Here is a 57,671-nt window from a genome sequence, read left to right on the forward strand (position 1 = left end):
GCGAACAGCTGTATCATTCAGTTATGATCGGCCTTACAATGGACAGAGAAGCGCTTTACGAGAGAATTAATGAGCGGGTGGATATGATGATGGCAGAGGGCCTCGCTGACGAAGTCAAACGGCTTTACAATCAAAATCTGAGAGACTGCCAATCCATTCAGGCAATCGGCTATAAGGAACTGTACGCATATTTTGACGGAATTGTGACACTTTCGGAAGCTGTCGAGCAATTAAAACAAAACTCCAGACGGTATGCTAAACGCCAACTGACATGGTTTCGCAACAAAATGCACGTCTCTTGGTTTGATATGACGCCGCCTGTCGATGCCGTGCTGAAGGAAAAGGAAATTTTCACACATATAGCAGGAAAACTTGAACTTTGATCGAAACAGTATGATATAGAGAATCAAGGAGGACAAAACATGAAACCGATTAATATTCAGGATCAGTTTTTGAATCAAATCCGAAAAGAAAATACGTTTGTTACTGTTTTTTTACTAAACGGCTTTCAGTTGCGCGGCCAAGTGAAAGGCTTTGATAACTTTACGGTATTGCTTGAAACCGAAGGAAAGCAGCAGCTTATATATAAACATGCCATCTCTACCTTCGCCCCGCAAAAAAACGTCCAGCTTGAACTCGAATAGAATCATGAAAAAGGCCATTTTTCAGGGCCTTTTTTTTATGCCCGGCGGAACATTTTTTATATTCATACGTATAGGTATGCCATAATGGAAAATCGTAAAGACGGGGGATGGGAGAATGTTGACGGAAAGTGAAACAGAACTGAGAAGAATCAGAATTGCGCTTGTGTTTATTGCTGTATTTTTATTTTTCGGAAGCTGCGGAAATCAAGAAACTGTGGTCGATACCGACCATAGTGATTATGAAATCCCGCAGACAAGCTCATTTCCGCTGGACCATAATCATTTTGGCGTTGTCGAGGACGGAACGGTCAAAATATATAAGTATGATGAATCAAAGAACGAGGTAACACTTAAAAAAGAATGGCTATCCGATGAGCTTGAATAATTTTCACAAGCATTCGAATTTACAAAGCGGACCGATGCCGCTAAACTAAGTACTGACATAGATCATGCAGAGGGTGAGAATATGAAACACAAGGTTATTATCAATCATTGGGAAGAAACCTGTGAGGATGATTCCTGTTATGAATATGGCACAAGCATCATTGTAAACGGCAAAGAACTGATCAGAGAAGCATCCATTGCAAGCGCCCTGAAAGCAGTCTTAGAAGAAATCGGCGCTGACGCAGAAATTGAAGAAACCGTTGAAAGCGAATGTTGTGATTCTTACAAAAAATAAGAAAAAAAATCTAGACTACTAAGCAGTTTTTTTTCGTGTTATGATATACATCGGCTTAAAAATGACCCTTTCGAGTAGGACGAGAGACGATTCTCGTTCTGCTCTCTTTTTTGGGCGCATAAGGAGCCGGGCAAAGGTCCTGAATAGAGAAAATATGAACTTTTTATAAAAGCGAATCTATATATTGTGTTTTTCGGATGTGATAGTATACTATATATAGTGTTAGGAGATAAGAGATTCATAATTTGTAATAGGTCGTGATAAAGCATGGTTCAAATCATATTCGATTCGAAAACAGGGAATGTTCAGCGTTTTGTGAATAAGACAGGGTTTCAGCTGATACGTAAAGTGAATGAAGCTGACTATCTGGACACTCCGTTTGTTTTAGTAACCTACACGACAGACTTTGGACAAGTGCCGGCTTCGACACAGTCATTTCTCGAAAAAAATGCCCATCTCCTATTAGGAGTCGCAGCAAGCGGCAATAAAGTGTGGGGCGATAACTTTGCAAAAAGTGCCGACACCATTTCAAAACAATATCAGGTGCCGATTTTGCACAAATTTGAACTCAGCGGCACATCGAAAGACGTTGAATTGTTTACTCAGGAGGTAGAAAGAGTTGTCACAAAACCAAGTGCCAAAATGGATTCAGTTAAATAATGAAATCATGATCCAAAAGGACGGAAAATTTCAGTTCGATAAGGATAAAGAGGCTGTACATAGTTATTTTGTGGATTATATCAACCAAAATACAGTGTTCTTTCACGATTTAAAAGAGAAGCTAGATTATCTGGTTGAAAACCAATACTACGAAGAAGAGTTCCTAAGCCTCTATTCATTTGCAGATATTAAAGAAGTGTTTAAGACAGCTTACGCGAAGAAGTTCCGTTTTCCTTCCTTCATGAGTGCGTTTAAATTTTATAATGACTATGCGTTGAAAACGAACGACAAGAAAAAAATCCTTGAACGCTATGAGGACAGAATATCAATCGTTGCGCTGTTCTTCGCCAACGGTGACACAGAAAAAGCGAAAGATTATGTGCGTTTAATGATTAACCAAGAATATCAGCCGAGTACACCGACATTTTTAAATGCCGGAAGAAAGCGCCGCGGAGAACTTGTGAGCTGCTTCCTATTAGAAGTCAATGACTCACTAAATGATATCTCGAGAGCGATTGACATTTCCATGCAGCTTTCTAAACTGGGCGGAGGCGTGTCTCTCAATCTGTCGAAGCTGCGTGCCAAAGGCGAAGCGATTAAAGATGTTGAGAACGCGACAAAAGGTGTTGTCGGCGTCATGAAGCTCCTGGATAACGCGTTCCGTTATGCAGATCAAATGGGACAAAGACAAGGATCTGGAGCCGCATACCTAAACATTTTCCACCGGGATATCAATGACTTCCTTGATACGAAAAAAATCTCGGCTGATGAAGATGTGCGTGTAAAAACACTCTCTATCGGCGTTGTCATCCCGGATAAGTTCGTTGAGCTTGCGAGAGAAGATAAAGCGGCCTATGTGTTCTATCCGCATACGATCTACAAAGAATACGGACAGCACATGGATGAAATGGACATGAATGAAATGTACGACAAGTTTGTCGACAATCCGCGTGTGAAAAAAGAAAAAATCAACGCGCGCAAATTGCTCGAAAAACTTGCGGTGCTGCGCTCAGAATCAGGCTACCCGTACATTATGTTCCAGGATAACGTCAACAAGGAGCACGCGTTGAACCACGTATCCAAGGTGAAGTTTTCCAACCTGTGTTCTGAAGTTCTTCAAGCGTCACAGGTTTCGTCTTACACAGATTACGATGAAGAAGATGAAATCGGTTTGGATATTTCCTGCAACCTGGGATCGCTTAATATTTTAAATGTAATGGAACACAAATCAATTGAGCATACGGTGAAGCTTGCAACTGATTCTTTAACCCATGTGTCTGAAACGACAGACATCCGCAACGCGCCTGCTGTAAGACGCGCAAACAAAGCCATGAAATCAATCGGGCTCGGCGCCATGAACCTCCACGGCTATCTCGCTCAAAACGGCATTGCTTATGAAAGCCCTGAGGCCAGAGATTTTGCGAACACGTTCTTTATGATGGTCAATTTCTATTCCATCCAGCGTTCTGCGGAGCTTGCGAAAGAAAAAGGCGCAACGTTTGAGCAATATGAAGGTTCATCCTATGCAACGGGGGAATACTTCGACAAATATGTCTCAAACGATTTCTCACCGGCGTATGAAAAAATTGCAGCTCTGTTTGAAGGCATGCATATTCCGACAATTGAAGATTGGAAACAGCTGAAAGCGTTCGTCGCTGAGCATGGCATGTATCACAGCTACAGATTGTGCATAGCGCCGACCGGTTCAATTTCTTACGTGCAGTCAAGCACAGCGTCCGTGATGCCTATCATGGAACGGATAGAAGAAAGAACATACGGAAATTCGAAAACGTACTATCCAATGCCGGGCCTTGCATCAAACAACTGGTTCTTCTATAAAGAAGCGTATGACATGGACATGTTCAAAGTGGTGGATATGATTGCGACGATCCAGCAGCATATTGACCAGGGAATCAGCTTTACACTGTTCTTGAAAGATACGATGACAACCCGTGATCTAAACCGGATTGATCTGTATGCCCACCATAGAGGCATTAAAACCATTTACTATGCAAGAACGAAAGATACTGGGCAAGACAGCTGCCTTTCTTGTGTTGTTTGATTAAAGGAGAGTTTATAGTGACGAAAATTTATGACGCAGCAAACTGGTCAAAGCATGAAGATGATTTTACCCAAATGTTCTATAATCAAAATGTAAAGCAGTTCTGGCTTCCGGAAGAGATTGCTTTAAACGGCGATCTCCTCACTTGGAAGTACCTTGGGAAAAACGAACAAGATACTTATATGAAGGTGCTCGCCGGGCTTACTCTTCTTGATACCGAGCAGGGAAATACAGGAATGCCGATCGTGGCCGACCACGTAGAGGGCCATCAGCGCAAAGCGGTGCTGAACTTTATGGCCATGATGGAGAATGCGGTGCACGCAAAATCGTATTCCAATATTTTTATGACACTTGCGCCTACTGAAACCATCAACGAAGTGTTCGAATGGGTTAAACAAAATAAATTTTTGCAGAAAAAAGCTCAAATCATTGTCGGCCTTTATCAAAGCATTAAAAAAGATGATGAGATTTCATTATTCAAAGCCATGGTAGCGTCGGTTTATCTGGAAAGCTTTTTGTTCTACAGCGGGTTCTATTATCCGCTATACTTCTACGGACAAGGAAAGCTGATGCAGAGCGGAGAAATCATCAACCTGATTCTGCGCGATGAAGCCATTCACGGCGTATACATCGGGCTCCTTGCACAAGAAATATACAATAAGCAGCCCGAAGAGAAAAAAGCTGAACTGCGCGAGTTCTCAATTGAACTATTGGAACAGCTTTATGAAAATGAACTTGAATATACAGAGGATCTGTATGACCAAGTCGGGCTGTCACACGATGTGAAGAAGTTTATCCGCTATAACGCGAATAAAGCACTTATGAACCTTGGCTTTGATTCTTACTTTGAAGAAGAAGAAATTAATCCGATCGTCTTAAACGGATTAAACACAAAAACAAAATCACATGACTTCTTCTCGATGAAGGGGAATGGCTATAAGAAAGCTACGGTGGAGCCGATTAAAGACGACGACTTTTATTTTGATGAAAAAGAGCAGATATAATATCTGCTCTTTTCGGCTTGATGATGTGAACAGGAGGAAAACGAAAAATGGAAAAAATGGATGAAGTTATTTTAGTTGCTCCGCGGGATGAAGTGTTTAAGAAAGAAAGCTTAACCTTCCAAGGCGTAAACAGTGAAGACGAACGTATCACTGAAATCATGGCGCAGATTGAAGCGCATTATCGTGAAATGAGAAGGGGAGATGCTGAAGAAGATCCGCTCTTCAAGCAGCCGATTCCTTACGTAGTCATTACACGCGAAGATGAAGTGTTTGTTTATGAACGGCTTGTAGGCGGAGGAGAGACGCGTCTGCACAATAAACTTTCGCTTGGTTTTGGCGGCCATATGAATCACATTGAAGGGGCAGCATCATTTTCGGAAGTGTTAAAACTAAACACTGACCGCGAGCTGGATGAGGAACTTCAAATCAATGGAGAAGATAAACTGAAGATCGTCACACTCGGTTTAATCAATGATGACGAAAACAGTGTCGGTAAAGTGCATATCGGCATCCTTTCAGCGCTTCAATTGAAATCAGGAGCACATGTGGAAGTCAAAGAAAAGGAACAAATTGCAGGCAAGTGGATGAGCATTTCTGAGTTAAAACAAGAAAGTGTTTACAGCCGGCTGGAAACGTGGTCGCAGTTTGTCGTGGATATTTTAGAATAGAAAAACCCGGTTCCTCTATTAGAGAGAGGGACCGGGTTTTTTTCTTATTCTTGTACGATAAACGCATCAAAGCCGGCATTTTTTGCTTTAGTGACAAGAGCATCAGCGTTGTTTTGTGAAGAAAAAGCGCCAATTTGCACCTTGTATAGGCTGTCCTTTAAAAGCACGATCGCATTGAAACCTTTAGCCTTTGCGCTGGAAGCGAGCGAATCTGCATTTGCTTTTACTTTAAAGGCTCCGATTTGGACTTTGTATAAACTGTCGCTAGGCTTTTTTTTTAGATTAAAGGCTTGTGCCAACCCATTGGCATGTCCCCTTGCCAGGCTCTGAATAAAACTCGCTGTTTTTAATTTGTTGGCATCTGCCGCTGTGTCAATAAAACCGTTTTCTGTAAGCAATGCAGGCATGGCAGTCTCTCTTAACACAAGGAAATTTGCTGATTTTTTCCCTCTGTCGGCAAAGTCCGCCGCTTTCAAAACCTCTCCATGGATATGTGACTGGTAAGTTGTCGTCGGCGATCCGACTCCCGGATAAACATAGCTCTCAAAGCCAGTCCCGCCTCCGGCATTAATATGAATGGATAAAAAATAATCTGCTCCCCAGCTATTAGCCGCATCCGCCCGGTCATCTAAGCTGACAAATTGGTCGCTTGTCCTGCTCATTCGTAAAGAAACATCCTCATACTCGTTGGTTAAAATCGTGCGTAACGCTAAAGCGATTTGCAAAGTCAGCGCCTTTTCCTGCAAACCATTGCCTGTTGCACCAGGATCAGTCCCCCCATGGCCCGGATCAATAAAAATTTTAACCATTCCCATCACCTCATTACAGCATATGAACAAAACCGATTGGTGCTTGTACTAATGTCTTTACCGAAAAAAATAAGAAAAGCGCCTCCTATTTCCCGGAAAATAAAAAAATATATGGTTTGTCCCCGCTATCGTCATGAATACAATAAGAAATAAAGTATTTCTCGGGAAAGCGCAGGATTCAACATCGTTCCCGAAAAGAACTGTTGTTTTGACAGGCGGATGTCAAAAACAAGCCCCCTCATGATAGGCGCGTGTCACAAACGCTTCATTCATGAATAACATAAAGAGAAAACAGAGAGGTGAAAATGTTGGAGCGCGCTGTAACCTATAAAAATAACGGACAGATCAACATTATTCTTAACGGACAAAAGCAGGTGCTGACAAATGCTGAAGCAGAGGCGGAATATCAGACCGCTGTCCAAAAAAATGAAGCCAAGCACGGCATTCTGAAAGAAATAGAAAAAGAAATGAATACATTGGTCGGCATGGAGGAAATGAAACGGAATATCAAAGAAATTTACGCTTGGATCTTTGTGAACCAAAAACGGGCGGAACAAGGTTTAAAAGCGGGAAAACAAGCATTGCATATGATGTTTAAAGGCAATCCCGGCACAGGAAAAACAACTGTCGCCAGGCTTATCGGCAGACTTTTTTTTGAAATGAATGTCCTGTCAAAAGGTCACCTCATTGAGGCTGAACGAGCGGATCTTGTCGGGGAATACATCGGCCACACGGCACAAAAAACAAGAGATTTAATCAAAAAGTCACTGGGCGGAATTTTATTTATTGATGAAGCCTACTCCTTGGCAAGAGGCGGAGAAAAAGACTTTGGGAAAGAAGCAATAGACACGCTCGTAAAGCATATGGAGGACAAACAGCATGAATTTATTTTAATTCTTGCCGGATATTCAAGAGAAATGGACCATTTTTTATCATTAAACCCCGGGCTTCAATCACGATTTCCTATTAGTATTGATTTTCCGGATTACTCCGTATCTCAGCTGATGGATATTGCGAAACGAATGATCGCAGATAGGGAATATCAATTCAGTCAGGAAGCGGAATGGAAATTAAAAGATTACTTAATGACGGTCAAAAGCACAACAAGCCCCGTCAAATTCAGCAACGGGCGATTTGTGAGAAATGTCATTGAAAAATCAATACGCACCCAAGCTATGAGGCTCTTAATGGGAGATCAATACTTAAAAAGCGACTTGATGACAATAAAAAGCCAGGATCTCACAATAAAAGAAGAGGTGCCGGGCACAGGATAGACCTCTCGCCACAGGGAGGTCTGTTTGTTTGCTCTTTTTTAGCCGCATATGTGTCATATAAAGCCGAAATATCAAGGGATTTGTGGTATACGCCTGATCGGTTTGGTATGATAATACTACTGCCCATTACGTAAAGAAAGGAACATCCATTTGAATGAACAAGAACTGATACAAGAAAAGGCAATATTGGTTGGATGCCAGCTGCCTCATATCTCAGACGAGCATTTTGACAATTCTCTTGCGGAGCTTGCCTCCCTTACGAAAACAGCAGACGGGACGGTATTGACCACTGTGACGCAAAAAAGAAACAGGGCTGACGCAGCCACTTATATAGGAAAGGGGAAAGTGGAAGAACTCAAAGCGTTGTGCGAAGAGCTCTCAGCAGATCTTTTGATTTTTAATGACGAGCTATCGCCAAGCCAGTTAAAATCGCTTGCTACCGCCATTGAAGTGAAAATCATTGACCGCACCCAATTAATATTGGATATTTTCGCAAAAAGGGCCAAAACAAGAGAAGGAAAACTTCAAATAGAATTAGCCCAGCTGCAATACGCGCTTCCAAGACTGAGCGGACAAGGTATTAATCTCTCCAGACAAGGTGGAGGCATCGGGGCAAGAGGGCCGGGTGAAACAAAGCTGGAAACAGACCGCCGTCATATTAGAAATCGCATTCACGAAATAAACACCCAATTGACTGCGGTTACCCGACACAGAAGCCGATACCGGGATAGAAGAAAGAAAAACGGAGTCCTTCAGCTTGCTTTGGTCGGATATACCAACGCCGGAAAATCCACTTGGTTCAATCGTCTGACCAGCGCTGACAGCTATGAAGAGGATCTTTTGTTTGCGACGCTTGATCCAATGACGAGAAAAATGGTGCTGCCGAGCGGCTACAGTGTGCTGCTGTCGGATACGGTAGGGTTTATACAAGACCTGCCGACGACATTAATTGCGGCATTCAGATCGACGCTTGAGGAAGTGAAGGAAGCAGATGTCATTCTGCATGTCATTGATTCCTCAAACGAGGATTACACAGGCCATGAAAAAACCGTTATTCGGCTATTGGAGGAGCTCAAAGCAGACGATATTCCGATTCTGACAGCTTACAACAAACGAGACCAAAAACTGCCCGACTTCATCCCGTCAACCGGAAAACATCATATTATGCTCAGTGCCAGAATCGAAGATGATGCTGCGAGATTTAAAGAAAACATAGAAAAATATTTGCGGGAAGAGCTTTTAACGCCGTATACGGCTAGAGTTCCGGCGGATGAAGGAAAGCTGATTGCCAGAATTAAATCAGAAACAATGGTTGAACGCATTCATTTTAATGAAGAAAATGAATGGTATGACATCTCAGGATATGTACAAGCCCAACAAAATATATCAGGCGAACTGAAGAAGTACATGTAAGAAAGGAATACAGAAAATGTTTGAAACACTAACGCACGGCGAATTATTAAAAAAGACCGCTCAAGAAGTAGAAGCAGAGATTTCTGACGTTCATAAAAGAATTGAGGAGATCAGTGAGCGCAATGAATGGAGAGTGCTTCAAAGCTATAGAAAACATAAAGTGAGTGATACCCACTTTACGCCGTCTACCGGCTATGGCTACGATGACATGGGAAGAGACACGCTGGAAAACATATACGCAGATGTTTTCGGCGGAGAAGCGGGGTTGGTAAGACCGCAGATCATCTCAGGCACCCATGCCATTTCAATTGCGTTATTCGGAGTGCTGAGACCCGGAGATGAATTGCTTTATATCACAGGCAAGCCTTATGACACGCTTGAAGAAATCGTCGGAGTCAGAGGGGGAGAAAATTCCGGCTCACTGAAGGATTTTCATATAGGATACAATGCAGTTGATCTGACCGAGGAGGGAAAAGTCGACTACGCAGGCGTAGCCGCAGCAATTAATGAAAATACGAAAGTGATTGGCATTCAGCGTTCAAAAGGCTATGCGAACCGGCCGTCTTTCCTCATTAAAGAGATTCAGGAAATGATCGGCTTTGTCAAAGAGATAAACGAAAATCTCATTGTGTTTGTGGACAACTGCTACGGCGAATTTGCAGAGGAGCTTGAACCTTGCCATGTGGGAGCCGATCTTATGGCAGGCTCGCTTATCAAAAATCCAGGCGGCGGACTTGCCAAGACCGGAGGATACCTTGTCGGTAAAGCCAAATGGATAGAAGCCTGTTCGTACCGGATGACATCTCCGGGCATCGGCAGGGAAGCGGGCGCATCACTTTATTCACTGCAGGAAATGTATCAGGGCTTTTTTCTTGCTCCGCATGTTGTCTCTCAAAGCTTAAAAGGCGCCGTATTTACCGCCCGTTTTCTTGAAAAGCTCGGTTTTACATCTAATCCGCGCTGGGATGCGGGAAGAACGGACCTGATTCAATCCGTTGAATTTTCGGATCGGGATAAAATGATTGCTTTTTGTCAGGCGATCCAATACGCGTCACCTATCAATGCCCACGTCACCCCGTACCCGAGCTATATGCCGGGGTACGAAGATGATGTCATCATGGCTGCTGGCACTTTTGTGCAAGGAGCGAGTATTGAATTATCAGCTGATGGACCCATCAGGCCGCCATATGTCGCATACGTTCAGGGAGGATTAACCTACTCCCACGTGAAAAACGCCATATGCAGCGCGGTGAATGCATTGATGGAAAAGCAATTAATTTAAATAGTTTAAAATTTTCAATGAATTCGATGTTAAGAATCCTTACATCGTGTTGACACATTATATTACATGACCTATAATAAAACTAAGTTAAGAAAAGGAGGAAATTGAGATGAGTGATAACATTCGCCGCTCAATGCCTTTATTTCCAATAGGAATTGTCATGCAGTTAACAGAGTTATCTGCACGCCAAATTCGATATTATGAGGAAAATGGACTGATATTTCCGGCACGAAGCGAAGGGAATAGACGATTATTTTCTTTCCATGATGTAGATAAACTGTTAGAGATTAAGCACCTGATTGAACAAGGTGTGAATATGGCAGGGATCAAACAAATTCTGGCAAAGGCATCGGCTGAACCAGAAGAGAAGCAAGATGAGAAAACGAAAAAATCGATGAAGCACGATCTGTCTGACGACGAGTTGAGAAAGCTTCTGAAAAATGAGCTCTTACAGGCAGGGCGTTTCCAGCGGGGGAATACATTCCGTCAGGGTGACATGTCCCGATTCTTTCATTAATCCGTTAGCAACTGTTTTGCTATATACATTTACCTTTTAGAGGAGGAGTTTTACGAAATGGCAAAGTACACAAGAGAAGATATCGTAAAATTAGTAAATGAGGAAAACGTTAAGTATATCCGTCTTCAATTTACAGACATTCTTGGAACAATCAAAAACGTTGAAATTCCTGTGAGCCAGCTTGAAAAAGCACTGGATAATAAATGCATGTTTGACGGTTCTTCAATTGAAGGTTTTGTTCGTATCGAAGAATCTGACATGTATTTGTATCCTGATCTAAATACATTTGTTATCTTCCCATGGACAGCTGAAAAAGGTAAAGTAGCACGTTTCATCTGTGACATTTACAATCCGGATGGAACGCCATTCGACGGTGATCCTCGAAACAATTTAAAACGGATTTTGAAAGAAATGCAAGATCTTGGATTCAGTGATTTCAATCTCGGACCAGAGCCTGAATTTTTCTTATTTAAATTAGATGAAAAAGGCGAACCTACTTTAGAATTAAACGATAAAGGCGGATACTTCGACTTGGCGCCGACAGACCTTGGCGAAAACTGCCGCCGCGATATCGTTCTTGAACTTGAAGAAATGGGCTTTGAAATCGAAGCATCCCACCACGAAGTTGCTCCGGGGCAGCACGAAATTGATTTCAAATATGCTGGAGCGATCCGTTCTTGCGACGACATTCAGACTTTTAAACTAGTTGTAAAAACAATCGCCCGTAAGCACGGTCTGCATGCGACATTCATGCCGAAACCATTGTTCGGCGTAAACGGTTCTGGTATGCACTGCAATCTATCACTCTTCAAAGATGGCGTTAACTCATTCTATGATAAAAATGCTGACCTTGAATTGAGCGAAACAGCGAAACACTTTATTGCAGGAATTGTGAAGCACGCAACAAGTTTCACTGCGGTCACAAACCCGACAGTAAACTCTTACAAACGTCTTGTGCCTGGTTATGAAGCCCCTTGCTACGTTGCATGGAGCGCACAAAACAGAAGCCCGTTAATCCGCATCCCGGCTTCCCGCGGTATCAGCACACGTGTTGAAGTGCGAAGCGTTGATCCGGCTGCGAATCCATACCTTGCACTAAGCGTATTGCTTGCTGCAGGTCTTGACGGAATCAAAAACAAACTTGAAGCACCGGAGCCGATTGACCGCAACATCTATGTCATGAGTAAAGAAGAACGCCTGGAAAACGGAATCGTAGACCTTCCGGCAACTCTTGCAGAAGCTCTAGACGAATTCAAATCAAACGAAGTCATGGTAAAAGCTCTCGGAGAGCATTTATTCGAACACTTCATCGAAGCAAAAGAAATCGAGTGGGATATGTTCCGCACGCAAGTCCACCCTTGGGAGCGCGAACAGTATATGTCTCAGTATTAATCTTTCAATCCCTTGGCACTATTGGTGTCAGGGGATTTTTGTATTTGTTTGATATTCTAATAATTTTGTATAAATCTTGTATCACCCACAAAACACCCACAAAAAATCAATAAAAAATCACTTCATAACTGTGGAGATTTAATCCTCGAAATAAGACAAATAAAAATTATCAAAATATATGGAAGAAGTGTCTTTTCCTTATCAAGATGTATTCGGATACGGAAACAAAGGTGCTGATGAATGAAGCCAAACGAGAGGAACATTCTGAGCCTGGATAGCAGCTAGCCTGAGGCGTCCGTATCGGGAGAATTGTAATGTCTTGTTTCATTGATCGGTCTTACTATACTTGGCTTCCTCTGTAAAATTACAAACGACATCCCATGTTTTTTCATACCAAGGTCTGTTCGCTAGCTCCTCCTGTTCTTTTGCTATCCTTCTTTGTTCGGCCTGCTGATCTTTAAATGCGATATAATCAGTCGATTGTTTTCTTACATCCTCAGTCATATTGTGGACTTCACTGTCTCTATAAGCCTTGGCATTATAGTAGATGGGAGCAGCGCTTTTGCCTCTTGATGTTGCACTTATCAACGCCTGATAATCTGCTTGAATCATTTGCTCGTTTGCTTCTGATAGGGTGTATTCTGCCGTTAGATTCTCATCGACTTCACTTATTTTCTCGACTGCATTTTTGCGTTTTTCCTCAGCATTGGATAACTGATCTTTAAAATCTTCTGTTGAAAAAACATCTAAAGGAAGGACGTCATGTATATCATTTAAGATATCTTTGATCGCCTTTTTCTGTTCAGACATAATGGAATTTGATTTGGAATTAGCATTAGCCAACTCATGGTCTAGGAAGGATTCTTCTATGTAGGCATCTGATAAGCTGGCGTCTTCCAAGATATCAGGAATACTCGTTAAAAAAGATATTTTCATCTCAATTAGATCAATCCACTGGTCAGCGATGCCGGCCTGATCTTCATAAAATGATTTGATGTTATTGGCGCCTTTTCCGGAAAACTCACTGTCATCTAAATCAGCTACGGCTTTAAATGCCTTCTTAAGATTGACCATCTGATTTCTTAATTCTTTGTATTCTTTTGCACGGTTATCAGCCTCGGAGAGCAAGGTTTTAGCTTCAAATACTTTCATGATCATACCCTTTCTTGAAAACTTCCTTCAACAAGATATTACCATGGGAAAATAAAGAAATAGAATGCGGAGTGATTTAAAAGCGAAAAATAATCAATTTGATCTGTGCTATTTTTACTATCCTTAATTGAGATAGACATGCTGTATAAAGGTTTCGACGGAATTGGTTTTCTCCTGAAAGATATGCATCTAATATTAATAACACAAAAAAAGTGACGATATAAATGATGTGAAATATTTAGGAGGGCTAATTTTGAAAAAAAATATTATCTTGTTTTTATTAATTTTTGGTTTTTCACTGATAGCGGGTTATATACCGGTACATGCTGAACAAACATCAACTGAAGCAAACAAAGAATGGACACTGCAAGCAAGTTTGCCTCAAGATCGAACCTCTGCTGCCACTGCTGTAGTGGATGGAAAAATATATGTATTAGGTGGTACCTATAAAGGAAAAACTACGGACACAAATTATATGTATGATCCAAATAATAATACATGGATACAAAAAAAGAGTATGCCTATAGCCGTATCTTCGACTTCAGTAGCTGTAGTTGGGAAGAAAATATATGTTATTGGCGGTGTTTCTTGGGATCCAGCTTTTTCTTATAGAAAAACTGTTTTAATATATGACACCCAAAATGATTCTTGGGATAAAGGATCAGAAATACCTGTTGAAAAAAAAATAGTATTTTCCACTGCTTCTGTAGTAGATAAAAAAATCTATGTAATGGGTGGAAGTTATGAAAGTTTATCTACGAATTATTGCTACGATACAGAGACTGACAAGTGGACAAAGAAAAAAAATATACCAGTACCTTCAGCAGGAGCAACATCACAAACAATAGATGGGAAAATCTATTTAATAGGTGGTGGTGACACAAGTATTGTATCAAACCCTAAAATAAACAATACTATCTATGAATATGACCCTAATGAAGATACATGGTTAAAGAAACAGGAATTAATTACCGGTGCTCAATACCAAACATCGACTGTCTTGAATGGGAAAATTTTTATTATGGGTGGCCAAACTGCAGATGACAGACCAAGTTCAAAAGTCCAGGTGTATAACCCTAAGGATAACTCAATATCGGATTTTAAAGCTTTCAAATATGCTAGATTAGCGGCTGGAGCAGCTACGGTAGGAAACAATCTGTACATTATTGGTGGGCAATCAAACACGGGAACCATTTCTGATCAGCAGTATGGATTATATCATTTTGTTGAGATGTATTCTGTGGAACAAAACTCTGAAGATTCATCTGGAGGCGGTGAAACCCCAACTACACCAGAAGAACCAACAGAAGAACAGAACGGCAACAGAGCAATTTTAGTCGTAACAATGTCAACTGGTCTTGAAAAAGAGTTCGATTTATCAATGGAAGAGGTTAATGATTTCATTAATTGGTATGATCAAAAAGCGGCAGGTACAGGTCCAGATAGGTATGAAATTGACAAGCATGATAACAATATTGGACCATTTAAAAACAGAAAAGATCACGTTATTTTTAAGAATATACTTACTTTTGAAGTGAATGAGTACACTAAATAAAAATCAAAATCAATAATTTAAGACCTCGCTTTAAAAAGGAAGGATACCCAAACCATTCTTGAACTAATTAATAGTAGCCACCATAAAAACGAAAGGGCAGGATTAGAAAAATAATCTTGCCCATTTGAATAATTATTAGTTGAAAATGTGATAAAACATTTAAATTTCAAGCTTTCAATTGTATTTAACACCCACAAACATAATATGATTGATGATTATTTCCCGAGTGTATTGTTTTATCCTGCGTATACATCGCCTAAAATCCTCGATATCTTATAGAGAGTCTCTTATTTTATTTATATTTCAACCATTTCCTTTATATGTATATCTTTAGATTGCAATAAAAATCTAAAACTGAACAGATGTGGGCCCCACAAAGACACCCACAAAACACCCACAAATATAATATATTTGATGATTTCTTATTCGAAGAGAAATAACAAAACCTTTTTAATTCAACGTTTATCATGCTCTATGACATTGAAATATTGCCTAGGTTATAATCCGCACGCAAGTTCACCCTTGGGAGCGCGAACAGTATATGTCTCAGTATTATTCTTTCAATCCCTTGGCACTATTGGTGTCAGGGGATTTTTGTATTTTGGTCAGAAAATTATGAGAGCAATATTTTTAGTCTTTGATCAAAATATGACCAAAAAAATTTGAAGTTACGAATCTAACTCCACAATTGGGGCCACGTATTTCTCTTAATCCTTTATTCGTTTTTGATCTAGCTTCTTACTAATATGTGAATAAACATTGGCCGTTACCATCATGCTTTTATGACCTAAGTGTTATTGGATGTACTTTCATATCAGCGCCTGACTCTAAAAAGTAAAACTGCATATGTCAGCTCGTTTTAAAATACGATTAAACGCATTAAAAGAGTAGACTTAGGCAAAAATTTTCTGTCACTCTGTAAAATATACTAAATTGAACTCATGCTTATAATCATCCTGTAACATTTGTTTATTCTCAAATTGCCACTTCTTATGTTTTTGTAAAGCTGCAGAAAGGGAAGCACCGGTTGATATTCTTCTTTTGGATTCATACGTTTTAGTTTCTCCGAAGAGTTCACTAGCTGTTTTTGCAGAGAAATCTAGGGTGTTTTTAATGTCTATGTAATTCTCCTTTAAATTGATATTTGTCCATTGAGAGCAGCAGCTTCACCTTTACACATACCTGTCTCTACGAGCTTTCTTAAAAAGATGTAATAAATATAGTTATACTTAACAACAAAATTAGAAGAAAAATTGTTGTTACAAGTAATAAAGTATGATAGTTTTAATTTTATGAAAAATGTTATCTATTTACTTTTAATCTGTCTAATATTTGTTATGAGTGGGTGTTCAGCATCTGAAACCTCTGCTGTTAAAGGCTCTGAAAAATCTGCATTCAAAACTAATAACTATCACCCATTAATGATTGCACACAGAGGGGCCTCAGAGTTAGAACCGGAACATACGTTATTATCTTATAAGCGAGCAATAAAAGACGAGGCTGATTTTATTGAAATTGATTTGAGACAAACTAATGACGGCGAATTAGTCGCTATACATGATAAGGATGTTGAAAGAACAACAAACGGAAAAGGAAAAGTGCAGGAACTGACTTTGTCTCAGTTAAAAAAACTCAATGCTGGTAAAGATCAAAAAATAATGACAATCGAAGAGATTATAAAAGAATTTGGCCTCTCGACCAATTATTACATTGAAACCAGAGAAGATAATAACGGCAATTTAGTCATGGAACAGAAACTTATTGATATACTGAATAAGTATAAACTAATCGCAAATATAAAGTTGTTTTACAGTCTTTTAGCGAAAAGAGTTTAAAGAAGTTACATTCAATCAATAAAGATATTCCTCTTATGCGTTTACTTGGTGATGAAGAAGTGGAAAGTTTAACTAGCGATACCCTAAAAAATATCAAAAAATATGCTTTTGCAGTAGGACCTAACGCTAAATTAGTTGATGAATCAGTTATAAAGAAAGTCCATGCTGCAAATCTAAAAATACACGTGTTCTTTGATGCACAAAATGAAAAAACACAAACAAAGAAAATGCTTCGGTTTAGGGTTGACGGTTTATTTACCAATAATCCAGCATATACAAAGAAGCTGTTGGACTCGTCTAAATAGACGGGTCTTTTATTTTGCCTCTAAGGAGGTGATTAAGAGATGAGGGACGAGTGTGTTTATTGACTTTGAAACGTTAGACTTGGCAAAAGTTTATTTATTTGGAGGTGTGAAGTACTTTGACTTGCTTTTAATCCTCAGCATCTTGGATGTCATCACAGGAGTTAGCAAAGCATGGAAGCTGCAAAAGGTCGCGCAGCCGCAACATGTTGTTCGGATACGTCCGTAAATCCTCATCTTTCTTGTCGTTATCGTAGCAAACGTAGTCGATACAATTATCAATCTGAACGGCGTTCTGACTTTTGGAACCGTTCTTTTTTATATCGCTAACGAAGGACTGTCCATCACGGAGAATTTGGCACAGATTGGCGTTAAAATTCCGGCCGTCATCACAGACCGGCTGCACGTTATCGAAAGTGATAACGATCAGAAAACAGAAAAAGAGGAACAAGCTGCTGAATAACACAGCGGCTTTTTTTAAATCTTAAAACAGAACAGGAGAGATTTTTCATGACAATTGAAGTGAGAAAAAATTTAGTTTCAGAAAACAAATACAAACTGAAATGTCCAAATGCAATGAGCGCTGAATACATTACAATCCACAATACGGCCAATGATGCGCCAGCTAAAAATGAAATCAGTTTCATGAAGAATAATACAAGTTCGACAAGCTTCCATTTTGCAGTTGATGACAAAGAAGTGATTCAAGGGTTACCGTTAAATCGCAAACGCATGGCACACAGGAGACGGCACAAACGGCACAGGGAACCGTAGGTGTGGAAATCTGCTATAGTAAGTCAGGAGGTGCTAAATACAAGGCGGCGGAGGCTTTAACAATTAAGTTTGTGGCGCAACTGCTTAAAGAGCGAGACTGGGGCGTTGATCGAGTCCGCAAGCATCAAGATTGGAATGACAAGTATTGTCCGCACCGAATCTTATCAGAGGGACGAAGGAACAAGGTTAAGGCTGCCATTGAAAAAGAATTAAAGGCATTGGGCGGAAAGATTCCTAGTTCTTCAGGGATTTCGTCAGGTTCAACTTATACAGTCAAAAAAGGGAGATATTCTTTCAGGAATTGCTAAGGCTAAAGGAGTAAACGTGGCAAACCTTCAGAGCTGGAATAACATTAAGGATCCGAATAAAATCAAAGTTGGCCAAAAGTTGAAACTTAAAGGCCCCAGTTCTTCCAGCACTAAATCAAATAGAAAAAAATCAGCCTTCTCTTTGACTTCGGGTGTCTTTAAAGTAACAAGCCGATGACAAAAGGGGATAAAGTAAAGCAAATTCAGAAAGCGCTGGCGGCTCTTTATTTCTATCTGGATAAAAGCGCTAAAACTTTGGAATTGATGGCTATTGCGGAGCAAAGACAGCAAATGCAGTCAAACGGTTCCAGTCAATGTACGGGCCGACGGCTGATGGGGTTTACGGACAGAAAACAAAAGTAAAATTAGAATCGTTACTGGAATAATAAAATGCCCTCTCTTTTTCCAGGGAGAAGGCTTTTCAAAATTGGTTGTAATAAAAAATAAAAAAAAGAAAATGTTAAAATGAAAGGAGATGATTACTGTGAAAAAAATAATTGTAATGGTGATCTTATGTTTTTCGTTAAGTTCTATCACAGTAGAAGCTGTCAAACAAGAACAACACCAGAATACAGAAGTTTCACAGGAACTATTTGGTGTTTTTATGCATGAACTTTTCTTTAAAGATATATTAAACAGTGTCCGGGAATTCTATAAAGATGACTCAATCTCTGTTACCATTAAAGGAGGCGTTGAATTATCGAAAGACAAAGAAGGAAGGTATATAATGAAGTTTATTGTGCTGCCTCATTCAAAGCTTCCAGGGAAAAAGGACAAGAATTCAGGAACCGATACTTTGACTTTTAGAGTAAACCCGTTCCTTTTGGGCTCTGATTCTAAAGATAGAATATCAGCAGTCACATTTCTAAATCTAGAACATAAAGATCCAACAAAACAAAATTGATAAAACAGGGCACTCTACATAGTTTGTCCTCTTTTCGAAAAAAGATTCCAGTCTTCGCAGGATAAACAGCTGACAGCATTTACGGACCGAAAACGAAAGCGAAACTGGAAGCATTATTGAAATAAAAAAGGTCCTCCAACATGGGGGGCACTTTTAACCTTTTAAGATTCGTGATCAAATCTATAACAGTAACAGTCAAAGGATCAAAAATGTACAAGTGAAATCCGGTCTGTATATTACGGCTGCTGATAAGTAAGTGCAGGTTAAAACCAAGTAATCACAAAAATGCCTTCTCATAACGAGAGGGCTTTTTTTTCGTTATGAATTTTCATTGTTTCTTTTTTTCGTTATGAATTTTCATTGTTTCTTTTTTTAGTAATGTATTCATTGATTTTCAGTACAAGGCAAACAGCAATAAACATGATTATAACAAGGAGCAAAAACTTAAGGATTTTCCAAAATAGAAGATGATTCCGGCAGTTAAAGCTATTAGAAAAGTAATGATCACTGTGTTTTTTCTTCATTAATAGGTTTTAAGAAAAGTGTTATCGATAATCCCGATAAGCAAATTAAAAGATAACCAATGAGGGCTGTGTAAATCATTACACTGTTGAGAAGGTATAATGATGAGATATAGGAAATGACCAACAGAGAGACAGCAAGTCCAATTAATAAACAAAGTGTTTTTAATTTAGACAGCCTCAAATGTTTTGACTCTGGCATTTTTTTTAAATACGAAAGGGATGCCTATGTAGAAACCTACAAAAAAGGCGAATATTAAAGACCATATCAATCCTAATATCGAGATGTTGCCTTCTTGAAAAATTCCGTCAAATGACCAACTGCTAAGTATAATGAATCCAAAAATATAAACAAAGGACAATATAATCTTGATCAAGTGATCTTCCTCCTTTAATAATAATATACACTATGAGAAGATTGATTTGGGAAATGGTTTTACAGTTGAGATGGGTATAAGCACAGATTTTGGAATTGATAAAATTAAGACTCAAGCAACACAGTCTAAAACTGCCACTGGGTACTATGCAATAAAAGATGCAGGCATTAAGCTTTATGATATCCGGGTAAGTAACAACTACACTTACCAATATGGGAAAGCTATTTTCAAATAGCAAAATCCACCTAGTGCTTCAGCTTCTGGGTTTGCTGGTTGGTCAGGCGAAATAACTTATAAAAAAACAGTTAATTTAGATCCAGCAGCAAAAGACTCAATATAATTGGAAAAAGACGAAGAGAAAATAACGATATAATACAAGCTGTATACATATAATTTCGTTTGGAAGGAGATTGATATGATAATTAAAATGACTCAATTTAATAAGAAGGATTTTAATAAACCAAACGAATGTTTCATTGTGTCGGGAAGAATTATCCCAACATTTGAAAACAATGTGTGGAAATATACAGAGGAGGTATTTTCTAAACCTTATATCAAGAAATATGAAGATGATGAAATTGATAACAGTTATATTCAAGAAGAGGGGAAAGTTGTATTTTTTTATTACGTTGAAAACAACTGCGTTGGTCGGATTAAGATTCGTTCTAATTGGAATGGATATGCACTAATTGAAGACATTGCTGTTGCAAAAGATTATAGAAAAAATGGTGTTGGGACAGCATTATTAAATAAAGCTATTGAGTGGGCAAAGGAGAATCACTTTAGTGGTCTTATGCTTGAAACACAAGATATTAATGTTTCAGCTTGTCATTTTTATGCCAAAAATAACTTTGTAATAGGTGCAGTCGATACTATGCTTTATTCAAACTTTTCAACATCAAATGAGTATGCGATTTTTTGGTATTATAAATTTTAATAAATTAAATTCCTTGAGGAACAAGTCTATCTATATATTTAGGGGTAGAGAATAGCCGAGGTTTCTTAAATTTTTAAACGTTTCTGTTTCTCCTGTAGACGTTGCAGAGGAAGAAGCATCATTTTCAGTTGTAGTGGAAGTTTCACTTGATGCCTTTGGTGTAGTAGGCTGTATTGCTGTTGGTTTAGACGTTGTCGCTTTTTTAACTGCAGTGGTTTTCTCTTTCACACATCCATTAAATCCTCTGTCAGTCACATATCCATTCTTACTCCAAATTGAAAGCTTCTCTGTTTTTGCTTCTTGCTCGTCTTTCTTAAATTGATCTATGTATTTCGTATTTGGCTCATATACATATGCTACTCTGGCCAATCCTTCTTTTAGCAATGTTTCCTGAACAGACTTGCCATCGACATAAACGTAAGCTAACAATCTTCCATATTTATCTCGGTGGTCACCTTTATCAAATTCCATTTGCAGTTTGCCGTCGCTAACCAATTCTTTGTTTCGTTTAGATGCATCCTCACCATATGGCTGAACACAAGAGTCTGGCTTTTTAGACTCAGGAGTGTCTACAAGTAAGTAACGAACTGTATCTACGTTCCCGTTGTATTTAACTTTAATTGTGTCTCCATCAACAGCTCTATCTAAAGTAACATCGACCAATTCCTTATCGTCTTTTACCTCGGATTTGTCAGCAGTCTTTTCTTTTTTAGCATCCTTTTGTTCTGTCTGTTTAGCATCCTTAGAAACATGTTGGGTTTATTTAGATTCTGTACTGCTTTTTTCAGTATCATTTGAGCCGCTGACAGCCAATGATAAGCTTAAAGTGAATGCAGCAAAGCCTAATATTACTTTCTTCAATGTAATTTCCCCTTTTTCAGAATGTGAGTTCTCTATCTATATCGGTAGACTATCAATAATTATAATCCTGTATCCAGTCCTTTCAAGTTAATTTTTAAATAAAACCTTATATAAATAAAAGTTTAAAAGTGAGCAAAATGTATTGTTTTAAAAAAAGGTCGGTGGTACTATCTTTTTGGAATGAGGTATTAATTGTCAAAAGAGAAAAAATATTCATCTGTGAGTTTTCATAAGAGGTTGTAAAAATTAACAAGTAAGGGAGAAACCTGTACCAAGACAAGAAAAAGGGTCCTTTAATTTGTTGAAACAACAACTGTATCTTTATTAATGGACCCTCTTTCACCTTCTGTTCAAAGGACAACAAGAAGAGTCCTTTCCATTTAGTTGAACTCTTAGTTTGCTATATAAAATTTTATGAATAGCCAATAATGGATACTCTTTATTTAAGTATAATCTGATTTCGTTCTAGTAAAGTCCATAAATGTTCGGTGATTTCTTCTACAGGATAAGGCATCAATTGCGTTATCCACCACTCTATTACACCAATTATTGCGGAGGACCAAAACTGAATGAGGATCTCCTTGTTCATATTTTGATTTATTCCATTTAATTGCAATTGTTCCCTTAACCCTTCTTTCATGACAGTTAATAATTTATTTCGGAAGGTGGGGACCCCTTTATTTGTTAACAATGTATGGTAGATAAAAGAGTGTTCCTCTAAATATTTAAATATCTGTAGTAAAGTTGTTTTAGAAGGGTAGCTTCCAGAACCTTTGGGCAAGCAATAAATAAGCAATTCCTGTATTTCTCTTTCAATGCATTGTTCTAATAAGTCGAATTTATCTTTGTAATGTAAATAGATCGTTCCTCTATTAACATCTGCTCTTTCCGCAATGGAGTTTATGGTGATATCTTCAAAATCGTTCTCCGCGATTAAACTAATAAGTGCTTCCTCTATAGCTTTTTTAGATTTTTTAATTCTTTTATCCATAATATCCTCCCTAATAGGATCGTTTAATTAAAGAATAGACCCATTACGTTAATTATAATGAACAAAAGTATGAAAAGAAACAGATGTTTATTTTCTTGTTAATGAACAAATACCTTTAATCTGTTCGTTATTAAACAATATCTGTTTAATTAACTATTGAAGCATAGATAGACTGTTGGTAAAATTGAACAAAATAGACAGTTGTTCAACAATCAACAACCATCTATTAATATCATAAAAAAAACTTTAACTATAAAGATTCTATAGAAGGGGAGTTTTACGATGAAAGTATTGGTTTATGGTGCTGGTGTTTTGGGAAGTTATCTTGCCCACTCATTATTACGAGGAGGAAACAATGTTTCCATTTTAGCTAGAGGGAGGCGGTATGAACAATTGAAAGAAGATGGAATTGTTATTCGACATCATTTCCAACGAAAAAATACTGTCGATGCAGTAAATGTAATTGATAAACTACAACCTGAAGAACACTACGATCTCATATTTGTGGTGATGAAATACAATCAATTTTCATCGGTTCTCCCGATTTTAGCTGAAAATATAAGTAACAATATTGTGATTGTTGGGAATAACGCTGATGCTGCAAATATGCAAACATTCCTAAATAAAAATAGCAAAGTTAAAAAAAATATTGCGTTTGGTTTTCAAATTAGTGGGGGGATGAGGGAAGAAAATGGTCGTGTTATTTTTATTCGGGGGGGAGGACAAATGGTAATCGGTAGCTTAGACGGTGGCTTATCATTTAAATCTACATTAGAGAAGGCTTTTAAGGAAGCGAAACATAAACTAAGTTTTAATGAAAATATTGATGGTTGGCTTAAAAGTCACTTCATACCGATTATTGCTATGAACTCAATCCATTATATCAATAACTTTGACTTTAAAAAAATAGCGAAGGATAAGAATGCATTAATGCAGATGATTTCTGTAATGGATGAGGGGTTTATGGTTTTAGAAAAACTGGGATATCGAATTGACCCAGCATTTCAAGTGAATATGGTTCGTAACCATCGAAATTTTGTCTACCACGGTTTGAGAATATTTCACAAACTTTCGATGTTTAAATTTTTTGAGTGCTCCTTTAGCGAGATTAAAGCCTTATATGAAACATTTGATGAATTGAAAAAGGAAGCGAATATATCAACGCCAAATTTGGACGACCTTCAAAAACGATCAACTTCTAAGTATAGAGATGAGGTCAATCGTTAGTAATTCTCATATAAAATGTATATCTACCAAATTACTCATATAAATTCAATATAATATCACGATTGTGAAATAAAACGTATACCCCCGTCCTGTTTTGGATGGGGGATTGGAAGAGTGATATTTTCGACTGAAAAACAACTCAATTTTATGACCCATTTTTACACGTACCTCGGCTGAGGGTGGATAAGGGGGGATAAATTAAATGATGGGAAAAGTAGAGATAAGGGTCTCAACAACAACAAAGGATGAATTTTCGAAATGGACCCTTGTTCATGTCCCTGTACAAAACCATTATGAAAAAAATAAAATAAATTTTAATTTTCTAGATATTTCAACTTGAACACACCTCATAAAACAGTTGTTATTTGTATATGGAAATTTCCAAATAATCCTTTATCAAATTGTTTTTTCCTCTCCTTGAAAAATCCTTCTATCTTTTCTGTTATTAATTTAATAATTACTATACTATTTTTCCGCTTGACTTTTTTACTGTAGCCTTTTAAAGTATGGAATGTTGCTTAGACTATGTTTAACGACTTTGATACTGAAATTAGAGGTGGCTACTTAGATGAAACAAAATGGAAATCCTTGGGCGCTATTGCCGCTAGTTTTATTTGTAGGCCTTTTTGTCGGCTCCGGTGTATTGACTGGAGATTTCTATAAATTGCCAATATTGATTGCGGCAATTATAGCATCGGCTTTTGCGCTTTCATTTAACCAGAAGCAATCGCTCAATCAGAAAATAGAATGGTTTGCTTCCGGTGCGGGACATCCTGATATTATTATTATGGTTATCATTTTTATATTAGCAGGTGCTTTTGCTTCTGCAGCTGAGGCGATGGGAGCGGTACATTCAACCGTCAACCTTGCATTGAGCATTATTCCGCAGCAGTTTATACTGCCAGGGCTTTTTATCATTGCTTGTTTTATTTCTGTTTCGATGGGGACATCAATGGGGACGATTGCAGCAGTTACTCCAATTAGCGCCGGTTTGAGTGGAGAACTTGGCTTGTCCACTGCAATCGCTATTGCAGCTGTTGTCGGGGGAGCTATGTTTGGAGATAATCTTTCTTTTATTTCGGACACCACCATCGCGGCAGTACGGTCACAAAAAACACAAATGATGGATAAATTTAAAACGAATTTTTTGATCGTTTTGCCTGCTGCTATCATAACAGTCATTTTATTATTTTTTATACCGACAGGACATGTAGGACATATCGGAGCTGAATCTTACAGCTGGTTTAAAGTACTTCCTTATGTCGCCGTGTTAGTCTTTGCGTTAATTGGTTTTAATGTGGTGGCTGTCATTTTTGGCGGATTGATCTTAACAGGAATTATAGGGTTTGCAAGCGGCAGCTTGACGCTTGAATCTTATTTTAAAGCAATTACGGATGGAATTGCCGGAATGTCTGATCTTATCATCCTTTCAATGTTAATTGGCGGAATGGTCGGCGTCATGAAACAAAACGGAGGGATTGACTTTTTACTGGGATTCATTTCTAAAAGAATCCATTCGAAAAAAGGTGCTGAAGCCGGTATTGCCGGATTGGTCAGCGTTACGAACTTAGCTACTGCCAATAATACGATTGCTATTATTGCAGCCGGGCCGATTGCCAAAAATATAGCAGATGAATTTAAAATCGACAATAGAAAGTCGGCAAGTATCTTAGATATCTTTTCCTGCGTGATACAAGGCTTAATTCCTTATGGCGCGCAGATGTTATCGGCCGGGAAGTTTGGAAATATTTCACCTGTCAGCATCTTGCCTTACTCTTTCTATCCTGTTTTAATCGGGATCTGCGGCATCATAGCAATTATATTCGGACTACCAAAATTCACAAGAAATACGAAATAAAGATAAAAAAAGGTACCAAACGGTACCTTTTTCTTTTTTTAACCAGAATTCATAAAAACGTATGTAAATGATGAAAAATGATTATAGAGAGTGATGTTTTAATTTTACGGAGTCATCCCTTCGGTTAAAGTTTTTGATCTGTGGAAGATACATCCAAGTTGCTTTTTATATGCCGGAAGATTCGAATGTTGAATTATCTTCGTTTTATTACTATGAAAAGTTAGGTGACGAATACAAAAGACTAGAAGTTATGCCGATAACTGACGAAAATGATTGTCTTGGCTTATCAAAGAAAACACCAACCAGACTATGAAGAAGCAAAAGGTAAAGAAACTACTCATCATGAAGCTACTTTTGTATGATCTGAATAAGGTTGCCGCATGTATCGTCGAAGACAGCTACTGTGACTTCTCCCATTTTTGTCGGTTCCATAGTGAACTTCACGCCTTTTTCCATTAATCGTTTGTACTCTTTTCGAATATCTGTAACGCCAAACATTGTTGCTGGGAAGCCCTCGGCGAATATCTTCTTTTGATACTCCTTGGCGGCAGGATGTTCATTCGGTTCGAGTAAAAGCTCGGTTCCGTCTTGATCCTCTTCAGAAACAAGTGTTATCCACCTAAATTTCCCCATGGGAACGTCCTCTTTTTTTACAAACCCCAGTTTTTCTGTATAAAACTCCAGTGCCTTGTCTTGATCTTGTACGAATATACTGGTAACAATGATTTTCATACTGTTTTTGCCTCCTTTGATATTTATGACCCATGGAACTGTGCTAACAATCTGGCTGCAAGCAAACCAACCCACACAATTGTCAGTAGCCCTGTTCCGATTTTATAAAATTACTCTATCCATCCTTTCAGCAAATTTTTAAGTGGTTCGTTGTTGAACATAAGTACTCGATATTTTCCCTTTCGTTTTGATTTTACGAGCCCTGCATCTTCCAATGCAGAAAGATGTTTAGCTATCGCCTGTCGCGAAATGGAAAGGTCGTGTTTCATAATGAGACGTGCCGTAAGTTCATACAACGTCAGCTCGTTGCGTTCGGATAGTTCGTCTAATATAAGCCTCCGAGTCGAATCGCCAAGGGCTTTGAATATAGCGTCTTTGTTCCAATTCATATAAAGATTATAAGCAACTTTATGGTTGCGTGAAATAGGAACCGTAATATGCTATCTAAATAAATATCCTTTTGCATTTCAATAGAGATACACTTGGAACCAAGAATATGCCATCGATGGCATATTCTTTAGAAAAAACAAGGTTAGCTATACCCAACAGATACGAATAGAGGTTTGTTCTCGCGTTTCGCTTTGTCAAATGCTTCTTTTCCCTAATGGAACCAGTTCACGGGATTGTGAACATACTGAAGTAATACTGGGACTTCTCAGCGATTAATCTATTGGGTTATTGTTAGTCGGCATGGGGTCACCTTCCTTGGGGCTTGCTCAATGTTCAATCTACGTAGACCTAACCCTTTAAGGTTCTCAGGCTCAAGGGAGGTCTATTTTTTATTTATATACGTCAACAGGGCAAGTATAAACGACCCAAATGCAAGTATGAGTATCAATGCTTGAAATGTTGACATTAGCATCCCCTCTTTTCGTAGGGGATGAGCAAGACTCCCTTGAGTGAGCAATCTTAATGTGCAGGAGATATTATATTATACAAAAATGCCCTTGTCGTTATAATTTTCAAAATAATGTTGGTTTGGAATAAAGGTTGATCAAAATGGATTCTTACTCAACAAATCAGCGTTCAGTTTTATAAAAAAAGTTTGATCATTTTCTGCTTCTTGCCTGAAGTTTCAAGATTATTGCCGATTCAATAAAAAAACACCTTCTTTTATATTTTATATATGGAACCAGTGTTTCTTCGTTTTAATTATTATTTCCGCAAAATCTTCTCCATCGCTTTTCCCTTTGCTAACTCATCGATTAGCTTATCCAAATAGCGAATTTCCCGCATAGTTGGTTCTTCGATGTCTTCCACTCGGACACCGCAGACCACACCTTTGATCAAAGCTCGTGAAGGATTCAGTTGGGGGGCTTCCGCAAAGAAGGTCTCAAAGTCTGTCTGTTTTTCCAGTTGCGCTTCTAACTCTTCCTGGCTATATCCTGTCAACCAACGGATGATTTCATCGACTTCTGTTTTCGTACGTCCTTTTTTCTCCACCTTTGTAACATAAAGGGGATAGACCCTTGCGACACTCATTGTATAGATCTGATGTTTGGTCATAATGCATCCTCGCTTGTATGGTTTTCTTTAATATTCACGAAAAATATTGAGTACAAACGAAGTAGCCGTTTGTAAGTGTCAAGATTCCCTCGACATGCTATAGAATAGCCAACATTTCCGCAGGTACCCTAGTTCTAAAAGGCCCCTTTAGTCAATCATATCCAAAGGGGGGAAGTAGTCCAACTTTAAACGGTATAACTTTATTTTAAATCTACAATTAAATTGCCAAAATGAAAAGAACTTGTTTAAATGCAGGGTCTTTTTTATTTCAAATATCAAACAGTTCGTTTAGTTACCTATATTTAACATGTAAACTTGTTCCAACGGTCGTACATCTTTTCTTTATTTAAATATCAATTAAAAAGGATATTCACTTGCTGGAGAATCGTAATCTTCTTCATCACCCCTAAACATTGAGATGTGATCAATCCATAAAGTAGTCATCATGAATATCTTCTGGATTCAGATCAGAAAGATAATTCAGAGTAACACCGTATATCTCTTCAATTAATTTAGATTCGATTATATCTTTAACAAGACCATGATTTAGTTCTTCTTTGAAAAATTCTTTAATTGCAACTTCCTTATGAGCTAAAAAATCATGTGCAGTTTTATAAGCGGTTATATTAACATTTTTACTTATATCGGGATGAATAGTATATGGAGGTTCTGGAAGACTGGATTAGTAAAAAAAATGAGAGCAGACTTTAATGTCTGCTCAGCTCGTTGTTATATCTCTAGGTTAAATCGGTCTTTGATCTTTTCCGGCAGTTTATCGGATTTAATAGCTTCAGGTTCTCCGGTATATCCGTCATAGCTCCTCGGCACACGTACAATGTCTCCTTCTTGATAAGGTTTTTCAACAAAGAAAGAGACCATCTTTTTCTTTCCTTTCTCATTATAACCTTCTAAATTGTAAACGTAATTGTTTTTATTTTCGTTTTTTTCCGCCTTTCCGTGAATTTGAACGTAATAATCGCTTTCCAGTACGGCGCCGCGATCAGCGCAACCTCCTAATACGAAAGCCGATAGGCAGCCTAATATTATAATGAAAACGCTCATGTTTTTCATTTTTCATCACTCCTTACTCCTTTTATAGTTCTTATTTTAATGAATACTGCATATCGAATAAATGCGGCTATCTTACACTTGACTTACTTTTTTGTAAGAATTCCCGATAAAAAAATCGTTTTTCAAGTGTGCTTTTTCACAATGTGTTAATCGCTGGATTCGCTTCTCGTATTTAGGGTTTTTTAAAGAGAGGTAAAATTTCATATGATTTGGTTGCGAAAAAACCAAATGATTAGTACATGGCGATGTTTAATTGAAAAGGCCTTTTCATATCTAAATGAAAGAAGAATGTTTGGAGAAATTGAAAATTTTGCAATAAAGGTAGCGGATTTTTGTTGACCTTCACACCTTATTACCAACATTCACATCGAACATTCGTTCTTGTTTGCGTTGAATAAAGAACGTTTGTTCTGTTGATATTAGATCAATAAAGGAGTGATTCAAATTGCTTAGAGATCGAGGGACAATCAAATGGACATTGATGATGCTCTCAGAACACTTACTACAGCTTAAACAAGATTTACTTGATGTATCAAAAATTGAAAAGCCATCATTAGATTATCAACAAATTGAGGAGATGGGTATTTTCGTCTCTGAAGCAATGTCACTGAACAAAGAGCTAAAATTTAAACTGTATGAAGGTGAAATATGTTAAGGGATTAATCGGAAGAGTCAGAACCTTAACTACGAACAAAAAAACTGCGTGTGAAAGACCAGAACGACCTTAAAATTTACATCACCATGAATCACACCATAGGAGTTGCGTACAATGATTGGTTACTCACAATTTCCACGTAAAAATATACTTTGTGTTGATATGAAATCCTTTTATGCTTTGGTTTCAGCAGTTACTATGGGATTGAATCCAATGACTTGTTATCTGGCTGTGGTCGGAAACACGGATAGAAGGGAAGTGTAGTTTTAGCTGCATCTCCTGAGCTTAAAAAAGATTTTGGAATAAAAACTGGATCTAGATTATTCGAGATCCCAGATGATCCAAGAATACATGTAGTAAATCCACAAATGAAACTTTTCATCAGAGTTTCATCTGAAATTACTAAGCTGTTTTACAGGTTTGTTCCTGAGAAGTGCGTATATACCTAAAGTGTAGATGAATCTTTTTTAGACGCAGGAAAACAAAATCCAGAGAAAATGGCGAAAGCAATTCAAGGTAGTATGATGAGAGAATTTGGCTTATTTTGCAAAGTGGGCATTGGAGACAATATCTTGCTAAGTAAGTTAGCTCTTGATCTAGAGAGTAAAATAAGCTGTGGAAGGTTCATCCGGTATCTGAAATGTGGGGGATAGGAGGGAGGATGGAGAGGAATCTAAATCGATGGGAATATCTACTGTTGGCCAATTGGCTAAATTCCCTTTAGAGCTACTTGAAAAGAAATTCGGAATTATGGGCAATCAGCTTTTTTATCATGCTCATGGAATTGACCTCTCTGAAATTGGAGCGCCTTTGATGCAAGGACAGATAAGCTACGGGAAAAGCCAGATATTACTTAGAGATTATACAAAACAAGAGGATATAAAGGCGGTTCTTTTGGAGATATGTGAAGAGGTTGCACGAAGAGCGCGGACTCATAATAAAGTAGGGCGTACCATCAGTTTAGGAATCGGATACAGCAAAGACGAGTTTGGCGGGGGCTTTCACAGAGCAAAAACAATTGATTTACCTACAAATATCACTATGGATATTTATCGATATTGCTTGATGCTGTTGAAGTTCTATACAGGCAAAACAGTGAGAAGCATTTCAGTTACTTTATCCATATTGAGGAGGATGTTAATCAGCAGTTAAGTCTGTTTGAAAAAGACAATGAAAAAAAGAGAAAGCTTGGATTTGTAATGGACGGGGTAAGAAATAAGTACGGTTCAAAGTCGATATTAAGGGCTGTTTCTTATATGCCTGCAGGGACGGCATTATATAGAGCTGCCCTTACTGGTGGGCATAAGTCATAACAAAAAGCGATTATATTTATAGTCGCTTTTTGTTATCATTTAGTTAAGAAACTAATTCATATAAATTTAAAAAGTATAGAATTGTTTCTTCAATTTGCTCTTCAGTTTCACTATAGTGAATGCCAACAACTTCTCATTACAATCATAAGAGCCTGGCTATATCGGGGCAGCAGGCTCTTATCACATTTGACATTATTTTTTTGTATAGCGCACCCAGTCGTAATGAGCGTATAGCGGTGTTACACCATTGTAGGAACCGAGCCATTCATCTACACCCGTACCATTCCACAAGTTCATCATGATCTTACCTGGTGTTGTCGGAATTTGGCTTGTCGCAGTATGTTTTAATTGCCCATCGACATACCATTTAATAGAGTTTGGCTGCCAGTCGAACGCATACGTATGATTGGCATTGGCTGCATCAAATCCGAGATCCACAATCTTCTCATGGTTTCCTACACCATTTGTATAATAGTTAAATTGAACCTTTGTTGTGTCTTTTCCTAAAAATTCGATATCAATCTCATCCCAAGGAGTTCCATCCGTGGGACCTGTGTAGGTGAAGAACGATGAGACGATCCCTGCGTTTTTAGCTGGTTTCATTCTGACTTCATAAAGTCCATAGCCATATGTTTGAACAGAGCGGTTTTCCCCGCAGTCAAACTTGTTATAAGATGGACTTGTTAGCGCCAAACGCATTTCACCTAATGACGTCACTGATACGTTATTTGCACGCCAAGTGCAGTTGAACATATTTCCATTCGAATAACCATTTGCTTTTTGCCATAATCCGGAGTTATAGCTGTTAAAAGGGTCAAAAAACGATCCACCTGTTTGAGCCGAGGCAGTAGAAGTGACTGCAGACAAACTCATAAACAATCCAGTGACAAGAAGCAACAACACTCGTTTCATACGATAAGACATGTTGTCATCCCCCTTTATTTGAAAGCGTTTTCTTTATTGATCATACATGATTCTTTTAAAAGGGAAAATCGGTCAAAATAATGATAATAACGAATCTTCTTACTAGAATCCTGTAAGTACGAAGTATCTCAGTTACTCTGTCTAATATTGAAGATGACTTTAATCAGTAAATAAGCCTATTTGAAAGAAGAAAGCTCGGGTTTGTGATGGATGGGATTAGAACCAAATACGAATCGAAAGCGATTCTTAGAGCAATTTATACACCGGCTGGAACAGCACTTCATCGAGCTGGACTTACTGGTGGACATAAATCATAAAATAAAAAGCCCACTCATAATGAGGAAGGGCTAAATTAATTAATCTTTCATTAACCTCCGACTGGTAAAAATTAATTACTTTCACTTTTTCGTCAATTTTAAATAGTTCCTTAATCATCATGAATAAGGAATTTATATAATAAACCGAATTTAGCCAAGATTCATTCCCTATAGCTTTTTCAAGAGATTTAATACATTTATCAGGTTTGCCCCAATCAGAATAAACGATACTAAGGTTGTGAAATATCTTTTATTTCCTTTGCAATGTTAATTGCTTCTAAATAATATTCTTCTGACTCCTCAAAACGCTTCATATCAGCATAGTTTGCAGCTTCAATCATTGTTGAGGTAGCCAGTTTTCATTTATAATCAGGGTGTCGTTTATATATTGTAATGGCATTATTTATATAGTGTTGTGATACAACGCTTTGTTTAACAAGAGTGTATAAGTAGGAGTCTTTGGAGTGAAATTCAGCTGCTTCGATTTCATCTGGAATTTCTGCAAGTTTTTTCTCAGCTAATCCATATAAATTAATGGCTCGGTTATAATTTTTGTTGTATGCCTCGAACATTGCTTCGAATAAATAAAAGTTATATTCCAATTTACCGTTCGTTTTTTTAATGAAATTCTGATTGTCTTCCGTGAAGTAGGTGTGTTTTTGTAATGGTTCTCCTCGTGAGGAATACAGCAACATTTTGTGTCTTTCTTCTAATAAACTGTGGTATGCAAGAACTTCTTAATCTTCTTCCATTTCATCAAACATCTTTTTTATCTCTGAGTAATATTTTATTGACTCATTTACCTTTTGTTTCTTTATAGCAATGCACCAATCATTCAGCGTGGTAGCAACAACTTCTGAAGCAATCTTGCTCATTCAAACCCCTCTTTCAAAAACAATAATAACATAATCACTGAAAAAATTGTAAAAGAATGTATAGGTAGCGATTGCAAAAGAAGGAGCTACCTGAAGAGTCCAAAATAATGAAATAAAGATTGTCCATTAGCTCTTTATAATTTGGGTGAAAGTTATCACTACATGGGACAAGAAGAAAAGGCTGAAACGTATTTGAAACAAGCAATTGAGATAGATAAAGAAATGAAATGAAGAACTCTGCCCTATTCATATTATTCACTTTCCATAGTATTATTTAAACAAAAGAAAACAGCCGAGGCAGGCCAAACGTTAAAAGAAGGTTTAAAAACAGCAGTAAAATACGATGACAATTTGTTTAGCTTATTAACCGAGTTTTTATACGTTTTATATGCTGAACCGATTAATCAAGACAGCCTTGTGGAAATTTTAAGTAAGCTTGAGAATAAATAAGGTGGTAATAGGTTGGGATAAATATTTTGAGATTCCAATGGACGCACTTCAAGATAACTCTATACAGATTAAAGCATTGAGCTCAGGCACTACTTTTCTTTACAGCCAAAAAATTGATTTTGAAAGAGAGTGAACAAGGTGATTAGCACATCTAATTACAATGTGATTAAAGATCCAAAATTCTTAGCATTTTGCAGTTTAGCAACTGAAGGGTACGGTGGAAATAGTGCTCATCAATCATCGATTAGTTTTGATGAATTCTGTGAAAAACTAGAGAAAAATGAGGTAGTTAGACCTGAGAATAAAAAAAGCACGCTTGATTTGAATAAGTCTTTAGATGACTGGAAATCAAGATTTACTGCAGGAGGCAATGTCTCAGCATTGGATTCTCAGGTATTAGATATTATCAAAAAAGCTTACAACTTAGGCATGGTTAATAAAGATAATATGTTGTTGCGAAACGAAGCTGTTAATGCTTATAAAAATTCAATTTAAAGTATTAAAACCCCTTTTCCAGAAACGGAAAGGGGTTTTATTTGAGCTGACCTATGATCAGTGGTTAATCTAAAACCACAAAGTCTTGCACTTTTGTTGTCTCTTCAGGTAAATTAAATTCATTAAGTTTCTTTTTAGTACGAATATCAAAAATCCCCATGTAGCCCCCAATACCTTTTTTGTTTTCCTCTTGCGAAACAATATAAAGTTTTTGATCTTTAAATTTCGCATTCATATACGGGAATTTTAACTCGAATTTTTCAAAAGAAAAATCTTTATTAATCTCCAGTAAACCTGCGTTACCAGATTTATTTATATATGTAACGTAAAATTTTTCACTTTTTTCGTCATAATGTACAGTGTCTGCTTGATCAAGATCATCAGGATATTTAAGGAATTTTGATTTCCATGATCCTTTTTCAATTATAGTTAGTTCATGGTCTGAGCTGGCTACAATATAATTGTCAGAGTGATCAAATAAATCTGCATAGGAGGCTAATCCAATTGTTTTAATAATCTCTTCTGTTTTTCTATCAATGACGTAAATAGACATTCCTTGAATGACGTAAATATATTTATCATCGCTTTCTCCCATGGTTACTAGGGAGGGTAAAGTTAGGTTATATTTTTTATTGAACTTTTTATCCTTAACTTTCAACTCATTCCCATTAGTGTCGACATTATAGGCTTTTACAGACACATTCTCTCCTTGATACCAAAAAGCGAATGGATTGGATAATTTATGTTGCTTAATTGTGTTGTTATTTAATGTGTAATAATACGGTTCATGTTCAGCAAGTAAGACAATATCGTCTGAAGAATGGGATTTTTTCTGTATGTATGGTATATCAGGTACTTTAAAATATCGCTTGTTGAATTTTTCTCCGTGTGACGTGGATATTAGTACACTTTTCTTGATGAAAGGGTTTGAATAGATAAAGAAGATTTTATCCTCGGTTGGGTCAATTTTAGATGCACTTACAGAGTGTTCACCTTTATTAATAAAGAAAATGTTGATTAACAATATTGCTACTATACCAATTAGAATTCCCGAAACCCCATATAAAATATAAGACTTTTTCATACAACGCTCCTATCTTTTAAAAAAGGCACTTGCAGAAAAAATCTGCAAGTAAAATTATCAGTAGCTAACAGATTTTGATGAACGATCAATATCTGCAGGTGTGACTATTGCACCTCCGTTGTCTAAGTCAGTTCCTTTTGTATTTTTGTATGATTGCCACACAAGGAACAATAAGGTTGTAGCAACTGAATAAGGCTTCCCTGTTTTACTGCCAGCTAATTGGGGCAGGTTTTCCCTTGGAGATTTGATAAGAGTACAACAACATCATTGTTTAAGTTGATATTTCTGCTCTTATATTGCAATGCAATAACAGCATTATTTTTGTAATCGTACTGCCAAAATAAAATTAGATTCTGCTTTTTCTTATAACTTTTGGGATATGAAGTAATCGCTTGCCTATAAGCTAAGCATTTTTCATTTTAAAAAAGAACAAATACTTTATCTAATATTGAAGATGATGTGAATCAGCAGTTGAGCCTTTTGGAGGTGGATAACGAGAAAAGAAGGAAATTAGGCTTTGTGTGGATGGAATAAGAAGCAGAAATGGATCTAAAGCAATTCTCAGAGCAGTGTCCTGCACACCGGCGGGCACTGCATTACATCGAGCAGGACTTACAGGCAGTCACAAAACGTAAAGCCCCTTCTTTAAAAGAAGGGGAAACCACTTGATCCTTAATCAATAATTAAGTTGTGTGTCCTCGCCGTTCTACAAGGACATCACTCTGGTGATCAGATGCCAATTCAACGCTGGCAGTTTGTCCTCTTCGAGCCTCATGCATTTCCGAGAAACTTGAAGTGATATAACTTCCTAAAAAACCAAGCAACAAAATTATTAAAATAAAAGCAGAAGTAAATTTAATACTCATAAAGACAATCCCCTCTCTGAAATTGTTTTTGGGCATAAAGCGTTTTCTCATAAAAGAGATTAGCCACTTTATGGTCTTCATTTTTTTATAATACTTCGCTGCATCAGTTGCTAAATCCTCTATGTCAGGAAGTATCTCTTTATCTTCTAGATATTTTAAGATATCTTCTAATTCTTTAACCGAGTCTTCAGTAAATAATGTCTTTAAAAACCTAAACTCACTAAACAAAATTATATCATTTAGCTGTCTAGCTAACTTCAATCCACACTCGCATAATGTTACTGCTTCCTTATCCTTCAACTTGAATTTTGTCTTTGTTAACATGAGTAAAGGGTCTAATAATCTGTTAGAATTTTCGTACCCATCTTCATAGATTTTAATGACTGGGCAAAGGAAGTATCTTAAACAAATTGATACATGTTTGAAAGGTAAAAACACTCAAAAATGTGTACTATTTGTGAGTGTCTCTTTTGTAAAGAGATTAAGCCTTTACCTTAGCTACTCTTTCGAAACCAGTCTTTACTGCTTGTATCATTTCTTTCACAGCGTGAATAGATACGTCGGCATTTGGATTTAATCCTTCGAACCAGTGATAGGCCCCAGGATATAAATGAAATTCGACATCAACACCAGCTTGCGCAAGTTTGGCTACATAGGTTAATGTTTCACTGCGGAATGGATCTAATTGACCAACAAATGTGTAGGTGTATGGCAAATTACGATAATCCTCTGCGCGAGCAGGGGCTGCATAGGCAGGAATATTATCCGTTCCATATATTTCTCCTAAGTACATTTTCCAGCCAGCTTCATTTGTTTTTTGATTCCAAACAAATCCTTCTTTAATTTCATTCGTAGAAGGTGTATTATTTCGGTCATCAATCATTGGATAGAGTGGCATTTGGAAACAAATAGAAGGAAATTGTCGATCACGGGCTAATAATGTCAATGCTGCTGTTAGTCCACCGCCAGCGCTCGCTCCTGCAACACCAATTCGATTCGAATCGATGTTTAATGACTCTGCATTATCAGCAATCCATTTTAATGCTGCATAACAATCCTCAATTGGTGCTGGATAAGGATGTTCAGGAGCTAAACGGTAGTCTACAGAAACGACCACACAGTTGGCTTCTTTTACAAATCTCATACAAGTATCATCATTATCATCTATAGACCCTAAGATGTAACCGCCACCATGTATCCATAACAGGACAGGTAAGGATTCATTATTTGATTTTGGACGATAAATTCTTAATGGTAATGGATTAGCATCAGGTCCTACAATGACTTCATCTGTTAATGAAAGGGATTCATCAACAACGGTAGCTGGTCTCATTTGCGATATTTCTTCTCTGATTGCTTGCAAGTTCTCTGGGCGTAAATCGAGGTCTTGAAACATTTCTAATCCTTGTAATAACTCTGGATTTACTCGTTTCTTCATTTTAACACCCCTATTTGTAATTGTTTTCAAATAAGTGAAGTGTATTCTAAGTAGTTTAATTCGATAAAAACACCACAATTAAATTGTAAAGTGGATATGTTATAATCGTCAACAGAATATTCAAAAAAATACTTCTTCTTTTAGGAGGATGTTTCATGCAACTAATGATACAAGCAGGTGATTTAGGACAAAGTGGTTTCATGCCGCATTAAGAACTCCCGTCTTATTTGCTTCCTCAGAGAGTATGTTAAAAAGTCATTATATAGCTGAAAGATTGGGAGAAGACCCAACCTTTGTTCGAAAGATACTATCAAGCTAGCTATATTCGTTATTCCACAAAAGGGCGCTATTGTTGAATAAAACTTAGATTTTTAAACAACTTTATTGTCACTTAACAAGAGGGGGATAATGTTGCTAATTGGGTGCTTTTAATGAAGCAAGCCATTCATCTAATGTTCCTGTGAATCCTTGTTGCACAGCTAATTCATATGCGGATAGACCGTCCTTACCAGCTGCACCGGTAGCTCCAGGGTCTCCTTTAGAGAAGATGTTGTATATAAGGCTAAGAATAGACGTAGAGAGGACTTATTTAAACCAAAGAAAGTTGAAAGCAAGGATAATCCTATATGGACGCATTGAAGACATTAAGACGATGAAATTTATTATAGAGTTGCCTGTTGGCGACTCTTTTTATTATTGTAGGGAAGATAAACAATGTAACTTTCATAATATTAAACCGTTTTAATATAAGAAGGTGGGGTTCAAAAGAAAAATTTCAAAAAGGGTAGTTAAGGACCAATGGCACCGAAAACGTCGGAATTATAAATCTCGGAACACTTACCCACCTTGTGAATATGGGCACGCTTAGCGTTTGCGACTATTCTAATCTTTTCATTCCATAAATTGTGCTATACTTGGACGCGAATACAGAAGGGAGACAGACCTTTGAAACACTATCGCACTTTATTATTTGACGTAGATGATACACTATTGGATTTTGGCGCAGCAGAAAAATTAGCGTTGCGCTTGCTTTTTGAGGATATGAAGATACCCTTAACTAGTGAAATCGAATCTCGCTATAAAATAATCAATCAAAGTCTTTGGAAATCCTTTGAAGAAGGGAAAATCAATCGTGATGAAGTGGTGAACACCCGCTTTTCCGTTTTGCTTAACGAATACGGACAGGATGCCAATGGAGCCATGCTTGAGATGAAATATCGTAGCTATCTGGAAGAAGGGCATCAGCTTGTTGATGGTGCCTTTGAATTAATAACAAACTTGCATCGTCAGTTTGATTTGTATATTGTGACCAACGGCGTTTCTCAGACTCAGGATAAGCGTCTCCGTGACTCAGGATTATTTCCGTTTTTTAAAGAAGTTTTTGTTTCTGAAGACACGGGCTTTCAAAAGCCGATGAAGGAATACTTTGATTATGTTTTTGAACGGATTCCACATTTTACAGAAGAGGACACATTAATAATCGGCGACTCTTTAACAGCGGATATAAAAGGTGGACAGTTGGCCGGACTCGACACATGCTGGTTTAATCCTGAAATGAAGCCGAATGTGACAACTGTTGATCCAACCTATCACATCCGTCAGCTTGATGAGCTTTATTCCATATTGAATGTAGAAAAACCAATCATCAGCTGTTAATACGCTTTTCAAATTTAAACAGCTTGTATAAGTAAGCTAACTAAACTCTTAAGGGTGACTAATACGGTTACTCTTTTTTATATGGGTTTAAAATACACTCCCTATACCGTTATAGCGTGAATGATATTATGTAGACGTTTATATCATCCACCGTTGGGATTATAACACGTTCATCGAAGAGACAATGGAAGCATTACATGATGTTGTAAAAGCCGGTAAAGCGAGATACATAGGTGCTTCTGCCATGTATGCATATGCATGGCAGTTTCTAAAAGCGTTGAATGTCGCAGAGAAAAATGGATGGACGCGTTTTATATAGAAGGGAAATGATAAAAATGGAATTTGTTAAAACAAATAAAAGCACTTATGAAGCAATGAAAATTATTGGAGCAACATTTAACTGCGTAGGAACATATGAATACATTTTAGATAATGAGTTTATTGAAGGTTATGAATATAAGGAAGTAAACGAAAATAACAAAGATGAATTTACACCAATTGTAAAAGTTGAATGTACCGATGGATATTTCTACGCAACAAACTATAAAAATGATGTTAAAAATCGACTGTAAGATTGTATAAAACAACAATTTTAAACAGAAAAGAGACGTGAAAAATTGGATGAAATAAAGCGTGGTCAAATAAAGTGCAAACATTGTGAAAAACGGAAAAAGTCATATATAGTCACTTTATCAATGAGTCTCTTTATAATCCTGATTACGCACGGCAATGTATAGGTTTTGAATAAAAATTAATCAAATTGATCTTAAGAACATGGATAAAAGAACAAAAGGAAAGAACATGTTTTGAAAAAAGATTGATCAAAACATGCTCTTATATATTGCAATGGTTTAACTTCTTTATAAAAAAGTTTGATTACATTTGCGGAGGTTCCAAACCAAATTTTGTCCATTCCTCTTTTGCTGGACCATAAATTCCTGGAACAGTTAATCCTGCTTGTCTCATAAGAACAGTCATTTGTCCTCGATGGTGATTTTGATGTTGAATCAAAAACATCAAAAGTGAACCATTTGTCAATTGTTGACCAATAAAGTTGATACGTTCTTGAAGTGTGTGGTCAGTCCATTGGGTTTTTAATGCTTGTACAAATGCATTACTGGTTTGATGATAGCTGTCTGCTATAAACTGAGCCGAAGTAGGTACAGGATAATCTTCAGTTGGGGCATGAAACGTTAAGTCTGTGTTTGAGGTAATTATGCGAATGGCAGCAACAGTATGCCAGGCGATGCGTCCTAAAGTCCAATTTTGTGAGGTTATTTCTTGTTTAAGTGATTCATCAGTTAGGCTATTTAGTAGTTTCTGTGTAGCATCGGATTCGAACTCCCAAGATTTTAAAAAATGGTCTAAGTTTTGAAACACAAGAATCCTCCTTATTATTTTTTGTTTTCTTTTTAAGAACCTAGTTTAATTATACCTCCCCGTTTAGTTAAAAAGAACAACACTTTAAACAAGAATTATCTAAGGAAAAAAGGCATCGCAACATTCTTATAAATGTCAGGGCTTATTTCATAAGGATTCTGAATAAAACAGCAGTTTCAAACAGACAGGGAGGATTGAAATGAAACCGTCAAAGTTATTCAAATCTAAATCCGATTCCGCCATCTACAATAATGTTTTGTCCCGTAACAAAAGATGCATCATCAGAAAGGAGCCATTTTACTGCTTTTGCTGCTTCGAACGGATCGCCAATTCTGCCTAGCGCATTTAACTTTTGATAGGATTCATTTAGCTTTAACTTTTCCTCTGAAGATAAGGTTGAGAATTTTTCTTCTAGCATAGACGTACGAAATGCACCTGGACAAAGAGAGTTAATTCTTATATTTTGATGACCATATTCTTGAGCAACTGATTTCGTCAAAGCAATAATACCGCTTTTTCCAGCAGCATACACGCCAGTTCCTGCCGAACATAAAAGAGCATCTATTGAAGATGTATTAACAATGACACCACTGTTTTGTTTTGTCATTACTTGTAGCTGATATTTCATACAAAGCCATACACTCTTCAAAGTAACATTAATTAAATGGTCAAAGTCTTCTTCCTTAAACTGATCTGTAGCATAAGAGGAAGCCTCTGCGTTCGCCGCGTTATTGAAGCCAATATCTATCTTCCCAAATGTAGAGTATGTTTGGCTAACAAGGTGTTTGACATCCTGATTATTCGTTACATCTGTTTTAATAAAAATGGATTTAGGGGACCACTTTCTTAATGTAGAAAGGGCTTTTTCCCCTTTTTCAACACTTCTAGAGGCAATAACAACATACATGCCTTCTTTTGCTAATAATTCTGCTGTAGCTAAACCAATGCCCGATGTTCCACCTGTAATGATACCTACCTTTTCTTCAAACATATATTTCTCCCCTTCTGAGTTCAATGAAATCCGAATAGATTAATTCTATCAAATTTTCGGAACTTTTTTTAGAGAAAAGCAAGATAGTGAGGGTCTGATGTGATGCTCTAGTAGAGTAGGTTAAATAGGATGGTCTCAGTTGTATGCCTATAATTAAGGTTACTTTGATAAGGAGAAATAAAAATTTTGATTTAAGGGTACAGTGGTGTTATTAGATAATGAATTGTGGTGTGTAAAAGATGAAGATGGCCTAATTCAAGATGCAGGTGAGTTATTAACTAGAATTGATATATTAACGGAAAATAATGTGCCAGGCAGCTTTAAACTAATTGAAGGTGATGAAATTGAAGTCATTGTTAAAAGAAAATAACATGTCTTTTATTCTAAACAAAGAGAGATGTGAACAATGGTAAATGTCTTAACTAATATCTTAAAAAATGACAGAATGGATGAATATCCATTATTTGAAAAGTTTTGTTTTCTCAAAGAAAAAGGGTTACGTAAGGAATCCTTTAAAGCATTATCTTACTTTATTGATGAAGCAAAGACGTGGGATAATAATGCACAACAAGATTTCGCTTGTTGGCTATTTGCTTTATTTGAAACATCAGATGATATTCACCATATACTCGTTCATCCTTTGGAAAAGGAACTTTTAAAGCCTTTACTTGAGGTATGGATGAAGAGTATTCCCGAAGATCCAAGACCATATAGGTGGTATGGCGTGTTTTTAAATACTGAAAAACGTGTCGATTACTTAAACAATGCACTTAGACTTGGTGGCAGCGATGAACAATTGTCCTTATTAACGCTAATCGATATTTATTTGAACGCCCTTTGGTATTCATTTCATCATATATCCGAAGATTTTTATCTTGGCGATATTAAAGAAGATACAGCACTTCTTACTAGGTCTCGACAGTTAAACAACAAGATAGAATGTCAACAAACAAGAAAAAACAATAACGAAGAACTTAATTATTATCAAGATCTATTGAATGACTGGGTGATGTTTAAAGAAGAACAAACAAAGGGATTTGTTGAATGGTGTGAAAGTAAGGGTAGAAACTATCATTGGGTCAAAGCTTATTATTACGAAAAATAACAATTGAGTGCAGCTTTTTTGTTTCAGCCGTACTTGTTTTGTCAGCCATATGTGCCACGCTAGTATATGTTATCACCCAGGATATCAAGCTGAATATGTTCCTTATCTTATAATCAGTGGGATCATGTTGACATGTTATTTAATTTTTGCATTGCCGATACAGCTTTTGGTAAATCGAGATTCCAAAAGATTCAGTTTTAAATATCTCTTAATTTACATAGTGTCTTCATTTGTCGCATGGCTAATCATGGCAGTTCTTTTTGAACCTTATAATCCAATAGGGAATTTATTAGCACATTATGAGATTTATTTATTCAGTGTCTTATTTGCTTTAATTTTTTGGATTTGGGACTCTGTTTTCCTATAAACAGCAAGTTAATTGATTGATAGAGAAGAAGAACTACATAAACATGAACAATTAAGGTTGGAGAGGGGATATAAGGCAAGTCACGATTATCATGATATTTATCTTTATTTCAGAAAGTATTCAAAGAATTTTTGATGGACTTGCACAATCAGGCACTTTATAAAATGTTGACGACTAATAAAGTTCTTTTTCTAAAAAAATGTCGTTTACATATCTAACACTCAAATAAATAGTGTCGGCTTTTTTCAATTAAGTTACAATAAGAAAGTAAAAATTTTTATTCGTCAAACGGACAGGAGAGGTACATTTGAAACAAGCATTAATTGTTATCGATATGCAAGAAATCTTTTTTTCAGAGGAACAGAATTACTTATATCAGCATGAACAGTTACTTGAGAATGTGAATATGGTGATTGACTGGGCAAGAAAAAAGGCGATACCCGTTATTTTCATTCAGCATACAGACCAAAATCCATCAGATGAAATGGCAAAGGGTAAGTATGCTTGGGAATTACATAAAGGGCTGCACCGAAAAAGTAGTGATATCGTCATTGAGAAAATAACGTGGGATTCCTTCTATCAAACCATTTTAGAGAAAACACTAAAGAATTTGGGCATTGAGCAACTGATTTTCGCGGGTGCTCAAACGGAATTTTGCTTAGACACGACTATGCGAATTGCCTACAGCAAGGGCTATCAACAGAATCTGCTAGTAGAAGGTACCCATAGTACATTAAATAGCAACCAACTTAGTGCAGAGCAAATTATGAAGCATCATGAGTCTGTATGGAACAATCGTTTTGTGCAAATACACTCGATTGATTTGTATAAGTTATGAGGGCTAATGTGAAAGATTCGCCAATCGAATTAACAATTTAATTATTTTTATGGTAAAAGGAATTATAAAATGTCTGACAGAGCAAAATCAAGCATTAGGCAGGGAATTTTAGAAAAAGACAAACATGACAAACATCTGAATTTATTGAAAAACTTGCTTCGTTGAAAATGTGAGAATTAAATCATAGGTTAAAACTCAATCAAAAACAAGTTAACTCAATTAGAAATGAATATGAATTCCTGATTAATAATATGAAAAAGACAGAGGCTCAACATTATATCGCCAATAAATATAATGTGAAGAGGCCGACTATCTATGATATTGTCCTACATAGATCATGGAAGCATATTTAGCATGGAGTTGAGAGTATTGATTAAATCCAATTTATAGCCAATATTAGACGGAAAGAAAATCAGTGTACGGCAGCTATCAAATGATACTGATTATGTTTTTGCAATTGTCAGAAAGCGCTACAGAGATGAAATGGAGCGGTATCCAAGGGATCTGCTAGATAAAGTTTGCACAAACATCGAGCTTGTGAATTATTGATATTCCAAAAAGATCATAATCTTATCGATCCATAGGGTAAAATGGTATACTAAAGTTACAAGTATAGGAAGGAATTACAAGTTTTCTGGGTCTATATAAAATCATTCTTTTATTTAAAGTTATTGGAGGCGTAAACTTGGGCATACTTGACTTTTTTAAGAAAAAAATTAAAAACGAACAAAATGAGAATAATAATATTTCTGATAACAACAAAAGTGAAGTTATTAATGTTTATAATGATCACAAAAATGAAACAATAATGACTTCCAACGAAAAAGAAGTAGCATCAAAAAAAGACAAATATCCTATCTTGATTCAAGAGACAAGCTTCTCAAGGAAATATGAAGAAGAAAATGCATTTTTCGAATATATAGACTTTAAAGTTGCGGGTACTTCTCATTATCAGAAAGATATTAAAAAGGCTGTAAAGTTAGAAGTTGATAGCATGATGTTTGATGAAAAATATAGTGGGATGACAAACAAAGACATCCTTGAATCGACTTTTGATGAACCAATCTTTATTTATCATGATGAATTATTCTCGAATTGCGATTTACGCTTAGAGGAAAACAATGAGTACGATCCAGAAGCTATAGCTGTATATGTGAATGATTATAAAGTTGGTCATGCGCCTCGAAAGAATTTTAAGGAAGGTAAGAAATACATTTACGATCTGTTAAAGAGTGACATAAGGTACCCAATCACAGCAAGTTTGTATGGAGGGAAATATAAAATTAACCGTGAGGATACAAGTGTTGAAATGGGTGAAACAGATTATAAAATCGAGTGTCAACTAGTGATTAAAACAGACAAATAGACAATAAAACTACGATTTTAAAGAAAGAGAGAGGTATTCCTGAGAATATGAAAGAACCGTTCATAAAAAATGAACGGTGGGGGTTTAAAAAGTAATGTCTTTTCCTTTGCGAGAAAAGGCTAAACAAGATAGCGCAATATCGTGTTTCAAATTCTTTATTTGAGGTCATTAAGGGCGACTTTTGCAGCCTCAGCGATAAGAGCATTATCATAATTAGCATCTTTCGTAAATCGGTTTGATAGGATTGCCAAAACAATAGGAGCTCTATTAGGCGGCCAAACGATAGCAATGTCGTTTCGTGTCCCGTAACTTCCGGCTCCAGATTTATCGCCGACTTCCCATCCTATAGGAGCGCCTGCCCGAATCAGTTCGTCTCCAGTAGCGTTGCCTCGCATCCAATCAGTTAAGATCGTGCGCTTATCAGTCGTGAGAGTGTTATCTAAAGTGAAAGCTTTAAGGTCGGTTGCCAGTGCTTTTGCGGTGCTTGTGTCACGAATATCCCCAGGAATCGCAGAGTTTAGATCCGTCTCGAATCGATTAGATTTAGTTACATGATCCCCAATCTGTTTCAGTGACTTTTCGAAACCGTTAGGGCCGCCAAGTTGTTGCAACAATATGTTCCCAGCGGTATTATCGCTGTAACGGATAGCGGCTTCTGAGATTTCTTTTAGGCTCATGCCTGTATCTAGGTGTTTTTCTGTGATTGGAGAATATGTAACAAGATCGTCTTTACTGTAGTGGATGACTTCATTAAGTTTTTCAATTGAGTTATTCTTCAGGACAGCAGCTGCGGCTAGAATTTTATAGGTTGATGCGTAAGCAAATCGTTCATTTGACCGATAAGCGATTGTCTTGTTTGAACCTGTATCAATTGCATAAACCCCAAGCTTAGCATGAAATTTTTTCTCCAGTTGAACAAATTTTTTATTAGTTATACAGCTTGTCATTTTTGTGTCTTCTATGGATTTTGCTTCAGCATGCATTGAGCCGTATAAAGGTTTGAAACCAGTAAAGCTTAAACATAAAAGTCCAATACATATTCCGAATTTTATTGTCGCTTTATTTTTCAAATTAATCAGGCCTCCTAATTCAAATGATTTTGTATACACCTTCTAATTAACATCACAAACAGGATAAAAATCAATATACTTCCTATGAAATGTTTCCCACGACAGTTAGTTTAACACAAACTCTTTTAAACTGGTAAACATATTAGCGTTTTATAGGAGGGGAGTATACAAATTATCAATGTTAACACTATAGGTCATGAAATACCAGAAAGGATTAAGTCCTGCATCTCTGAATGGATCTTGAAATTTAATTGAGCCTAAAAACAATAAAAATAAAAGAAGAAGAGTGTTTTAGATACTCTTCTTCATACCACACCTACGGCATTCACGTAAGAATTGACCACTCTTTACTGAGCTTTTGAACAACGCATAATCACAATTGTCACAGCGTCCAAACTTTACATCTGGATACTCCTTATATCATAAATTACTGAGATATCTTAACCGTTGGTCTCATAATTTTCTTCCACAGGATCACCCACATAGTTTATTTGCTTATTAAGAATACCAATTGAATAAACTGATACAGAATTAATTTCTATTCTTTTGTTACAATTTCAATAACAAAGTCGTAAAAACAGAAGACAACATCGAATTTTCTTGGATTCTGAATTTTTAATATTTAGATTAAAATAATTGTTTTATCGGTGGGTGGTCTTATATGAATGAGTTTTCTCATTTCAAATTAAAGATAGATGTGAATAATTGTACAATGGACGATTATGATCAGTATAGGAAAAGCTTAAGAGAGACATCTTCTTGTAATAAAAGAGGAAATAAGAAAAGAATTAGCATCTGTAAGCTTTTAGGAAGGAAACACAATACAAAAATAAAGTTCGCCATTCTAGGTGATATATCATCCCAGCCAATTCATTGCGCGAAGAATTACACAAACGGATTATGGCGTACATGACAAAAGAAATGACATTCACCAATCGAAAACATCCGGTTTATCCAGTTTAAAAGGAACTACAAGGAGCGTGAATAGCCGCTCTTTTTTCAGTTTCTGATAATTACATTATGTTAATTAACAACGGTGCCTTAAACCCTCTGTTTTTTACAATAGTAAATAAAGGCCGCCGCACACTATGCAGTAATCTCTAGTATGATAAAAAGGGGCCTTTATTATGTATCATTTATATTCACATAACGCCGGTTGTCAGGAACAAACGGTTTGTTCAATGCCAAGAGGGTTCGAGTGAAGTGCGTCTATCCACTACTTAAATTCTCGACCTATCAGTCTTACGATTTACCGTGGACAGACGTTTTATACAGCCTTCTTTCTCTTGCCAAGAAGTTGCCCATAAATAAAAAGAAAGAGAGATGCTCATCTCTCTTTCTTTATTAAACTATTATTTTAAATTTCCTAAGAATTTAATTTTGCAGGAAGCTATCACGTCATTTCGTACCTGAACGTTTTTTATAGACTAGTACCGTGACAAGTTATATTAAATATACATATCAATAAAGTAGACATAAAAAAGTGAAAGAGAGGGCGAAAATGTGAAAATTCTTTTTCTCGAGAGTCATCCCATATGGCTCTATGGTTTACCAAATGGGTTTAGGGAAGCAGGCCATACCGTAATAATTTCAGGCCCTGTAAGTCGGGAAAATATTACTGAAATGATAGACGAATTTAAACCGGATTTAATAGTATCTATGGGATGGACACCAGAGCATTCAAGAGAAAAGCAATTCTGGATTCGCAACGCTATTAAAAAGGTGAATATCCCCCTCGTTTATTGGGCAACTGAAGATCCACTGCACACTCAAAACTTTACCATCCCGTTAATTAAAAAGATGAAACCGGATTTTGTTTTCACCGTTACACCTTCTCTGTGTAAAACTTATGAAAGGATTGGGATTAAAGCAGCTCACTTAGACTTTTCTTATCACGAAAGTGTACATCATCAGATTAAGCCATTGAAGAAATACAGTTGTGATATAGCAGTGGTGGCTAATGCTTACCCTGATTTTCTTGAAGAACATCCGGAAGTGTTCCGTTCGTCTTCTTTAAAAACGCTTATTCGTCCTCTTATACGAAATGGTATTCGCATTGATTTTTGGGGGAGAAATTGGGAAAAAATGAGTAAACATATTGGAAGAGAAATTCCCCGCAATTGGATTCATGGATACCTTGATTATACTGAAGCATATAAAGTTTACAGTTCAGCAAAAATAATTATCGGTTTGCAAAACTGTGAAAGCCAACTTACGCAGCGCACCTATGAAATTCTTGGTTCCGGGGGGGTTTTATTGACATCGGATACACCAGCAGTTCGAGGTAAATTCGAACCTGGTCGCGATCTCATAGTTTCTTCCTCCCCCCAAGAAACATTTGAAAAGGTTAAATACTATTTGAAAAATGATAGCGAGAGAAAGAAGATTCGGAAAAACGGTAAAAAGGCTGTAAAGGATGATTCCTATCGGCATAGAGCTGAGAGAATGATTGAGGTGCTACAAAGCAGAGGCATCTTAAGAAACTTAGGGGAAACCATTCATTATGTAGATGTTCTCAAAGAAAAATACGAGATTCATCATGTTACTCCCGGTGAAACATTATCAAAAATTGCTAGGAAGTATAATGTTTCCCTGCAACAAATCATGGAGCTTAATCATTTCAAATCAGATCAAATATATGCTGGACAAATCATTAAGATTAGAGAGAAACTGTCTAGAAATGTTAAAAACAAACTTTTTTAAAGGAGAGTAACATAAATGAAGGGAAAAGAACCTAGAACAAGAAATCAAGATAATAAAACTGCGGATAAAGTAAAAAGAACTCCTCGTTATATGGAAGTTCCCGTGACATTCGAAGTATACCATGTTGAATCCGGCGATACATTATGGAAGATTTCCAAATACTTTAATGTTCCAGTACAACAAATTATCAACCTTAATAAGCTTTCTTCAAATAGAATTTATCCTGGACAAATTATAAAGATAAGAGAAAAGTAATCTAAGAGGTTTCGAAATCGAAACAAGTTGAAATAATCAATCTTTATTTTTTTTATTTGTTACACCATGATTTTTTGGGAAATGAAGGGGTTATGAGATGTTTCAAATGAGCTATTTTTATTCTGGACTAGGTTCCGATTTTATTCAAACCGTTGATCAAACTAATGGAGTATTAAAAGTCGTGTCTCCTGACTTTTTCTATATCAGAAAAAATGGATCATTACTTCTCCGTTCAGCTAATTCTGATGTGATTAATGCTCTCCATAGAAGAAAATTAAAAGTAGTTCCTTTTTTAAGCAATCATTGGGATCAGGATTTGGGACGGTTTGCGTTAAAGCAACGAGTGCTTTTGGCTAAACAAATTTCTTATGCAATAGAAGAACTGGATCTAGACGGGGTCAATATCGATATAGAAAACCTTACAGAGAAAGATCGAAATGCATTTACGGATTTTGTTAGACTAGTAAGAAAAGGTATTCCTAGGCATAAAGAGGTATCAGTTGCAGTGGCGGCAAATCCTTCTGGCTGGACAAAGGGCTGGCACGGATCATATGATTATGAGAATTTAGCTAAACATGCGGACTATCTAATGGTTATGGCATATGATGAAAGTCGCCTTGCTGGGCCTACTGCAAGTGTAGGATGGGTGGAAAAGTCCATTCAATATGCTCTAACCCAAAAAGTCTCTCCTCAAAAACTAGTTTTAGGATTGCCATTCTATGGCCGTTGCTGGATGAAAGGTCAATCTAACCCTCAAGCCATTCCCCTTTACCTTGTTAAATCATTAGTAAAAAGACATAACGGGACAATTATTTTTGACACAAAGAGTCAATCTCCAAAAGCTATTTTTACTATCAAACACGATAAGAAGGGTCCATTACCTCCAGGGACATATACATTATGGTTTGAAAATGAACAGTCACTCAAAGGAAAAATAAATCTCGCTCAAAAATATAATCTTAAAGGTCTTGGCAGCTGGAGCCTTGGACAAGAGGATTCGTCAGTCTGGAATAAAGTGTTTAAAAATATATAGCATTCATAGTTCTGGTGCAAAACCTCCGAGATAATTGCAATGAATCTCTGAATCTTGACATACTGATACTATCTAAAAAAGAGCATGATCAGTATGAAAAGCCAAACCTTGAGCAAAAGATTTAGTTATTGAACGCTTAAAGAAAAAGGTGTTTATTACGAGTACAGTTAAAACAGTGAGAGCAAGGGTTTAATTCCATGGACCCTTGTCTTTATAAAATAATCTTAGGAATTAACTTGCTGTTAATTTACTACTGCTAAAAGTTCTTCTTTTGTACGTACACCTAATCGGCCCATACCAGTATCCACATTAATATGAATACCCAATCGGTTAGTACTCGCTTCATTTTCCAATATTTCGTTAGCTTCTTTCATCCAATCAACCTGAAATGCTGATAACTCTATATTCCAAGCTGCTGATTTTTTAACACAACTAAGGGATGTAAAGCCAAGCACAAGGATAGGTGCTGTAATCCCAGCTTTTCGTAAAACGATTCCTTCCTCCACGCTGGCAACAGCGAGCTCACTCGCCCCGTGTTCCAGTGCGTGTCGCGCCANNAACGAGAAGATGCTAACCGATGGCCGAAGTTGACAGTACTTTCGTTTTTAATTCATTTTTTTGCATATGTGCTGATGAGTTCAATTTTGATTTTCTTTACTTCGAGCAGATAAGTAATGTGATACATGAGGCTTTAGAGAGGTGAGGATTGATACGGCGAGCACAAAGGAAGATGCTTTTGATCGACATAGAATTGTTGGTGAAACATAGTGAGAGCAACTTCGTTTACTGATTTCATTCAACGATTGCTTGATAATAAGGGACAACATTGGTATTAATTAAGGCATGATTTCTTAACACTAGGCGATGCGTATGATGAAGTAGACATTGACTAATCTTTTAAGCAAAAGTATTGCAATAACGATTGTTAAAGCTCTCTTAACGAGGGCTCTTATTGTTTGCATTGACTTTTGTGTTTAAGCAAAGACCAGGCCCTTAAGAACGATATGATAACACGCAATACATCAAAGGATAAGCTCCTGTTCATACTAATTGTCGGGAGGTATGCCGACTTATGATACAAATTTGGATCACTGGCCTTTTATTATTGGCTCAACCCAGCGAGCCATCTGACAGTTTAACGATCACACAACAAGGACGTACGATTGCCACTGTTAACCGCGAAGATTTTACGATGCCTTTTCCCGGTACCCCAATGATTGATCATGAAAAATACCGTAAGTTCATCAAACGGCTTGATCAACAAATTTACCGGGAGCCCATAAACGCCAAGCTTAACGATCAGGGAATCATTATCCCAGGAAAAGTTGGTTACAGACTTTATCAACAGACACTCAAGGAGAAGTTTTATGCCTATTTCTTTGGCCAAGGCTCCTCCAAGATAGAAGTGCCGGAATTGAACATTTATCCGAAAGTCGACAGCGAGTTACTTGCTCACATCCGTACTCAGCAGCTGGGACAATACGTAACTTATTTTAATTCAAGCAATCAGAGCCGTTCACACAATATTTCTCTTTCCGCAAAAGCAATTGACAATCATGTTGTTTTCCCAAATGAGACGTTTTCATTTAACCAAGTTGTTGGGATGAGAACACATGACAAAGGATACATGCGTGCACCCATTATCGTTAAAGGTGAGTTGGCTGAAGGTGTAGGTGGGGGAATTTGTCAGGTGTCATCAACATTATTTAATGCTGTCGATCGTGCAGGGCTGCGAATTGTTCAGCGCTATTCTCATACAAGAAGCGTACCATATGTACCGTCCGGACGTGATGCAACAGTAAGCTGGGGAGGCCCTGACTTTCGCTTTCAAAACCAATATAACCAACCGGTATTAATTCGAGCTAAACAATATGGGGGAAGTATGATTATTACGCTTTACTCCTCAGATGTGATCAATAACAAAATGCGAAAGGTTCCCAAAGCACCATCTCAGATACCAAAAGAAATAAATGCCGAGTGAGAAATTACATAAACTATTAGATATCAAACTGATCTCTTCTTTACCATTGGAGGTTTATTAAGCTTGATTTAGAAAGACGCATGGGATGACTCCAAAACCAAATAAAATAAGGTTTTATTCATAAGTGAAAATTTTCAAATTAAGATGATTGAAGCTCTCGTTATGAGAGCTTTTTATTATTGCACAAAAAACGATATATAAGACACTTAACCGAAGGAGATTATTGAAAGCTTACGCACCGGAAGTCCCGTAAGCATATTCTGGCTGATCGGTAACAAGCACAACAAGACCTTCTAAAGAAATAGAAGGTCTTGTTTTAATTACATTCCAACCCGTCTTACCAGTAGCTCACGTAGGAACTGCGTTTTTTATGAAATATAAGGGATCACATCAATAATTATTCCGCCTTCCGAATCTCAATCACCTTGTCCTGTTCCATGAGCATTAATAAAGATTCTTTCTTGGCCAAAATGCACGGTATGAGACTGCATTCCATTGCAAATGGTGACATTCATCTTCAATTACGTACGGCAGTTCCAATTGACTTGCCAGTTGTTCATTGAAACGGGATCAAGATCAACCACACCAACGTTACCCCAAGACAATCTATTCAAACATTACCCCTTTGACCGCACAATTTTTTTGTAATCCATAGGCGTTTGCCGCCTCCCAATTGTATATAGGTAAATACCATGAACTAATCAAGGAAATACCAATACTTGTCAACTTTTAATGGCCCAGGAGGAAAAAAACTTATGGAACTACATGAGTGTATTCATGAAATTTTTAGCGGGTTGAAGAAACCATTGGTTAAAGATTTGGCAACTTCTTTAAAACAAATTCCAAACGCATCAAAATTGAGTCAACCTTATATTAAGGAACCAGACCAATACACTTACGGCCGAAATGTAATCTATAGAAACGATGAATTGGAAATTATCGTTATAAACATTCCGCCAAACAAGGAGACAACAGTCCACGATCATGGTCAATCCATTGGTTGTGCAATGGTGTTAGAAGGAAAACTTCTCAATTCCATTTATCGCTCAAACGACGATCATGTAGAACTCTCCTCTTCTTACTTTGTTAGCGAGGGAGAGTGCCTTGTTTCAAGTAAAGGTTTAATTCACAAAATGTCCAATCCTACCTCCGAAAGAGTGGTGTCTCTTCATGTCTACTCACCCCCTTTGGAAGACATGACTGTCTTTGAGGAACAAAGTGGTGTATTGCGAAACTGTACATGAGATACAGGTAAACTACTTTATCCCGAAAGGAGTAAATCTGAATGTGAAGGTTGTAGTTTTCCGTGAAATTAAAGGGAAAATCCAAACTCACGCCCTTAAATCGTGGTTGTCATTAGTAAATGTTCTAGGATTCATGCTCGATGAACATGAGACAAAAAATACAAAAACCATTACAGCTTATAGAAGTGGAGATAAAGTAACGTTTACAATTTTCCATTCTAAATCAGAACCTTTTCTGTATTTAGATTATATCCGACTAGAACCAGCAGACCCCGAGTTGGTAAATATTATAGATATTCTGATTGATAAGCTATGTTTATCGGGAGAAAAGCATATTATAGATGATTCAGTTCACTTATCTGTTTTGTTCAATGAAGGTAAAGTTATCAACAATGAAAACAATGAATTCGATAATTTCGAAAGTTTATTATTAAGAGAAACCATTTATGGATTAGTTCATTTGTGTTTAGATCGAATGATTGAATACAAACATGCAGGTAGCCTTGAAAAGGTTGAAGAAATGAAGGAAACCCTCACCAAATGTCAAAAGTGTTTAATTTTAATAAATAAAAGAATCACAGATGAGTAGATGGTTTGATCAATATAAAAATTTTAAAACCATTAGAATAATATTCATAAGAATGCAGTATATTTAATCGTGGCAAACCGGAAGCATAAGCCAACTCTACAAAGAGAGGCGTTAATTTTTACGAAAAATGTTAACGATCGCTCTTTTTTTGTGTGCTTTGCTTTCGGAAAATACTTATTTTGGAGGTTATTTTATGACAAACGAAGTGAGTAGTTATACGATTGGAAGCCAATTGGACACTTGTTTGCAAGCATGTATTGATGCATGTAATAAAACTATTCAGGCATGTAATGAGTGTTATGATGTTTGCTCTTCAAATACACATGTAGAGGGATGTAGTGACTGTGTTAAAATCCTTCGTGATTGTACGGACGTGTGCGCCTTAGTATCTCAAATGATAGCTCGTAATAGTGTAAATGCAAGGCTAATATGTAGTTTGTGCGCCAACATATGTGAGGCTTGTGCCAATGCATGCTCGAAATGCCAAAATGATTGTTGCCATAGGTGTGCAGAAATCTGCAGAGATTGTGCTGATGCTTGTCGTGAAGCTTGCTGCTGCTAAAATCCTCTATAAGAATTATTATTCTGGGATACAGAAGATTTAATAAAAAATACAAAAAAGTGCTGGAACACCATTCAGGAAAAGTTTTTTTGATTCAAGATTTCCGAAAAGGAAAGTCAAATAAAATGGAAGTTTCCTGCCAAATAGAAAAATTCTTGCTTGAGTGGCTTATGGAGCAACCTTCAGTTTAATACAATTTTTATTTAACCTCTCTGATAAAACAGGGAGGTTTTTGTTGAATCTCCTTAAAAATCAGACGAACTATTTGACCACCAAATGGCCACTTTGGTTTGAAAAAAGGTGAAATTAAATGAAATTTAAATATAAAAAACGTCAAAAATGTTGATGAATCAAGGGCCCTGAAACTTGAATACAGAAAAGGATATGTTCCGCACGCAAGTCCATCCTTGGGAGCGCGAACAATCCCTTGGCACTATTGGTGTCAGAGGATTTTTAATTTGTTTGCTATTTCAACAAGGCGGGCACTATAAACCATTCATTTTAACCCTATAAATAGCTTATCATTGCAAATCCGCATTTTTTCAAAGGCCTCCGACTCCCAAAATGACAGCCTTCTTACCTGAGCCTACGTACTGGATTGAAAATAATTACAAAAAAATATTTTTTTAACAAAGACAAAACGTCTTATTGTATACTAAACCAGTAGTTATATTATTGGAAAGGGGTAATAGAATGAAGGCAAAAGTAGATTCATGGAAGAAGACGGCTGTTTCAATACTTATTTTCACCATGTTTTTCACCTTGATGATGAACGATACGGTTTTTGCAGCGGGATTGAATAAGGATCAGAAGCGTCGAGCGGAGCAGCTAACCAGTATCTTTGAAAATGGCATGACTGAAATTCAATATGGATATGTGGAACATTTGCCTGATGGAAGAGGTTATACGTGCGGCCGGGCCGGCTTTACAACCGCTACCGGGGATGCACTGGAAGTAGTGGAAGTGTACACAAAGGCAGTATCGAATAACAAACTGAAAAAGTACCTGCCTGAATTGCGTCGCCTGGCAAAAGAAGAAAGCGATGATATAAGCAATCTCAAGGGATTTGATTCTGCCTGGCGCTCGCTTGGAAACGATAAGGATTTCCGCGCTGCTCAAGATGCGGTAAATGACCGCTTGTATTATCAGCCTGCCATGAAACGATCAGAGAATGCCGGATTGAAAACGGCACTGGCAAAAGCTGTGATGTACGATACAGTTATTCAGCATGGCGATGGTGATGATCCTGACTCCTTTTATTCCCTGATTAAACGCACTAATAAAAAAGCGGGCGGCTCACCTAAAGACGGAATAGATGAGAAGAAATGGTTAAATAAATTTCTGGACGTGCGCTATGACGATCTGATGAATCCATCAGATCCTGATACCCGTGATGAATGGAGAGAGTCAGTTGCCCGTGTGGATGTGCTTCGCTCTATCGCCAAGGCGAACAACTACAATTTAAACGGACCGATTAATGTTTATTCAGAAGAGTATGGTGATTTCGTAATCAAGTAAGAAGCGATGAGTGTCGGAGGGGGTGATTAACCCCCTCGTATTAGCGTAACTGGTAGAGTAGAGAACCGAAACATTTGGGTGACCGTTTGGTCGCCTTTTCTCATTGCGAAGCACTTTTCATAATAGACCAGTCCCATTTCATGAATGAGTCTACTAGATTTTACAGCCGGCAGCTATGCTTAAGCAGAGAGAACAGTTCAATATGAGTTTTAACCACTATATACATGGATATCATTATTATGTAATGTTATTTCCTATTGTAAAAACTGATTATGTCAAAAGCACTTGAAAACGAAACTGTTGTGGGATATCTTTCTTTATAGATGGTTTGAATACGATGCTTATTCCTTGTTAAACGTACTAAGTGTCAAAAGGAGGGACAATGAACACAGAATTATTAGAAAGGAATAAGGGGAAGCTCCTTTCCTCAATTAAAACATATTAAGAGAAAATTATGGGTAGCTAATGTTAAAGTTCCAGTTATGATTGGTGCTGGTTTGTCTTAAATAGAAACAATAGAAGATTCGCTATGATGTTTAACACAAAATGTGTTAAACATAGGGTGAATTTATGCATGCAGATGAATATGGAAGATCCCACCTGGATGACATTTTACCTGATAATAACTATGAGCCGGGTGAAAATACACTAAGTCTTCCATGGGCTGATGCTTATACAACAAATTAAAACTCATTATTAGAACGCACTAGAAAAACAGTTTCTGACCGTGATTATCAAGTCATATTATGATAAGAATGATTTTCCGAGCTCAATCCAGTCCGGAATTTAAAACTTAGTGGCAGCTTTTGGCTCATCGTCCTGTGTTTACGGCGAATCATTTATCTGAATATCGAGGTAATTTTAACCCTTTTGTTTATAAAAAAATCAATCATGAAAATTCCATTCGCTTATCTAACTTTGATCTTCTTAGAGACAAGCATGAGGAATTCGCAACAAGACTATATACTCTTTACAAAGAAGATCCATTTTTATACATTAGAGCTCTGACGAAAGTTACTTGGTAAATCAACCGATTAATTTTAATGATGTAATTGTCCGTTTTTATAATGGCGATGATTTAGATGTAATACATAAGACAACGGGAAAACGATTTACTGTTAATGTAAAGATGAAGGGCTGCCAGATGGATTTGCGTTGCAAACAATGGATATGTGGTCTTGGAGTGAGGCTGTTTAATATATTCTTAAAATTCAATATCTTCAGTTGAATTTATATCCATTTTATGTAAAAATAATTTAGGTAACATATTTTTACAAAGGG

Annotated in this window: 49 protein-coding genes and 22 pseudogenes (1 of these 71 only partly in view); 50 read left to right on the plus strand and 21 right to left on the minus strand. The window is 37.1% G+C overall.

Annotated features, from left to right (window positions below):
• From miaA to AXI57_RS18020, 8 genes are all read left to right on the plus strand, one after another.
• Positions 1 to 383 carry the 3' end of a tRNA (adenosine(37)-N6)-dimethylallyltransferase MiaA gene (gene miaA, locus AXI57_RS17985; RefSeq protein ID WP_061670827.1) on the plus strand. The gene continues 562 nt to the left of window position 1, outside the view, so 383 of the gene's 945 nt are visible here — the last part of the coding sequence; its start codon lies beyond the left edge, outside the window; the stop codon is at positions 381 to 383.
• Positions 384 to 422: 39 nt separating this feature from the next.
• Positions 423 to 644: an RNA chaperone Hfq gene (gene hfq / locus AXI57_RS17990; protein WP_010788684.1), complete on the plus strand. Its 222-nt coding sequence runs from the start codon at positions 423 to 425 to the stop codon at positions 642 to 644.
• Between the two features lie 118 nt (positions 645 to 762).
• Entirely contained in the window at positions 763 to 1,029 is a 267-nt protein-coding gene (locus AXI57_RS17995) for a YmzC family protein (protein WP_034718331.1), read from the plus strand.
• An 81-nt stretch (positions 1,030 to 1,110) separates the two neighbouring features.
• On the plus strand, positions 1,111 to 1,323 hold the full coding sequence (locus tag AXI57_RS18000; protein WP_003328814.1) for a hypothetical protein: 213 nt from the start codon (positions 1,111 to 1,113) through the stop codon (positions 1,321 to 1,323).
• A 267-nt stretch (positions 1,324 to 1,590) separates the two neighbouring features.
• A complete protein-coding gene (gene nrdI / locus AXI57_RS18005) occupies positions 1,591 to 1,983 on the plus strand; it encodes a class Ib ribonucleoside-diphosphate reductase assembly flavoprotein NrdI (RefSeq protein WP_003328813.1) in 393 nt (130 codons plus the stop codon).
• The gene (gene nrdE, locus AXI57_RS18010) at positions 1,943 to 4,045 is read left to right on the plus strand and encodes a class 1b ribonucleoside-diphosphate reductase subunit alpha (protein WP_003328812.1); all 2,103 of its coding nucleotides are present in this window, start codon (positions 1,943 to 1,945) and stop codon (positions 4,043 to 4,045) included. The genes nrdI and nrdE overlap by 41 nt, the downstream gene beginning before the upstream one ends.
• Before the next feature lie 17 nt (positions 4,046 to 4,062).
• Positions 4,063 to 5,049 carry a class 1b ribonucleoside-diphosphate reductase subunit beta gene (nrdF, locus tag AXI57_RS18015; RefSeq protein ID WP_003328811.1) on the plus strand — a complete coding sequence of 329 codons (987 nt, stop codon included), beginning with the start codon at positions 4,063 to 4,065 and terminating at the stop codon, positions 5,047 to 5,049.
• Between the two features lie 47 nt (positions 5,050 to 5,096).
• Entirely contained in the window at positions 5,097 to 5,717 is a 621-nt protein-coding gene (locus AXI57_RS18020; protein ID WP_061670828.1) for a hypothetical protein, read from the plus strand.
• A 44-nt stretch (positions 5,718 to 5,761) separates the two neighbouring features.
• Here AXI57_RS18020 and AXI57_RS18025 read toward each other — a convergent pair whose 3' ends face one another.
• Positions 5,762 to 6,526: an N-acetylmuramoyl-L-alanine amidase gene (locus AXI57_RS18025; protein WP_003328809.1), complete on the minus strand. Its 765-nt coding sequence runs from the start codon at positions 6,524 to 6,526 to the stop codon at positions 5,762 to 5,764.
• 305 nt (positions 6,527 to 6,831) lie between these two features.
• Between AXI57_RS18025 and spoVK the strand changes: the two genes are divergently transcribed.
• The 5 genes from spoVK to glnA all read left to right on the plus strand — a co-directional run bounded on the left by spoVK (position 6,832) and on the right by glnA (position 12,404).
• The gene (spoVK, locus tag AXI57_RS18030; RefSeq protein ID WP_034717966.1) at positions 6,832 to 7,800 is read left to right on the plus strand and encodes a stage V sporulation protein K; all 969 of its coding nucleotides are present in this window, start codon (positions 6,832 to 6,834) and stop codon (positions 7,798 to 7,800) included.
• A gap of 150 nt (positions 7,801 to 7,950) precedes the next feature.
• Entirely contained in the window at positions 7,951 to 9,213 is a 1,263-nt protein-coding gene (gene hflX, locus AXI57_RS18035; protein ID WP_061670829.1) for a GTPase HflX, read from the plus strand.
• Positions 9,214 to 9,229: 16 nt separating this feature from the next.
• Positions 9,230 to 10,495 carry a methionine gamma-lyase family protein gene (locus tag AXI57_RS18040; RefSeq protein WP_061670830.1) on the plus strand — a complete coding sequence of 422 codons (1,266 nt, stop codon included), beginning with the start codon at positions 9,230 to 9,232 and terminating at the stop codon, positions 10,493 to 10,495.
• 109 nt (positions 10,496 to 10,604) lie between these two features.
• Positions 10,605 to 11,012 (plus strand): transcriptional repressor GlnR, encoded by a 408-nt coding sequence (gene glnR, locus AXI57_RS18045; RefSeq protein WP_003328804.1) that lies wholly within the window; start codon positions 10,605 to 10,607, stop codon positions 11,010 to 11,012.
• Positions 11,013 to 11,069: 57 nt separating this feature from the next.
• Complete coding sequence (gene glnA / locus AXI57_RS18050) at positions 11,070 to 12,404, plus strand: type I glutamate--ammonia ligase (protein WP_010788694.1); 1,335 nt, start codon at positions 11,070 to 11,072, stop codon at positions 12,402 to 12,404.
• Between the two features lie 351 nt (positions 12,405 to 12,755).
• Here the strand turns inward: glnA and AXI57_RS18055 are convergent.
• Positions 12,756 to 13,556, minus strand: a pseudogene (locus AXI57_RS18055) (ribonuclease YeeF family protein); the annotation flags it as partial.
• Positions 13,557 to 13,809: 253 nt separating this feature from the next.
• Here AXI57_RS18055 and AXI57_RS18060 point away from each other — a divergent pair.
• The 7 genes and pseudogenes from AXI57_RS18060 to satA all read left to right on the plus strand — a co-directional run bounded on the left by AXI57_RS18060 (position 13,810) and on the right by satA (position 21,069).
• Positions 13,810 to 15,111 carry a Kelch repeat-containing protein gene (locus tag AXI57_RS18060; RefSeq protein WP_141292125.1) on the plus strand — a complete coding sequence of 434 codons (1,302 nt, stop codon included), beginning with the start codon at positions 13,810 to 13,812 and terminating at the stop codon, positions 15,109 to 15,111.
• A 1,292-nt stretch (positions 15,112 to 16,403) separates the two neighbouring features.
• Positions 16,404 to 17,251 (plus strand): annotated as a pseudogene (locus AXI57_RS18065) (glycerophosphodiester phosphodiesterase family protein).
• 58 nt (positions 17,252 to 17,309) lie between these two features.
• Positions 17,310 to 17,711: pseudogene (locus tag AXI57_RS18070) on the plus strand (phage holin family protein).
• 47 nt (positions 17,712 to 17,758) lie between these two features.
• A pseudogene (locus tag AXI57_RS18075) lies at positions 17,759 to 18,716 on the plus strand (N-acetylmuramoyl-L-alanine amidase).
• 89 nt (positions 18,717 to 18,805) lie between these two features.
• The gene (locus AXI57_RS18080; protein WP_238380195.1) at positions 18,806 to 19,234 is read left to right on the plus strand and encodes a hypothetical protein; all 429 of its coding nucleotides are present in this window, start codon (positions 18,806 to 18,808) and stop codon (positions 19,232 to 19,234) included.
• Positions 19,235 to 20,178: 944 nt separating this feature from the next.
• Positions 20,179 to 20,367 (plus strand): hypothetical protein, encoded by a 189-nt coding sequence (locus AXI57_RS18090; protein WP_061670832.1) that lies wholly within the window; start codon positions 20,179 to 20,181, stop codon positions 20,365 to 20,367.
• Positions 20,368 to 20,547: 180 nt separating this feature from the next.
• Positions 20,548 to 21,069 carry a streptothricin N-acetyltransferase SatA gene (gene satA, locus AXI57_RS18095; protein ID WP_061670833.1) on the plus strand — a complete coding sequence of 174 codons (522 nt, stop codon included), beginning with the start codon at positions 20,548 to 20,550 and terminating at the stop codon, positions 21,067 to 21,069.
• Between the two features lie 222 nt (positions 21,070 to 21,291).
• Here satA and AXI57_RS22540 read toward each other — a convergent pair.
• Positions 21,292 to 21,741 (minus strand): annotated as a pseudogene (locus tag AXI57_RS22540) (thermonuclease family protein); the annotation flags it as partial.
• Positions 21,742 to 22,369: 628 nt separating this feature from the next.
• Positions 22,370 to 22,921 (minus strand): TetR/AcrR family transcriptional regulator, encoded by a 552-nt coding sequence (locus AXI57_RS18105; protein WP_061670834.1) that lies wholly within the window; start codon positions 22,919 to 22,921, stop codon positions 22,370 to 22,372.
• Between the two features lie 282 nt (positions 22,922 to 23,203).
• Between AXI57_RS18105 and AXI57_RS18110 the strand changes: the two genes are divergently transcribed.
• The 3 genes and pseudogenes from AXI57_RS18110 to AXI57_RS21085 all read left to right on the plus strand — a co-directional run.
• Positions 23,204 to 24,148 (plus strand): ketopantoate reductase family protein, encoded by a 945-nt coding sequence (locus AXI57_RS18110; RefSeq protein ID WP_061670835.1) that lies wholly within the window; start codon positions 23,204 to 23,206, stop codon positions 24,146 to 24,148.
• A 568-nt stretch (positions 24,149 to 24,716) separates the two neighbouring features.
• The gene (locus AXI57_RS18115; RefSeq protein WP_061670836.1) at positions 24,717 to 26,006 is read left to right on the plus strand and encodes a Na+/H+ antiporter NhaC family protein; all 1,290 of its coding nucleotides are present in this window, start codon (positions 24,717 to 24,719) and stop codon (positions 26,004 to 26,006) included.
• A gap of 142 nt (positions 26,007 to 26,148) precedes the next feature.
• Positions 26,149 to 26,368: pseudogene (locus tag AXI57_RS21085) on the plus strand (DUF4467 domain-containing protein); the annotation flags it as partial.
• Here the strand turns inward: AXI57_RS21085 and AXI57_RS18120 are convergent.
• The 6 genes and pseudogenes from AXI57_RS18120 to AXI57_RS18135 all read right to left on the minus strand — a co-directional run bounded on the left by AXI57_RS18120 (position 26,355) and on the right by AXI57_RS18135 (position 29,315).
• On the minus strand, positions 26,355 to 26,738 hold the full coding sequence (locus AXI57_RS18120) for a VOC family protein (protein ID WP_003328788.1): 384 nt from the start codon (positions 26,736 to 26,738) through the stop codon (positions 26,355 to 26,357). The pseudogene AXI57_RS21085 and the gene AXI57_RS18120 sit on opposite strands and share 14 nt — an antisense overlap.
• Before the next feature lie 110 nt (positions 26,739 to 26,848).
• Complete coding sequence (locus AXI57_RS18125) at positions 26,849 to 27,127, minus strand: ArsR/SmtB family transcription factor (RefSeq protein ID WP_061670837.1); 279 nt, start codon at positions 27,125 to 27,127, stop codon at positions 26,849 to 26,851.
• A gap of 146 nt (positions 27,128 to 27,273) precedes the next feature.
• A pseudogene (locus tag AXI57_RS22165) lies at positions 27,274 to 27,430 on the minus strand (DUF255 domain-containing protein); the annotation flags it as partial.
• An 80-nt stretch (positions 27,431 to 27,510) separates the two neighbouring features.
• On the minus strand, positions 27,511 to 27,594 hold the full coding sequence (locus AXI57_RS21095; RefSeq protein ID WP_219996596.1) for a putative holin-like toxin: 84 nt from the start codon (positions 27,592 to 27,594) through the stop codon (positions 27,511 to 27,513).
• 299 nt (positions 27,595 to 27,893) lie between these two features.
• Entirely contained in the window at positions 27,894 to 28,244 is a 351-nt protein-coding gene (locus AXI57_RS18130; RefSeq protein ID WP_061670838.1) for a DUF2200 domain-containing protein, read from the minus strand.
• 729 nt (positions 28,245 to 28,973) lie between these two features.
• On the minus strand, positions 28,974 to 29,315 hold the full coding sequence (locus AXI57_RS18135) for a YxeA family protein (RefSeq protein WP_061670839.1): 342 nt from the start codon (positions 29,313 to 29,315) through the stop codon (positions 28,974 to 28,976).
• Between the two features lie 445 nt (positions 29,316 to 29,760).
• On the opposite strand from AXI57_RS18135, the pseudogene AXI57_RS22170 reads away from it, so the two are divergent.
• Positions 29,761 to 30,113: pseudogene (locus AXI57_RS22170) on the plus strand (YolD-like family protein).
• Positions 30,085 to 31,283 (plus strand): annotated as a pseudogene (locus tag AXI57_RS22175) (Y-family DNA polymerase). The pseudogenes AXI57_RS22170 and AXI57_RS22175 overlap by 29 nt, the downstream one beginning before the upstream one ends.
• A gap of 192 nt (positions 31,284 to 31,475) precedes the next feature.
• On the opposite strand, the gene bglS reads toward AXI57_RS22175, so the two are convergent.
• Positions 31,476 to 32,207, minus strand: a complete 732-nt coding sequence (gene bglS, locus AXI57_RS18155) for a beta-glucanase (RefSeq protein WP_061670840.1) — start codon at positions 32,205 to 32,207, stop codon at positions 31,476 to 31,478.
• Positions 32,208 to 32,323: 116 nt separating this feature from the next.
• Here bglS and AXI57_RS22180 point away from each other — a divergent pair.
• Positions 32,324 to 32,524, plus strand: a pseudogene (locus AXI57_RS22180) (DNA polymerase); the annotation flags it as partial.
• A 13-nt stretch (positions 32,525 to 32,537) separates the two neighbouring features.
• On the opposite strand, the pseudogene AXI57_RS18160 reads toward AXI57_RS22180, so the two are convergent.
• Positions 32,538 to 33,399, minus strand: a pseudogene (locus AXI57_RS18160) (response regulator aspartate phosphatase); the annotation flags it as partial.
• 135 nt (positions 33,400 to 33,534) lie between these two features.
• On the opposite strand from AXI57_RS18160, the pseudogene AXI57_RS22185 reads away from it, so the two are divergent.
• From AXI57_RS22185 to AXI57_RS18165, 3 genes and pseudogenes are all read left to right on the plus strand, one after another.
• Positions 33,535 to 33,630, plus strand: a pseudogene (locus AXI57_RS22185) (tetratricopeptide repeat protein); the annotation flags it as partial.
• A gap of 214 nt (positions 33,631 to 33,844) precedes the next feature.
• A pseudogene (locus AXI57_RS21115) lies at positions 33,845 to 33,982 on the plus strand (DUF4879 domain-containing protein); the annotation flags it as partial.
• A 5-nt stretch (positions 33,983 to 33,987) separates the two neighbouring features.
• Entirely contained in the window at positions 33,988 to 34,344 is a 357-nt protein-coding gene (locus AXI57_RS18165) for a hypothetical protein (RefSeq protein WP_061670841.1), read from the plus strand.
• Between the two features lie 64 nt (positions 34,345 to 34,408).
• On the opposite strand, the gene AXI57_RS18170 is transcribed toward AXI57_RS18165, so the two are convergent.
• Positions 34,409 to 35,428, minus strand: coding sequence for a hypothetical protein (locus tag AXI57_RS18170; RefSeq protein ID WP_061670842.1), 1,020 nt, complete (start codon positions 35,426 to 35,428; stop codon positions 34,409 to 34,411).
• 435 nt (positions 35,429 to 35,863) lie between these two features.
• Between AXI57_RS18170 and AXI57_RS22190 the strand changes: the two are divergent.
• Positions 35,864 to 36,063, plus strand: a pseudogene (locus tag AXI57_RS22190) (UV damage repair protein UvrX); the annotation flags it as partial.
• A 48-nt stretch (positions 36,064 to 36,111) separates the two neighbouring features.
• On the opposite strand, the gene AXI57_RS22195 reads toward AXI57_RS22190, so the two are convergent.
• A complete protein-coding gene (locus AXI57_RS22195; RefSeq protein ID WP_238380196.1) occupies positions 36,112 to 36,594 on the minus strand; it encodes a hypothetical protein in 483 nt (160 codons plus the stop codon).
• Positions 36,595 to 36,775: 181 nt separating this feature from the next.
• A complete protein-coding gene (locus AXI57_RS18180; RefSeq protein WP_061670843.1) occupies positions 36,776 to 37,732 on the minus strand; it encodes an alpha/beta hydrolase in 957 nt (318 codons plus the stop codon).
• A gap of 945 nt (positions 37,733 to 38,677) precedes the next feature.
• Between AXI57_RS18180 and AXI57_RS18190 the strand changes: the two genes are divergently transcribed.
• The 3 genes and pseudogenes from AXI57_RS18190 to AXI57_RS18195 all read left to right on the plus strand — a co-directional run bounded on the left by AXI57_RS18190 (position 38,678) and on the right by AXI57_RS18195 (position 39,960).
• The gene (locus tag AXI57_RS18190) at positions 38,678 to 39,388 is read left to right on the plus strand and encodes a YjjG family noncanonical pyrimidine nucleotidase (RefSeq protein ID WP_061670845.1); all 711 of its coding nucleotides are present in this window, start codon (positions 38,678 to 38,680) and stop codon (positions 39,386 to 39,388) included.
• A 127-nt stretch (positions 39,389 to 39,515) separates the two neighbouring features.
• Positions 39,516 to 39,704 (plus strand): annotated as a pseudogene (locus AXI57_RS21120) (aldo/keto reductase); the annotation flags it as partial.
• 19 nt (positions 39,705 to 39,723) lie between these two features.
• Positions 39,724 to 39,960 (plus strand): hypothetical protein, encoded by a 237-nt coding sequence (locus tag AXI57_RS18195; protein ID WP_061670846.1) that lies wholly within the window; start codon positions 39,724 to 39,726, stop codon positions 39,958 to 39,960.
• 304 nt (positions 39,961 to 40,264) lie between these two features.
• On the opposite strand, the gene AXI57_RS18200 is transcribed toward AXI57_RS18195, so the two are convergent.
• Both AXI57_RS18200 and AXI57_RS18205 read right to left on the minus strand, forming a co-directional pair.
• A complete protein-coding gene (locus AXI57_RS18200) occupies positions 40,265 to 40,768 on the minus strand; it encodes a DinB family protein (RefSeq protein ID WP_003328666.1) in 504 nt (167 codons plus the stop codon).
• A gap of 214 nt (positions 40,769 to 40,982) precedes the next feature.
• Positions 40,983 to 41,759, minus strand: coding sequence for an SDR family NAD(P)-dependent oxidoreductase (locus AXI57_RS18205; protein WP_061670847.1), 777 nt, complete (start codon positions 41,757 to 41,759; stop codon positions 40,983 to 40,985).
• A gap of 205 nt (positions 41,760 to 41,964) precedes the next feature.
• Here AXI57_RS18205 and AXI57_RS21615 point away from each other — a divergent pair, with 205 nt between their 5' ends.
• From AXI57_RS21615 to AXI57_RS18220, 6 genes and pseudogenes are all read left to right on the plus strand, one after another.
• Complete coding sequence (locus tag AXI57_RS21615; protein WP_169800248.1) at positions 41,965 to 42,129, plus strand: hypothetical protein; 165 nt, start codon at positions 41,965 to 41,967, stop codon at positions 42,127 to 42,129.
• A 36-nt stretch (positions 42,130 to 42,165) separates the two neighbouring features.
• Positions 42,166 to 42,864: a hypothetical protein gene (locus AXI57_RS18210; RefSeq protein ID WP_061670848.1), complete on the plus strand. Its 699-nt coding sequence runs from the start codon at positions 42,166 to 42,168 to the stop codon at positions 42,862 to 42,864.
• Positions 42,865 to 42,988: 124 nt separating this feature from the next.
• Complete coding sequence (locus AXI57_RS21125; protein WP_238380197.1) at positions 42,989 to 43,231, plus strand: UPF0715 family protein; 243 nt, start codon at positions 42,989 to 42,991, stop codon at positions 43,229 to 43,231.
• Between the two features lie 307 nt (positions 43,232 to 43,538).
• The gene (locus tag AXI57_RS18215) at positions 43,539 to 44,069 is read left to right on the plus strand and encodes an isochorismatase family protein (RefSeq protein ID WP_061670849.1); all 531 of its coding nucleotides are present in this window, start codon (positions 43,539 to 43,541) and stop codon (positions 44,067 to 44,069) included.
• Between the two features lie 393 nt (positions 44,070 to 44,462).
• A pseudogene (locus tag AXI57_RS22400) lies at positions 44,463 to 44,653 on the plus strand (helix-turn-helix domain-containing protein).
• A 101-nt stretch (positions 44,654 to 44,754) separates the two neighbouring features.
• The gene (locus AXI57_RS18220; RefSeq protein WP_061670850.1) at positions 44,755 to 45,435 is read left to right on the plus strand and encodes an HIRAN domain-containing protein; all 681 of its coding nucleotides are present in this window, start codon (positions 44,755 to 44,757) and stop codon (positions 45,433 to 45,435) included.
• 155 nt (positions 45,436 to 45,590) lie between these two features.
• Here AXI57_RS18220 and bla read toward each other — a convergent pair whose 3' ends face one another.
• Positions 45,591 to 46,511, minus strand: a complete 921-nt coding sequence (bla, locus tag AXI57_RS18225; RefSeq protein ID WP_141292136.1) for a class A beta-lactamase — start codon at positions 46,509 to 46,511, stop codon at positions 45,591 to 45,593.
• Positions 46,512 to 46,796: 285 nt separating this feature from the next.
• Positions 46,797 to 46,942: pseudogene (locus tag AXI57_RS21495) on the minus strand (DUF8096 family protein).
• 418 nt (positions 46,943 to 47,360) lie between these two features.
• Between AXI57_RS21495 and AXI57_RS22200 the strand changes: the two are divergent.
• The 4 genes and pseudogenes from AXI57_RS22200 to AXI57_RS18245 form a co-directional block, all read left to right on the plus strand.
• Positions 47,361 to 47,468, plus strand: a pseudogene (locus tag AXI57_RS22200) (hypothetical protein); the annotation flags it as partial.
• Between the two features lie 540 nt (positions 47,469 to 48,008).
• The gene (locus tag AXI57_RS18235; RefSeq protein WP_061670852.1) at positions 48,009 to 49,208 is read left to right on the plus strand and encodes a DUF3880 domain-containing protein; all 1,200 of its coding nucleotides are present in this window, start codon (positions 48,009 to 48,011) and stop codon (positions 49,206 to 49,208) included.
• Between the two features lie 15 nt (positions 49,209 to 49,223).
• Positions 49,224 to 49,463, plus strand: a complete 240-nt coding sequence (locus AXI57_RS18240) for a LysM peptidoglycan-binding domain-containing protein (protein ID WP_061670853.1) — start codon at positions 49,224 to 49,226, stop codon at positions 49,461 to 49,463.
• A gap of 97 nt (positions 49,464 to 49,560) precedes the next feature.
• A complete protein-coding gene (locus AXI57_RS18245; RefSeq protein WP_061670854.1) occupies positions 49,561 to 50,496 on the plus strand; it encodes a glycosyl hydrolase family 18 protein in 936 nt (311 codons plus the stop codon).
• A gap of 248 nt (positions 50,497 to 50,744) precedes the next feature.
• Here AXI57_RS18245 and AXI57_RS18250 read toward each other — a convergent pair.
• A pseudogene (locus AXI57_RS18250) lies at positions 50,745 to 51,052 on the minus strand (alanine racemase); the annotation flags it as partial.
• 66 nt (positions 51,053 to 51,118) lie between these two features.
• Positions 51,119 to 51,222: pseudogene (locus AXI57_RS22545) on the minus strand (hypothetical protein); the annotation flags it as partial.
• A 9-nt stretch (positions 51,223 to 51,231) separates the two neighbouring features.
• Between AXI57_RS22545 and AXI57_RS21500 the strand changes: the two are divergent.
• From AXI57_RS21500 to AXI57_RS22205, 7 genes and pseudogenes are all read left to right on the plus strand, one after another.
• Positions 51,232 to 51,332 (plus strand): annotated as a pseudogene (locus tag AXI57_RS21500) (SMI1/KNR4 family protein); the annotation flags it as partial.
• Positions 51,333 to 51,568: 236 nt separating this feature from the next.
• The gene (locus AXI57_RS18255) at positions 51,569 to 52,477 is read left to right on the plus strand and encodes a VanW family protein (protein WP_061670856.1); all 909 of its coding nucleotides are present in this window, start codon (positions 51,569 to 51,571) and stop codon (positions 52,475 to 52,477) included.
• 755 nt (positions 52,478 to 53,232) lie between these two features.
• On the plus strand, positions 53,233 to 53,721 hold the full coding sequence (locus AXI57_RS18260; protein ID WP_061670857.1) for a cysteine dioxygenase: 489 nt from the start codon (positions 53,233 to 53,235) through the stop codon (positions 53,719 to 53,721).
• A 43-nt stretch (positions 53,722 to 53,764) separates the two neighbouring features.
• Positions 53,765 to 54,310, plus strand: coding sequence for a hypothetical protein (locus AXI57_RS18265; protein WP_061670858.1), 546 nt, complete (start codon positions 53,765 to 53,767; stop codon positions 54,308 to 54,310).
• A gap of 193 nt (positions 54,311 to 54,503) precedes the next feature.
• Positions 54,504 to 54,872, plus strand: coding sequence for a four-helix bundle copper-binding protein (locus tag AXI57_RS22575; protein ID WP_476499109.1), 369 nt, complete (start codon positions 54,504 to 54,506; stop codon positions 54,870 to 54,872).
• A 693-nt stretch (positions 54,873 to 55,565) separates the two neighbouring features.
• On the plus strand, positions 55,566 to 56,390 hold the full coding sequence (csn, locus tag AXI57_RS18270) for a chitosanase (RefSeq protein WP_061670859.1): 825 nt from the start codon (positions 55,566 to 55,568) through the stop codon (positions 56,388 to 56,390).
• A 902-nt stretch (positions 56,391 to 57,292) separates the two neighbouring features.
• Positions 57,293 to 57,587: pseudogene (locus AXI57_RS22205) on the plus strand (hypothetical protein); the annotation flags it as partial.
• Between the last annotated feature and the right edge of the window lie 84 nt (positions 57,588 to 57,671).

This window comes from Bacillus atrophaeus (genome assembly GCF_001584335.1).
Lineage (GTDB): Bacteria > Bacillota > Bacilli > Bacillales > Bacillaceae > Bacillus > Bacillus atrophaeus.

Bases quoted from the DNA above. Each gene is read 5' to 3' on its own strand.
- hfq (WP_010788684.1), top strand. From the start codon at position 423: ATGAAACCGATTAATATTCAGGATCAGTTTTTGAATCAAATCCGAAAA.
- AXI57_RS18000 (WP_003328814.1), top strand. From the start codon at position 1,111: ATGAAACACAAGGTTATTATCAATCATTGGGAAGAAACCTGTGAGGAT.
- nrdI (WP_003328813.1), top strand. From the start codon at position 1,591: ATGGTTCAAATCATATTCGATTCGAAAACAGGGAATGTTCAGCGTTTT.
- AXI57_RS18020 (WP_061670828.1), top strand. From the start codon at position 5,097: ATGGAAAAAATGGATGAAGTTATTTTAGTTGCTCCGCGGGATGAAGTG.
- AXI57_RS18025 (WP_003328809.1), bottom strand. From the start codon at position 6,526: ATGGTTAAAATTTTTATTGATCCGGGCCATGGGGGGACTGATCCTGGT.
- spoVK (WP_034717966.1), top strand. From the start codon at position 6,832: ATGTTGGAGCGCGCTGTAACCTATAAAAATAACGGACAGATCAACATT.
- AXI57_RS18040 (WP_061670830.1), top strand. From the start codon at position 9,230: ATGTTTGAAACACTAACGCACGGCGAATTATTAAAAAAGACCGCTCAA.
- glnR (WP_003328804.1), top strand. From the start codon at position 10,605: ATGAGTGATAACATTCGCCGCTCAATGCCTTTATTTCCAATAGGAATT.
- glnA (WP_010788694.1), top strand. From the start codon at position 11,070: ATGGCAAAGTACACAAGAGAAGATATCGTAAAATTAGTAAATGAGGAA.
- AXI57_RS18080 (WP_238380195.1), top strand. From the start codon at position 18,806: ATGATTACTGTGAAAAAAATAATTGTAATGGTGATCTTATGTTTTTCG.
- satA (WP_061670833.1), top strand. From the start codon at position 20,548: ATGATAATTAAAATGACTCAATTTAATAAGAAGGATTTTAATAAACCA.
- AXI57_RS18105 (WP_061670834.1), bottom strand. From the start codon at position 22,921: ATGGATAAAAGAATTAAAAAATCTAAAAAAGCTATAGAGGAAGCACTT.
- AXI57_RS18110 (WP_061670835.1), top strand. From the start codon at position 23,204: ATGAAAGTATTGGTTTATGGTGCTGGTGTTTTGGGAAGTTATCTTGCC.
- AXI57_RS18115 (WP_061670836.1), top strand. From the start codon at position 24,717: ATGAAACAAAATGGAAATCCTTGGGCGCTATTGCCGCTAGTTTTATTT.
- AXI57_RS18120 (WP_003328788.1), bottom strand. From the start codon at position 26,738: ATGAAAATCATTGTTACCAGTATATTCGTACAAGATCAAGACAAGGCA.
- AXI57_RS18125 (WP_061670837.1), bottom strand. From the start codon at position 27,127: ATGAATTGGAACAAAGACGCTATATTCAAAGCCCTTGGCGATTCGACT.
- AXI57_RS21095 (WP_219996596.1), bottom strand. From the start codon at position 27,594: ATGTCAACATTTCAAGCATTGATACTCATACTTGCATTTGGGTCGTTT.
- AXI57_RS18130 (WP_061670838.1), bottom strand. From the start codon at position 28,244: ATGACCAAACATCAGATCTATACAATGAGTGTCGCAAGGGTCTATCCC.
- AXI57_RS18135 (WP_061670839.1), bottom strand. From the start codon at position 29,315: ATGAAAAACATGAGCGTTTTCATTATAATATTAGGCTGCCTATCGGCT.
- bglS (WP_061670840.1), bottom strand. From the start codon at position 32,207: ATGTCTTATCGTATGAAACGAGTGTTGTTGCTTCTTGTCACTGGATTG.
- AXI57_RS18170 (WP_061670842.1), bottom strand. From the start codon at position 35,428: ATGAAAAAGTCTTATATTTTATATGGGGTTTCGGGAATTCTAATTGGT.
- AXI57_RS18180 (WP_061670843.1), bottom strand. From the start codon at position 37,732: ATGAAGAAACGAGTAAATCCAGAGTTATTACAAGGATTAGAAATGTTT.
- AXI57_RS18195 (WP_061670846.1), top strand. From the start codon at position 39,724: ATGGAATTTGTTAAAACAAATAAAAGCACTTATGAAGCAATGAAAATT.
- AXI57_RS18205 (WP_061670847.1), bottom strand. From the start codon at position 41,759: ATGTTTGAAGAAAAGGTAGGTATCATTACAGGTGGAACATCGGGCATT.
- AXI57_RS18210 (WP_061670848.1), top strand. From the start codon at position 42,166: ATGGTAAATGTCTTAACTAATATCTTAAAAAATGACAGAATGGATGAA.
- AXI57_RS21125 (WP_238380197.1), top strand. From the start codon at position 42,989: ATGTTGACATGTTATTTAATTTTTGCATTGCCGATACAGCTTTTGGTA.
- AXI57_RS18240 (WP_061670853.1), top strand. From the start codon at position 49,224: ATGAAGGGAAAAGAACCTAGAACAAGAAATCAAGATAATAAAACTGCG.
- AXI57_RS18245 (WP_061670854.1), top strand. From the start codon at position 49,561: ATGTTTCAAATGAGCTATTTTTATTCTGGACTAGGTTCCGATTTTATT.
- AXI57_RS18255 (WP_061670856.1), top strand. From the start codon at position 51,569: ATGATACAAATTTGGATCACTGGCCTTTTATTATTGGCTCAACCCAGC.
- AXI57_RS18260 (WP_061670857.1), top strand. From the start codon at position 53,233: ATGGAACTACATGAGTGTATTCATGAAATTTTTAGCGGGTTGAAGAAA.
- AXI57_RS22575 (WP_476499109.1), top strand. From the start codon at position 54,504: ATGACAAACGAAGTGAGTAGTTATACGATTGGAAGCCAATTGGACACT.
- csn (WP_061670859.1), top strand. From the start codon at position 55,566: ATGAAGGCAAAAGTAGATTCATGGAAGAAGACGGCTGTTTCAATACTT.